At 61.8% G+C, this 51,135-nt stretch carries 48 protein-coding genes; 26 read left to right on the top strand and 22 right to left on the bottom strand.

Annotation, left to right across the window (positions count from 1 at the left end; all coding sequences use genetic code 11):
- The 3 genes from AC062T_RS04380 to AC062T_RS04390 form a co-directional block, all read right to left on the bottom strand.
- Positions 1–3,014: LamG domain-containing protein (locus tag AC062T_RS04380; protein ID WP_476027742.1), on the bottom strand; the 3,014-nt coding region annotated here is incomplete at its 3' end.
- Positions 3,011–4,162: a DUF1972 domain-containing protein gene (locus AC062T_RS04385; RefSeq protein WP_476027744.1), complete on the bottom strand. Its 1,152-nt coding sequence runs from the start codon at positions 4,160–4,162 to the stop codon at positions 3,011–3,013. The genes AC062T_RS04380 and AC062T_RS04385, both read right to left, overlap by 4 nt.
- Positions 4,163–4,209: 47 nt before the next feature.
- Entirely contained in the window at positions 4,210–5,727 is a 1,518-nt protein-coding gene (locus tag AC062T_RS04390; protein WP_476027746.1) for a sugar transferase, read from the bottom strand.
- A gap of 540 nt (positions 5,728–6,267) precedes the next feature.
- On the opposite strand from AC062T_RS04390, the gene ypfJ reads away from it, so the two are divergent.
- Complete coding sequence (gene ypfJ, locus AC062T_RS04395; protein ID WP_476027748.1) at positions 6,268–7,140, top strand: KPN_02809 family neutral zinc metallopeptidase; 873 nt, start codon at positions 6,268–6,270, stop codon at positions 7,138–7,140.
- 33 nt (positions 7,141–7,173) lie between these two features.
- Here the strand turns inward: ypfJ and trxA are convergent, their stop codons facing one another.
- Both trxA and AC062T_RS04405 read right to left on the bottom strand, forming a co-directional pair.
- Complete coding sequence (trxA, locus tag AC062T_RS04400) at positions 7,174–7,551, bottom strand: thioredoxin (protein WP_108518033.1); 378 nt, start codon at positions 7,549–7,551, stop codon at positions 7,174–7,176.
- 25 nt (positions 7,552–7,576) lie between these two features.
- On the bottom strand, positions 7,577–8,410 hold the full coding sequence (locus AC062T_RS04405; RefSeq protein WP_476027750.1) for a tryptophan-rich sensory protein: 834 nt from the start codon (positions 8,408–8,410) through the stop codon (positions 7,577–7,579).
- 290 nt (positions 8,411–8,700) lie between these two features.
- Here AC062T_RS04405 and AC062T_RS04410 point away from each other — a divergent pair, with 290 nt between their 5' ends.
- From AC062T_RS04410 to AC062T_RS04420, 3 genes are read left to right on the top strand one after another with little or no spacing between them, the layout of a single operon-like run.
- The gene (locus AC062T_RS04410) at positions 8,701–9,858 is read left to right on the top strand and encodes a Re/Si-specific NAD(P)(+) transhydrogenase subunit alpha (protein WP_476027752.1); all 1,158 of its coding nucleotides are present in this window, start codon (positions 8,701–8,703) and stop codon (positions 9,856–9,858) included.
- Complete coding sequence (locus tag AC062T_RS04415; protein ID WP_108518029.1) at positions 9,858–10,163, top strand: NAD(P) transhydrogenase subunit alpha part 2; 306 nt, start codon at positions 9,858–9,860, stop codon at positions 10,161–10,163. Before AC062T_RS04410 ends, AC062T_RS04415 begins: the two co-directional genes overlap by 1 nt.
- On the top strand, positions 10,160–11,533 hold the full coding sequence (locus tag AC062T_RS04420) for an NAD(P)(+) transhydrogenase (Re/Si-specific) subunit beta (RefSeq protein WP_476027754.1): 1,374 nt from the start codon (positions 10,160–10,162) through the stop codon (positions 11,531–11,533). Before AC062T_RS04415 ends, AC062T_RS04420 begins: the two co-directional genes overlap by 4 nt.
- 55 nt (positions 11,534–11,588) lie before the next feature.
- Here AC062T_RS04420 and AC062T_RS04425 read toward each other — a convergent pair whose 3' ends face one another.
- Positions 11,589–12,134 carry a DUF488 domain-containing protein gene (locus tag AC062T_RS04425; RefSeq protein WP_476027756.1) on the bottom strand — a complete coding sequence of 182 codons (546 nt, stop codon included), beginning with the start codon at positions 12,132–12,134 and terminating at the stop codon, positions 11,589–11,591.
- Between the two features lie 89 nt (positions 12,135–12,223).
- On the opposite strand from AC062T_RS04425, the gene AC062T_RS04430 reads away from it, so the two are divergent.
- Entirely contained in the window at positions 12,224–12,661 is a 438-nt protein-coding gene (locus AC062T_RS04430) for an NUDIX hydrolase (protein ID WP_476027758.1), read from the top strand.
- 2 nt (positions 12,662–12,663) lie between these two features.
- Here the strand turns inward: AC062T_RS04430 and AC062T_RS04435 are convergent, their stop codons facing one another.
- Complete coding sequence (locus AC062T_RS04435) at positions 12,664–13,173, bottom strand: HtaA domain-containing protein (protein WP_476027760.1); 510 nt, start codon at positions 13,171–13,173, stop codon at positions 12,664–12,666.
- 87 nt (positions 13,174–13,260) lie between these two features.
- On the opposite strand from AC062T_RS04435, the gene AC062T_RS04440 reads away from it, so the two are divergent.
- Complete coding sequence (locus AC062T_RS04440; RefSeq protein WP_476027762.1) at positions 13,261–13,692, top strand: GNAT family N-acetyltransferase; 432 nt, start codon at positions 13,261–13,263, stop codon at positions 13,690–13,692.
- 78 nt (positions 13,693–13,770) lie between these two features.
- On the opposite strand, the gene AC062T_RS04445 is transcribed toward AC062T_RS04440, so the two are convergent.
- Positions 13,771–14,355 (bottom strand): hypothetical protein, encoded by a 585-nt coding sequence (locus AC062T_RS04445; protein WP_476027764.1) that lies wholly within the window; start codon positions 14,353–14,355, stop codon positions 13,771–13,773.
- 1,187 nt (positions 14,356–15,542) lie between these two features.
- Here AC062T_RS04445 and AC062T_RS04450 point away from each other — a divergent pair.
- Complete coding sequence (locus AC062T_RS04450) at positions 15,543–16,151, top strand: hypothetical protein (RefSeq protein WP_476027766.1); 609 nt, start codon at positions 15,543–15,545, stop codon at positions 16,149–16,151.
- Positions 16,148–16,891 (top strand): hypothetical protein, encoded by a 744-nt coding sequence (locus tag AC062T_RS04455; RefSeq protein ID WP_476027768.1) that lies wholly within the window; start codon positions 16,148–16,150, stop codon positions 16,889–16,891. Before AC062T_RS04450 ends, AC062T_RS04455 begins: the two co-directional genes overlap by 4 nt.
- 538 nt (positions 16,892–17,429) lie before the next feature.
- On the opposite strand, the gene AC062T_RS04460 is transcribed toward AC062T_RS04455, so the two are convergent.
- Positions 17,430–18,644, bottom strand: coding sequence for a hypothetical protein (locus AC062T_RS04460; RefSeq protein WP_476027770.1), 1,215 nt, complete (start codon positions 18,642–18,644; stop codon positions 17,430–17,432).
- A 712-nt stretch (positions 18,645–19,356) separates the two neighbouring features.
- On the opposite strand from AC062T_RS04460, the gene AC062T_RS04465 reads away from it, so the two are divergent.
- From AC062T_RS04465 to AC062T_RS04525, 13 genes are all read left to right on the top strand, one after another.
- Entirely contained in the window at positions 19,357–19,941 is a 585-nt protein-coding gene (locus tag AC062T_RS04465) for a hypothetical protein (RefSeq protein ID WP_476027772.1), read from the top strand.
- An 890-nt stretch (positions 19,942–20,831) separates the two neighbouring features.
- Positions 20,832–21,806: an Abi family protein gene (locus AC062T_RS04470; RefSeq protein WP_476027774.1), complete on the top strand. Its 975-nt coding sequence runs from the start codon at positions 20,832–20,834 to the stop codon at positions 21,804–21,806.
- 549 nt (positions 21,807–22,355) lie between these two features.
- Positions 22,356–22,526, top strand: a complete 171-nt coding sequence (locus AC062T_RS04475) for an antitoxin VbhA family protein (protein ID WP_476027776.1) — start codon at positions 22,356–22,358, stop codon at positions 22,524–22,526.
- A gap of 412 nt (positions 22,527–22,938) precedes the next feature.
- Positions 22,939–23,073: a hypothetical protein gene (locus tag AC062T_RS04480; protein ID WP_476027778.1), complete on the top strand. Its 135-nt coding sequence runs from the start codon at positions 22,939–22,941 to the stop codon at positions 23,071–23,073.
- 969 nt (positions 23,074–24,042) lie between these two features.
- Complete coding sequence (locus tag AC062T_RS04485) at positions 24,043–25,230, top strand: DUF3238 domain-containing protein (protein WP_476027780.1); 1,188 nt, start codon at positions 24,043–24,045, stop codon at positions 25,228–25,230.
- Positions 25,231–25,245: 15 nt separating this feature from the next.
- A complete protein-coding gene (locus AC062T_RS04490) occupies positions 25,246–25,728 on the top strand; it encodes a hypothetical protein (protein WP_476027782.1) in 483 nt (160 codons plus the stop codon).
- 589 nt (positions 25,729–26,317) lie between these two features.
- Complete coding sequence (locus tag AC062T_RS04495) at positions 26,318–27,421, top strand: peptidoglycan-binding domain-containing protein (RefSeq protein ID WP_476027784.1); 1,104 nt, start codon at positions 26,318–26,320, stop codon at positions 27,419–27,421.
- On the top strand, positions 27,418–28,104 hold the full coding sequence (locus tag AC062T_RS04500; RefSeq protein WP_476027786.1) for an ABC transporter ATP-binding protein: 687 nt from the start codon (positions 27,418–27,420) through the stop codon (positions 28,102–28,104). Before AC062T_RS04495 ends, AC062T_RS04500 begins: the two co-directional genes overlap by 4 nt.
- Positions 28,105–28,193: 89 nt before the next feature.
- Entirely contained in the window at positions 28,194–29,201 is a 1,008-nt protein-coding gene (locus AC062T_RS04505) for an ABC transporter permease (RefSeq protein ID WP_476027788.1), read from the top strand.
- Positions 29,202–29,307: 106 nt separating this feature from the next.
- Positions 29,308–29,829, top strand: coding sequence for a hypothetical protein (locus AC062T_RS04510; protein WP_476027790.1), 522 nt, complete (start codon positions 29,308–29,310; stop codon positions 29,827–29,829).
- A 1,826-nt stretch (positions 29,830–31,655) separates the two neighbouring features.
- The gene (locus tag AC062T_RS04515) at positions 31,656–32,414 is read left to right on the top strand and encodes a Fic family protein (protein ID WP_476027792.1); all 759 of its coding nucleotides are present in this window, start codon (positions 31,656–31,658) and stop codon (positions 32,412–32,414) included.
- Between the two features lie 270 nt (positions 32,415–32,684).
- Positions 32,685–33,143, top strand: a complete 459-nt coding sequence (locus AC062T_RS04520) for a prevent-host-death protein (RefSeq protein ID WP_476027794.1) — start codon at positions 32,685–32,687, stop codon at positions 33,141–33,143.
- 2 nt (positions 33,144–33,145) lie between these two features.
- The gene (locus AC062T_RS04525) at positions 33,146–33,487 is read left to right on the top strand and encodes a hypothetical protein (protein WP_476027796.1); all 342 of its coding nucleotides are present in this window, start codon (positions 33,146–33,148) and stop codon (positions 33,485–33,487) included.
- Between the two features lie 44 nt (positions 33,488–33,531).
- Here the strand turns inward: AC062T_RS04525 and AC062T_RS04530 are convergent, their stop codons facing one another.
- A complete protein-coding gene (locus AC062T_RS04530) occupies positions 33,532–34,077 on the bottom strand; it encodes a hypothetical protein (protein ID WP_476027798.1) in 546 nt (181 codons plus the stop codon).
- Positions 34,078–34,880: 803 nt separating this feature from the next.
- Here AC062T_RS04530 and AC062T_RS04535 point away from each other — a divergent pair.
- Positions 34,881–35,351, top strand: a complete 471-nt coding sequence (locus AC062T_RS04535) for a hypothetical protein (protein WP_476027800.1) — start codon at positions 34,881–34,883, stop codon at positions 35,349–35,351.
- Here AC062T_RS04535 and AC062T_RS04540 read toward each other — a convergent pair.
- Positions 35,348–36,595 carry a DUF6575 domain-containing protein gene (locus AC062T_RS04540; RefSeq protein ID WP_476027802.1) on the bottom strand — a complete coding sequence of 416 codons (1,248 nt, stop codon included), beginning with the start codon at positions 36,593–36,595 and terminating at the stop codon, positions 35,348–35,350. The two genes, AC062T_RS04535 and AC062T_RS04540, sit on opposite strands and share 4 nt — an antisense overlap.
- The gene (locus tag AC062T_RS04545) at positions 36,585–36,998 is read right to left on the bottom strand and encodes a hypothetical protein (protein ID WP_476027804.1); all 414 of its coding nucleotides are present in this window, start codon (positions 36,996–36,998) and stop codon (positions 36,585–36,587) included. The genes AC062T_RS04540 and AC062T_RS04545 overlap by 11 nt, the downstream gene beginning before the upstream one ends.
- A gap of 418 nt (positions 36,999–37,416) precedes the next feature.
- Between AC062T_RS04545 and AC062T_RS04550 the strand changes: the two genes are divergently transcribed.
- Positions 37,417–38,253 carry a DUF6602 domain-containing protein gene (locus AC062T_RS04550; RefSeq protein WP_476027805.1) on the top strand — a complete coding sequence of 279 codons (837 nt, stop codon included), beginning with the start codon at positions 37,417–37,419 and terminating at the stop codon, positions 38,251–38,253.
- 97 nt (positions 38,254–38,350) lie between these two features.
- On the opposite strand, the gene AC062T_RS04555 is transcribed toward AC062T_RS04550, so the two are convergent.
- The gene (locus AC062T_RS04555; RefSeq protein WP_476027807.1) at positions 38,351–39,037 is read right to left on the bottom strand and encodes a hypothetical protein; all 687 of its coding nucleotides are present in this window, start codon (positions 39,035–39,037) and stop codon (positions 38,351–38,353) included.
- Between the two features lie 83 nt (positions 39,038–39,120).
- On the opposite strand from AC062T_RS04555, the gene AC062T_RS04560 reads away from it, so the two are divergent.
- A complete protein-coding gene (locus AC062T_RS04560; RefSeq protein ID WP_476027809.1) occupies positions 39,121–39,309 on the top strand; it encodes a hypothetical protein in 189 nt (62 codons plus the stop codon).
- A 201-nt stretch (positions 39,310–39,510) separates the two neighbouring features.
- Here the strand turns inward: AC062T_RS04560 and AC062T_RS04565 are convergent, their stop codons facing one another.
- The 9 genes from AC062T_RS04565 to AC062T_RS04605 form a co-directional block, all read right to left on the bottom strand.
- Positions 39,511–40,092, bottom strand: a complete 582-nt coding sequence (locus AC062T_RS04565) for a hypothetical protein (protein WP_476027811.1) — start codon at positions 40,090–40,092, stop codon at positions 39,511–39,513.
- A gap of 139 nt (positions 40,093–40,231) precedes the next feature.
- Positions 40,232–41,440 carry an AlbA family DNA-binding domain-containing protein gene (locus AC062T_RS04570; RefSeq protein ID WP_476027813.1) on the bottom strand — a complete coding sequence of 403 codons (1,209 nt, stop codon included), beginning with the start codon at positions 41,438–41,440 and terminating at the stop codon, positions 40,232–40,234.
- A 263-nt stretch (positions 41,441–41,703) separates the two neighbouring features.
- Positions 41,704–42,717 (bottom strand): primase-like DNA-binding domain-containing protein, encoded by a 1,014-nt coding sequence (locus AC062T_RS04575; RefSeq protein WP_476027815.1) that lies wholly within the window; start codon positions 42,715–42,717, stop codon positions 41,704–41,706.
- Entirely contained in the window at positions 42,711–43,334 is a 624-nt protein-coding gene (locus AC062T_RS04580) for a hypothetical protein (protein ID WP_476027817.1), read from the bottom strand. The genes AC062T_RS04575 and AC062T_RS04580 overlap by 7 nt, the downstream gene beginning before the upstream one ends.
- 822 nt (positions 43,335–44,156) lie before the next feature.
- A complete protein-coding gene (locus tag AC062T_RS04585) occupies positions 44,157–45,473 on the bottom strand; it encodes a relaxase family protein (RefSeq protein WP_476027819.1) in 1,317 nt (438 codons plus the stop codon).
- Between the two features lie 362 nt (positions 45,474–45,835).
- Positions 45,836–46,447: a plasmid mobilization relaxosome protein MobC gene (gene mobC, locus AC062T_RS04590; protein ID WP_476027821.1), complete on the bottom strand. Its 612-nt coding sequence runs from the start codon at positions 46,445–46,447 to the stop codon at positions 45,836–45,838.
- Between the two features lie 279 nt (positions 46,448–46,726).
- Positions 46,727–47,053 (bottom strand): hypothetical protein, encoded by a 327-nt coding sequence (locus tag AC062T_RS04595; protein WP_476027823.1) that lies wholly within the window; start codon positions 47,051–47,053, stop codon positions 46,727–46,729.
- The gene (locus AC062T_RS04600; protein ID WP_476027825.1) at positions 47,050–48,837 is read right to left on the bottom strand and encodes a DNA primase family protein; all 1,788 of its coding nucleotides are present in this window, start codon (positions 48,835–48,837) and stop codon (positions 47,050–47,052) included. Before AC062T_RS04600 ends, AC062T_RS04595 begins: the two co-directional genes overlap by 4 nt.
- Before the next feature lie 122 nt (positions 48,838–48,959).
- A complete protein-coding gene (locus AC062T_RS04605; RefSeq protein WP_476027827.1) occupies positions 48,960–49,151 on the bottom strand; it encodes a helix-turn-helix transcriptional regulator in 192 nt (63 codons plus the stop codon).
- Between the two features lie 80 nt (positions 49,152–49,231).
- On the opposite strand from AC062T_RS04605, the gene AC062T_RS04610 reads away from it, so the two are divergent.
- Together AC062T_RS04610 and AC062T_RS04615 are read left to right on the top strand one after the other, a co-directional pair.
- Positions 49,232–49,972, top strand: a complete 741-nt coding sequence (locus AC062T_RS04610) for a hypothetical protein (protein ID WP_476027829.1) — start codon at positions 49,232–49,234, stop codon at positions 49,970–49,972.
- Positions 49,972–51,123, top strand: a complete 1,152-nt coding sequence (locus AC062T_RS04615) for a site-specific integrase (protein ID WP_476027831.1) — start codon at positions 49,972–49,974, stop codon at positions 51,121–51,123. The genes AC062T_RS04610 and AC062T_RS04615 overlap by 1 nt, the downstream gene beginning before the upstream one ends.
- Positions 51,124–51,135 lie beyond the last annotated feature (12 nt).

The following is a 51,135-nucleotide window of genomic DNA, read 5'->3' on the forward strand; positions in this document are numbered from 1 at the left end:
CCCGAAACGGTCGATGCGGGCAATGCGGTCGAATAGACGGCAACCTCGTCGAGTGTTCCGGCGAAGTAGCTGCTGCTTGATCCCCAGGTCGTGTCGCCGCCGGTGCGCCAGTACCCCGAGTATTCCTGAGCGCCCGTCGCAGGATTGGTTCCCACAAGAACCCCGTCAACGTAGAGCGCCATCCCCGCCGAGGACTGGGTGCCAACGGCGTGGTGCCATTCGCCGTTGTTCAGGCCGGTCGCGCTCGTGATCGTGTTTGTTGAACCGGTCCACGTTCCGAACACGAGTGCCCCATCGTCTTGCATATAGATGTGACGGTCGTAGCTGCTCGAGAGCGCGGTGCGTTGGTCTCCGAACCCGATGAGCTTTCCGCCCTGGGTCGTGGTGGTCTTGAACCAGGTCTCGAGCGAGTAGGTCGACGGATTGGTGAACTGCTCAGAGCTGCCGGCCACGCCGGACGTGCCGCCGAAGTTCACCGCTCGGTTGGAGGTGCCCGTGATCGCTCCCGCCACGTTCTTGGTCACTCCTCCGCTGAACACGCCGGGGTTTCCGTTGGGGCCGGAGTCGGCGACGGCGGTTCCCGTCGTGTCGTTGAGACGCCAATACAGCGTCGGGTCGCTGTCGTAGACGGCCTTGCCATAGTTGTCCGCGGGTGCTGCGGGCAACGGCGACGTGCGACCGGATGCCACGTAGTGCGAAACGAGATCAGATCGGGTGAGCACGGTGGGGTAGACGGCGACCTCATCGATGGCGCCATCGAAATAGTTGCTTGAGGGCTGAGACGACCAGCCGCCGGTGTTGTCTCCGCCCACGCGCCAGACGCCGTCGTAGGCCTGCGCGCTCGTAACGTCGTCTCGGCTTCCGACGAGGTTTCCGTCGACGAAAAGACGCATGCCGTTGGCGCCGAGCGATGCGGCGACGTGGTGCCACGCTCCGTTGTTGAAGGATGCCGAACTGTTGACCGTGCGCACGCCGCCGGGGTGGACTCCGAACCAGATGCGGCCAGAATTATCCATATAGACGTGGCGGTCGTAGCTTCCGCTGTTGCCGGTAGCGCTGTTGCCGAAGCCGATGATCTTGCCACCCTTGTCAGTGGTGGTGTTGATCCAGGCTTCGACCGTGAAGGAACTCGGGCCAGCGCTGGGGGAAGCGGTCGTCCCGAATCCCGATGAGGTGCCGTCAAAGTCGGAAGCGGCATTGCCGGAGACTGCCCCGGCCGCTCCTCGCGCCACGCCGCTCCCCAGGGTGAGGTCGCTGAACCCCTCGTGGTCGTAGGCCACGGTTCCGCTCGGCTCATCGAGCGGCCAGTAGGCCGAGGGGTCGTCTTCGGCGACCGCTTCGGCGTAGTCGTTGGAGGCATCGGCTGTGGCGATCGTCACGTAGATCGCGGTTCTGCTTGCCTCGTTGCTGAACGGATCGTAGGCGTAGACGCGATAGAGGTGTCTCGACCCCGGTGCGAGGCCGGTGTCGGTGAAGCCCATGGTGGGTCGGGTCCAGAAGTTCGACGACTGCACCACGGTGTGAACGACAACGCCGTTGCGAGTGACCTTATAAGTGAGGTCGCTGTTATCCCGGTCGGAGGTCGCCTGCCAGGAGACGCGGGCCTCCCCGGTCTTGAATGACACGACGCTGGGCGTTAGGCCCTCATTCGACTGCGGCCCTATCTTGTTGGGCGCAATGCTCGAGACGGCAAAGCGCACGAGGCCCTGCTGGGCAACACCGTTGACCGTCGTGAATTCGCCACCTTGCACCACGTACTGTCCGTTGCCGGTGATGTTCCACGGCCCCTGATTCTGCCCCGTATACGTGCCTGCGTTCAGGTTGGGGAACCAGTTCAAGAGGGTCGGGCTGGGGTTGCCTTCAAAGTTGTAGTAGCCGTGCGGGTCCCGCGTAACCGTGCCGGTAGCGGCTTTGGTTGTGGCTGTCGCGCGGTGAAAAACCCACGGGTCGGGCTGAGGAAAGCCGCCAATATTGCCGCAGTAGTGCGCATGGCCCACCGAGTACACGACGTCGCCCATCGGGTACACCGAATACGTATCTCCGTGGCAGTCGTTGAGCCAGATGATGGCGCCCGTGTCCGGGTTGGCGCTAAAGACGCCCTCAAGGTTGCCGTCGTTCTTTCCCCACGCCCAAGCGGTGCCGTAGACCGCGTCGTCGTCGGCATAGAGGCTCACGAATGCGGCGCTTTCGCCGGATGCATAAACGGTGTTGTTGACGGCCCACGGTTGCACAGCACCGCTCGTGGGATCCACGGCCCCCAGGCCACGCACCGCTGCACCGCCAAGGGTCGAGTACTTTCCCGCAACGATGAGCTTGGAGCCATTCTTGGTGAGCGCGAGAGCATTGACCGCGCTGTTGGCGTTCGCGTTAAAGGGCAGCACTGCGCCGTTGGATGCGGCTACGGCGGCCACCCGGTTGCGAGCAACGCCGCTCACGCTGGTGAAGTTGCCGCCGAGATACACCGTGTCTGCCGTCGCAACGATGGCGCGGCCCTGCGTGCTGAGAATCGGCTTGAACGAGTTGATGGTCTGCCCGGTCGGCACCGAGAAGGCAACCGCGCGAGAGAAGGTCGCGCCATTGACCTGGGTGAAGTCGCCGACGGCGTAAAGCCTGGTGCCATCGGGGGATGCGGCAAGGCCGAGAACCTGGCCGTTCAGCACAGGGTTAAAGGTCGTGATGAGGGCGCCCGTTGCGAGGTTATAGGCGAGCAGATGTGTGCGAGGCACTTCGTTGACACCGCGCGCGGAGCCCGCTGGCCTAGCCGAGGTGAATTCGCCCCCCACATAAACGGTGTTTCCTATGATCACCTGCGACCAGGCGACCCCGTTGATCTGCACGGTCGGCAGACCATCCGCAGCAACCGTCTTGGGCACGGCAGGGTCGACGGGCGCGGTGTCGGCGACGGCGGGAGGAGGCGTTGCCAGCAGCAGCGCGAGCATGAGTACCGAGGCCGTAAGCGCTGCGGCAACCTTTGTCGAAAGAGCAGATATTCGCGCAGAACCTGAGCGGGTCATGGCAACCTCGGTGTTGTGTCGGTTCGGGTGGTCGTTCGGTTCGGGCGTGAAGCCCGGATGCTGTAGCCGGCGGCTAGTCGCCGACCCAACTCCTCGTAGCCATTTGCGACTGCGTTCCAGTCGTAGTTGTTGTGGGCCCGTCGCTGCAGGCGCAGCCCCACCGCCGCGTGACGGTCAGGGTCGCTCTCTGCTTCATCAAATTGGTGCGTCAGGGACGAAACCGATCCGAAGAACCCGGCTTCGTCTCCGAGCACCTCCCGATTGAATTCGATGTCATAGGCGAGCACGGAAGTCCCACCTCCCATTGCGCGCAGCAGCGACGGGTTAGTACCCCCGACCGAATGTCCGTGGACATAGGTGAGGGCGTTTGCGTACAGCTCGTCGAGCTGAACCTGGTCCCAGACCCCGCCGAGGAGTCGAATTCGAGGGTCCCCTTCTGCGAGGCCGGTGATCTTGTGCGTGTAGGCCGCCGCATAGGGGGCGCTGCCGACCACGATGAGGGGCAGAGTGGATGCGCTGCGCGAGTAGGCGTCCACGATGATGTCCACATGGTTTTCTGGTTCGAAGCGGGCGACCACCAGGTGATACCGGCCGGGTTCAAGGCCCAATTCCGCGATGCGAGATGACCCAACATCGGTGAGGATGCGCGTTCCGTAGGTGAGCAGTTCTGTGGGGGCCGCAAAAGTGCGGTCGTAGTAGTCGGCGATCCCCTGGGCGTCCGCGATGAGGGCGTCTGACCACATCACCGCAAGCTTCTCGACGAGGCGGTAGTAGCGGCGTCCCAGCCCTTTCCATTTGGCGCGCATCCATTCGAGTCCGTCAACGTGGACCGCCGTGGGAATTCCGAGCGCGCGCAGCCAGGGCACGAAGGGGGCATTCGCCGCGTTGAAGACGAAGGCCACATCGGGCCGGCGAGAAAAAGTGAGGTGGCCGACGGAGAGCGCCGAATGGCTGAGGGTCTCGGCAGCTTTGAGCTTGAGGGCTGGAAGGTGCACGAGGGCCATGCCGCGGTAGTGCTTGAGGCTTGTATCCGCCGTGCGGCAGTATACGGTGACCTCGTTGCCTAGCTCGACCAGCCGTGCGCCGATCTCTTCTACGGCTGTTTCGAATCCGCCATAGGTTGCGGGCACGCCCCGAGTTCCGATCATCGCGAAATGCAGCGGGCGGCCGTCGTTGTGGTTGCGGGAATGCGGCATCAGTACGCCCCGACCGGGTGGCTGACCTGGCGAACCGTGCGCCACATGATCACAATGTCGCCCACGAGCGACCAGTTCTCCACGTAGTAGAGATCCAACTGCACGCTTTGCTCCCAGCTCAGGTCGGAGCGGCCGTTGATCTGCCACATGCCGGTGAGGCCGGGGCGAATGTAGAGGCGACGGTGCACGTGGTCTTCGTACTGTTCGACCTCCCGGGCGAGCGGTGGCCGGGGCCCTACCAGACTCATGTCTCCTGTGATGATGTTCCACAGCTGGGGCAGCTCGTCGAGCGAGTGCCGCCTCAGGACCCTTCCGATGCGGGTCACCCGGGGGTCATTGCGCATTTTGAAGAGAACTCCACCGCTCTCGTTCTGGTTCAGCAGCGGCTCGAGCGCTTCGGGTGCCTCCTGAGTCATCGTGCGAAACTTCCACATCGTAAACAACCGGCCGTCGCGGCCGACGCGCTCCTGCGTGAAGAACGCTGGCCCAGCACTGTCGAAGCGCACGGCCGCGGCGATCATGGCCAGCACGGGCAGCAGCACCACCAGGGCGGTCGCGGCAACGACCACGTCGAACGCCCGCTTGAGCACGTGCTTCGCGCCGTCGAACTGCGGAATCTCCACGTGGATTAGTGGCAAACCCTCCATGGGCCTGAGGTGGATGCGCGGCCCAGCGATATTGGCGAGGTTGGTTGCGAGGATGAGCTCGGTGGCCGTTCCCTCAAGCTGCCACGAGAGGGTGCGGATAAAATCTGCCCGGCCGCTCGGAGTGCCGGCGACGACCACGGCATCCGCTCCCAGGTGCGCCGCCATCGCCGCGACCTGGTCTAGATCGTGGTGGGTCGGCACGGCGGCGATAGAGGTTGCGCCTCCGTCGACTACGGCCCCCACAACCGCGTAGGCCGCCCGTGACGCGCTCGAAAACTGACGGATCACGTAGTCGACATCGGCCTTGCGCCCGACCACGATCACGCGAGAAAGAGAGTGCCCGAGCCGCCCCTGGTGTGAGAGCCACTTGCGCCACAGCCAGCGGCTGATCACGAGCGAGACGAGCCCCAGTGGGAACGCCGAGATGAAGTACCAGCTGATGGGGCCCGACTGGGCGATGATGCAGCAGATTGCGAGGATGCCGAATGTGGTGGTGCAGGCATTGACGAGGCGCGTGTACTCGGTGATGCCCACGCTCAGAACTCGGTATTCGCGGGTGCGGAAGGCGCTCAGCAGGATGAGCCACAGGGCCGCGGCGGCAACCGCGATCAGGGCGTGGCCAACGAGTGAACCCGTGACGGGGGGCGAGTCGAGGGTGGAGAGGGCAAAGGCCGCGGCGACGATACCCGCGACGATCGCGCTATCGGTGACTCGCAGTCGATGGCGATACTGCCGCGCCCAGAACCGCCCCGACGTCGTGGAGACAGGTCGGGCCGGGTCATTCTCTACGAGGTGAAGCGACCTGTGGGCGCGGTCGCGGCGGTTAGTGGGGCTAGAGAGCCGGGGAAGGCTCGTTCCGGAATGGGTCATCGCTCGTCCTGTAGATCGGGGGTACAGGTAAATGCGCTCGCGGGGTGAGCGGGCGAGGTGATCCGGGGCATCGTCGGCGTCAGATCGAGGGCGCAATACAACACCAGCAGAGGGGCGTGGTGTGCAAAAAACGCACTGGAGGGTGCGGTCTTCGATTCGCCGTGGGAAGCGAAACGGTGTCGGGAACGGGTGCGGCCTGCGGGGTGGCCTTCGCTGCGGGAACAGCGAACGGGTGGGCGGTTACCCCCTAACTACGCGTGAGGAGACATTGGGCGGATTTGGGTACGCCAAATAATGCCCTCGCGCATGGCTGAGGAGTGAATGGATCCGATGAACCTGGTAATGCTGGTGGCGCAGATCCGTAGCGGTGGGAGCCACGGTGCCCCCATAGGGGGTTACCCCCGAATGGGGGATTGGGGGCCAACACTAGGCCGAACATTCCTCATGCGATACCCCCCCATTTGGGGGGTCGAGTCGTTTCGTCCCAACTGATAGCGGTTCTGCTGGCTGTCGGATGGCGTCACGGGGTACCTTCGAGGCGTGACTTTCAACGACAACGCGCGCAGTAGCGGTTCCCGAGTGAGCAAGAGGGGGCGCAACACCGGCCTCGCGGTTGGAGGCGGCGGAGTCGGTCTCATCGTCATCCTGCTCGTCTCCTCGTTCTTGGGGGTTGACTTGAGCGGACTGGTGGGGGGCGACGCGCTCGGCGGTGGGGCCACGTCCTCACAGGACTCACCGTTGGAGGGCTGCGAGACCGGCGCGGATGCGAACGCGGTTGTCGAGTGCCGGCTCGACTTCACGGCCCAGTCGCTCGACGACTTCTGGGCCGAGGAGCTGGGGTCGGGCTACGCCCTGCCCGAGTTCGTGCTCTTTGAGGAGTCGGTGTCAACGGCCTGCGGCTCTGCCACTAGCGCGGTTGGCCCGTTCTATTGCCCGGGCGACTCGACGGTCTATCTCGACGTGAGCTTCTACGACGAGCTGCGCTCGCGCTTCGGCGCGGAGGGCGGCCCCCTCGCTCAGATGTATGTCGTTGGGCACGAGTGGGGGCACCACATCCAAAACATCACGGGAGTTATGGATCGCGCGCAGCGAGGGGACAGCGGCCCGACTTCTGACTCGGTGCGGCTCGAGCTGCAGGCGGACTGCCTTGCCGGTGCCTGGGTTGGTGGGGCCTCCTCGGTGCCCGATGCCAATGGGCAGACGCTGCTTGAGCCCGTGACGCGCGCCCAGGTTCAGGATGCGCTCAATGCGGCATCCGTCATCGGCGACGACCGCATCCAGAGCAGCGCAGGAGGCGAAGTGAACCCGCACACGTGGACGCACGGATCAAGCGATCAGCGGCAGCGGTGGTTTGAAGCCGGGTATGAGGGCGGCACCGGCGCCTGCGACACGTTCGCCGCGCAGACGCTCTAAAGGCTCCTCCAGGCAGGGCTGGCGCCGCAAGCCCTACGCGGTCGGTTGCTCGGCCTCCTGAGCGCGGATCTGCGCCCACACTTGCTGCATGTCGAGGCCACGAACGGCCGTGATCACCTCGTCGAGTGCCGGGGCCGGCAGCGCGCCAGCCTGTGAAAAAACGAGCACACCGTCGCGGAACGCCATCAGGGTTGGGATCGAGGTGATGCCAGCGGCCGCGGCAAGTGCCTGCTCGGCCTCGGTGTCGACCTTGGCGAAGGTCACGTCGGTGTTGGTTTCGCTCGCCTGCTCGAAGATCGGGCCGAACTGCTTGCAGGGGCCGCACCATTCCGCCCAAAAGTCCACGAGCGTGATGCCGGGGGCCGTCACGGTCTTCTCGAAGTCGGCGTTGGTCAGGTCGATGGTTGCCATGTGGATAAGCCTAAGCGGGGTTGGCTTAGCGGTTCCTGCTCGGCAGCGGTGAGCCCGTGGTTGCGATGCGTGAACTCCGTGCGCTGCGCACCCGAATCGTGACGGTGACGATCAAGAGCACGCTCGCCGAGACGATGGCGCTGATCGCAGTGGGGGTGCTGATGAGATCTCCGGTGAGCCGGGCGAAGGCCACCCACGAGAGTGCCCAGCACAGCGCTGCCGTGGGTGCGAGGCGACCGGCACCGCGCACGGCATAACCGATGCCGATGATTCCGGCGGCGATTGCGAGGATGCTGCCCCAGACATCGGCAGAGATTCCAAGCCCGTCGAACCCCGATGCCGCGAGAGCCGCAGCGATGTTGGCCACGGTTGCGATCGTCACCCACCCCAGATAGAGCCCGATTGTGCCGTCGACCACGACAGACTCGATGATGCTGTGGGGGCGCAGCCGAAGCGTGACGAGGAACGCCCACACCAAGACGGCGAGCAACACGGCGATGACCACGACGCTCAGCCAGATGATGCCCGCTTGCACGCTGGCGATCCAGGCGGCATTGAGCAGCATGGTGGCGGCGATGGGGTAGCCCAGTGCCCGCTGGCGGGGGTCGCTTCGTTGCGCCGGCAGCGCCTGCCAGATGGCGAACGCGATCAGGCCGAGATAGATGACGCTCCAGATGGCGAACGCTGGGCCGCCGGGGGCGATCGTGGTCGAGTCCTCTTGCAGCGCTCCGCCTGCGGCATCCGCGATCTGAGTGCCGCCCGCAGCGCCCGACCCATAAAAGCCGCCGAATACGGCGATGAGGGCGCTGACGATGACGACGATTTGCCTGGTGATGTCCTTCTTCGCTGAAGATTCCATGGCTACAAGGTGACCCGAGACGGCGAGAGGCGCAAGGGGTGGTTGGCGAGGCTAAGGCGAAGTTTTCGGCATGATGCCCCAGCGGGAATTGGCCAGCGGCGCGCGTTTTCGATCCATTCCGTTGCCGGAATGCGCTCGCCAGAGCGTCTCGTCGCGATTTCGCAAAACTGCCGCCATATAGAAAGAAATGCGGTTCTTATCTCGTAGTGTTCCCAGATCGAGCCTCTTAAACCGTCGGTCTGCTGCTAATTTTTCGGAGGTTTCACGCGGCAACAGCCAGAAGGAGCGTCATGAATGTAGGAGTTCTCAGGGAGCCCGAGCCGGGGGAGCGTCGCGTAGCGGCCACCCCCGAATCGGTGCGCCAGTTGGTGGGCGAAGGGCTCACCGTAACAATCGAACGGGGTGCCGGCGAAGCGGCCGGATACCCCGACGCCGACTTTGTCGCCGCCGGTGCCACCGTCGTCGATTCAATCGCCCCCGGCGAGCTCGAAGTGCTGGCCCATGTGCGGCCGCTGTCGGTCGAGCTGATCGGCGCACTGCGCGAGGGTGCCATCACCGTGGGGTTGGCATCCCCCGCATCGAGCCTGCCGGCGGTCGCAGCGCTGCACGACGCCAGGGTCACGTCCTTCGCACTCGAGCTGGTTCCCCGCATTTCTCGTGCCCAGTCGATGGATGCCCTCACGTCGCAGGCACTCGTAGCGGGATACCGCTGCGTGCTTGAGGCCGCGATGCGCCTCCCCCGCTTCTTCCCCCTGTTCATGACCGCGGCCGGCACCATCCCGCCCGCCAAGGTTCTTGTGCTCGGTGCGGGCGTCGCGGGCCTGCAGGCCATCGCAACGGCCAAGCGCCTCGGTGCCCGCGTCTCGGCAAACGACGTGCGTGAAGCATCCGCCGACGAGGTCAAGTCGATGGGTGGAACCTTCATCAGCCTCGATCTCGGCACTGCGGATGCCAGCGGCGGCTACGCCAAGGAGCTCGCAGAAGACCGCGCGCGCCGCCAGCGCGAGCTGCTCACCCCGCACGTTTCGGAGTCGGACATCGTCATCACGACGGCCGCTATCCCCGGCCGCGCGGCACCCCGTCTCATCACGGCAGAGATGCTTCTCGGCATGAAGCCCGGTTCGGTGATCATCGACCTCGCTGCCGAGACCGGTGGCAACGTCGAGGGCAGCGTCGCCGGTGAAGACACCGCGATCTCGCTGCCCGGTGGTGGCACGATCACGATCGTCGGAATGAAGGATGTCGCCTCCACGATGCCCTTCGATGCCTCGCGTCTGTATGCCAAGAACGTGGCCAACCTCATTTCGCTCATGACCGTCGACGGCAAGGTCGAGCCCGACTTCGCCGACGAAATTGTGCGCGGCGCGAGCCTCACCCACGACGGCGCCGTCACGCATGAGCCCACGCGCGAAGCCCTCGCGGCAGCAGCGCCGAAGGGAGACAAATAATGGATGCCATGACCCTGTTGACAGTGTTCGTGCTGTCAGTGTTCGTGGGCTTCGAGGTCGTCGCCAAGGTGTCGAGCACCCTCCACACCCCGCTGATGTCTGGCGCTAACGCGATCCACGGAATCATCCTGGTCGGCGCCGTGATCGTCGCAGGTCAGGCTGAGGATGTGTGGGTGCTCATCGCAGCGCTCCTCGCAGTTCTCCTCGCGACCGTCAACCTCGTCGGCGGCTTCGTTGTCACCGACCGCATGCTCGAGATGTTTGCCGGACGCAAGCCGGCCGCTAAGTCGGAGGCCACCAAGTGAACGTGCTCTCACCCGAATGGACCGCAGGGCTCTACCTGCTCGCAGCGGTCTGCTTCATCCTCGCCCTCAAGGGCCTCAGCTCGCCCAAGTCGGCACGCCGCGGCAACCTGATCGGTGCCGTCGGTGCCGTTATCGCCATGGTCGTGGTGTTCCTCTCGACCGAGCTGGACAACATCCCGCTCATCCTGGCCACGATCGTTGTCGGTTCGGCCATCGCCGCGCCGGTGTCGCGTCGGGTCAAGATGACTCAGATGCCGCAGCTCGTTGCGCTGTTCAATGGTGTTGGCGGTGGTGCGGCGGCGATCGTCGCGCTGTTGGAACTCGCGCATGTTGATGGACCCTGGTCTGGCCTCGCGGTGGCGTTCACGATTCTCGTTGGCGCTGTGTCGTTCTCCGGTTCGTGCATCACGTTTGCCAAGCTGCAGGAACTCATGACGACGCGCCCGGTTACCTTCCCGGGTCAGCAGGTTGTTATGGGGCTCGTGTTGCTCGCGGCTCTCGCCTCGGGTGCTTGGCTCGTGGTCTCTGGTGATTTCGTCGCCGCGATCATCCTGCTCGCGCTCGGTCTGCTCGGTGGTGTGCTTCTCGTTCTGCCCGTCGGCGGTGCGGACGTGCCGATCGTGATCTCGCTGCTCAACGCGTTCACGGGCCTCACTGTCGCCGCGTCGGGTCTCGTGCTCGGCAACGTGCTGCTGCTCGTGGCCGGAACGCTTGTCGGCGCATCGGGAACCATCCTCACCCGTGCCATGGCCTCAGCCATGGGGCGCAGCGTCAGCGGCATCATCTTCGGCGCGTTCAAGGGCGGCTCGACCGCGGGTTCGACCGCGGTCAGCGACCGCCCGGTCAAGTCCGGCTCTGCCGAGGACATCGCGATCCTGCTCGGCTACGCCCAGCGTGTAATCGTGGTTCCCGGTTACGGCCTGGCCGTGGCTCAGGCTCAGCACACGATGGCGGAGCTCGCCACGACGCTCGAGGGCAAGGGCATTGAGGTGGTCTTCGGAATCCACCCGGTTGCCGGCCGTATGCCCGGTCACATGAATGTGCTTCTGGCTGAGGCCAACGTGCCCTACGAGGTGCTGCAGGAGATGGACGAGGTCAACCCCAAGTTCAAGACCACGGATGTTGTGCTCGTCGTTGGCGCGAACGACGTCGTGAACCCCGCGGCCAAGACGAGCCCCGGCTCGCCCATCTACGGCATGCCCATTCTCGAGGTGTCGTCGGCCAGCCAGGTCGTGTTCCTCAAGCGCTCGATGCGCCCCGGCTTCGCCGGCATCGAGAACGAGCTGCTGTTCGAGCCGACCACGACGCTGCTCTTTGGTGACGCCAAGGAGTCGCTCACCAAGGTGCTGTCCGCCGTCAAGGCTCTGTAGGGCCGCTGCCTGTCCGAAGGGCGCATCCACTGTGGTGGGTGCGCCCTTCGTCATTTCACGTCGCGGGCACCTCCGCCGGGTCGCTGTCGGGCGGGTAGGTGATCGTGGTCCCGGCGACGTGGGCGAACGGGGTCAGCGTCTCGGGTTTTGGCGCGGCCATGCCGATGATGTCGAATACTTCTACTCCGCGAACGAGCAGAGCGTCGCCGATGAGCGACCGATGGCAGCGCCAGGGCACCGCCTCCGCGCACATAATCGCGACCGTTACCGTGTCGGCCAAGGCAATGAGGTTCTCGACCGCGGCGTTAAATGCCGCTGACTGCATATAGTCGGCGTAGCCGCGGAACGACAGATTTCTCCAGGCGCCGTTGGGGGAGTTTTTATTTGTGTGGCGCAGCCCGCCGAGATCCTCAAGGCGTTGATATCGGATGCCGGCGGAGTCCAGGCTCGGGCCGAGGGACTCCTCATTGAACTGCGGGTTGTGCCGCGACCGTGCGATTGTGCGCACATCCGCAACCATTCCGATGCCGTGGTGCTTCAGGATGCTCACGAACTCGTCGAGCGGATGCGTCGAGTGCCCGATGGTATAGACCGTCGTCATGGTCTCAGAGTTGCATGGTGCCGAGGGCGGCGACAGCCCTCGGCGGCAGAGCGGGCAGGGGCACGTCTGCGCGCAGGTAGCCTGATTAGGTGGCCACTACATCCGAATCCTCACCAGCGCATCCGCACACGTTCACCCTTGCGGCGGCACTGCTTCTCGACAGTGAGGGACGCGCACTGCTCGTGCGCAAGAAGGGCACGCACGCGTTCATGCAGCCCGGCGGCAAGATCGAGGCGGGCGAGAGCGCGCTCGAGGCGATCGTGCGCGAGCTTGCGGAGGAACTAACCCTCGATGTCGCGCCGGAGGATTTTGGCTACCTCGGGCGCTTCGGCGCTCCCGCGGCAAACGAGCCGGGGTGGTTGGTCGACTGCGAGGTGTTCACGCTAACGACGGATGCGCCCGTGGCTGCCGCCGCAGAGATCGCAGAGGTGCGCTGGTTCGACCCCGCCGACACGGGGGAGGCCGATATCGCGCCCCTCACGAGCGAGTATGTGTTCCCTCTGTATCTCGCGTCGCTTACGGGTTAGCGCTAGCGCAGCACCCGAATCGCGAGGGGAGCGAATGGCTCGCCGGCGCGGTAGACGCTGTTGAACTGGGCAACCGCCAGCGGCGACAGGAAGGTCTCCGCCGCCCGCCACGCCAGCACGCTGCCGGCGGCAACAGGCGCGTCCGGAATGACGCGCACGATCTCGCTGCGGCTCTCTGGGCCCGTCCCCCACTCGACGGAGAGCGAGCCGCCCTCGCTGTCCAAGATGAGCCACGGGTCGACGAGGCTCACGCTGAGGGCGCCGAAGTGCCCGACAAAGTTGATGCGTCCGCTGAACTTGATCGTGCCCGTGAGGGCTGTCGTGTCGAAGCCCGACTGGTCGGCGGTCGCGAAGTAGAACGAGCCTTCACGGGTCGTGGCCGCGTCACCGCTTGTCGTGGCGGAGCCGCCAGGCATCGTGGTGATGTAGCGCAGAAAGGAGTCCTTGACGCCCCATGCGAGGCCCGTGCCGATGCTCGGGCTATCGCTTGTCGACGCGATTGTTTCTGACACGCTGCCCCCCATTGCCGGTGTGTGCGGCATCCAGAATATCCGTTGGGGCAGGGCGGGCCGCGCGCCATGCGCCGTTACAGTGGCGGAATGTCCGTCACCCTCCACTCGGCCCGCACCCGTGACCTTGCTCCCGAGACGTTGTATCGCATCCTGTGGCTTCGCAGCGCAGTCTTCGTGGTCGAGCAGGAGGCCGCCTACGACGACATCGACGGCCGCGATCTCGAACCCGAGAGCGTGCAGTTCTGGGCGCAGGAGGGTGACGCAGTGGTTTCGACGCTGCGGTTGCTAACGGATGCTGACCGCCGCCGCATCGGACGCGTCGCGACAGCGCAGCCAGCGCGAGGGCAGGGGCTCTCCGCCCAACTCATGGAACTTGCGATCGCGGAGTGCGGCTCGGTGCCGATCATCCTGGACGCCCAGCGTTACCTGGAGGGCTGGTATGCCCGCTTCGGCTTCGTCACGTGCGGCCCGGAGTTTCTCGAAGACGGCATCCCGCACGTGCCCATGCTGCGCGGCTAGGCGAGACGTCGTGCTGAGTGGCCGCAAACTGCACCAAAAGCTTTGGTTTGGTGCATAACGTGACCGCTCACGGCAGACCTACAAAAGACCGAGCCCACTCGCGATTTCGCGGAGGTTGTCAATCGTCGTTGTAGCGAGCACCTGGCCGTCATCCCGGATAAGAGTGGCGCGTTCGCTTCCGTTCCACAGCACATCGGAGTCCGACACAAAAGTCGTGGAGTGGATTATTCCTCCCGCTACAGGGGTAGAAGTGAGCGAGTGGCCAGCGGATACGGAATTGGCGATGCTCGCGGCGAGTTGCGCTGCCGCGGCCTTATCAACGAGCCCCCAGTCCACGGTCACTACGTAGTCGCAGTAGCAGTCCTTCGGAGAGGAGGTGCAGGTGATTCCTTGTTGGATGGGGATCCCGTATAGCTCAGACAAGGATTCGGACTCAAGGCGCATCCCGTTGTCACTGGTTTCGAACTGTTCTCTGTGGAACGACGGCACTGTGTCGTCGCAGTCAGGGGCAGCAATTTCCTTCGCCGGCGGCGCTGATGTCGGAACTGCCGGTGAGGGGCTGGGCGTCGCGGAGAGCGGGGGCGCCACTTCGGCTGGCGCAAGCGTGCATCCGGCCAACGTAGCCACGGCAGCAAGGCACACCATGGCCATTCGCATCCTCATGGACGGATCCTATGGGCGCGCGACTAGCGCCGTCGAGAGGAACCGGCCGTTAAACAAAAGGAGCCCCACCCCGAGTAGAGCTACTTGGAACGAGAGCCCAGCCGTAGCAACCCCGATGAACGGTGTCAATGCAGCGTCGGAAACGGCGACAGCGGGGGCCCCGGGTACACGCTCGTCACACAAAGCGGTGAGCTGAGGAGGCGAGCGGTGTCCATCATCTCCGCAATTCCCCTGGGCTCGCCGGCTGTCTGCCAAGGTGTTCCGGGCGGATCTGGTCGGCTTTGCAGCCCCACGGTCTACGCAACGTCCGCCGCCCAGATCGCAAGCCAACTAGGATGGACAGTTTCGACTACCCCATAGCATGTTGTGAGGGCGGCTTAGCTCCGCCCTCACAACACTGCCTAAGAATCGAGAGCTAATGGCTTTCGCCCAACTGACGAATGATGACGAGGAGGTCGGGAGCCTTGACTGAGACAAGTTCCAATATGGCGATCAAGCCAAGGCCTATCTCGCGAAGGCCGGTTATTGTTGCAACACTTCTTTCGGTTGCCACTCTCGCAGTGGTTTGGTTACTTGCCGTGCCGAACGGACCCGCAGTTTGTGCGGCGATATTCCCTGCACCGCGCAATTGTTTCTTAGTTGATCGGACCGAAATCGGACTGGTTGTCACGTGGGGCGTGGCAGCGATTTGGACTATTGCCACGCTTCTCGCCCTGAGCAAACGTCCCTGGACTCGACCCTTTTTGATCGCGGTCGTCGCAGCTCTCGCCATCGCACCCTTCGGGGCGTACTTCCTGGTTGCATACATCCCAGCCCTCGCGATGCCTTGACCTGAGCAGTGCCCATGGCGAGATTCGACAGGAGGCGGGCACTTCGTTGCTTTCGCGGCTAGTGGGTACTTGCGGTCTCGTAGCGGTGCTCACGACCCAGAGGCCCCGTACGGGGCAAGCGCCTAACGCTCTAGCCGCTGAGCGCAGCTACGGACAAACCCCGATAAGCCCGCCTGAAACCCGGCTTCGCACCTCGAACGGAACCCCGAGATGCGCGGCGTTCAGCTCGACCCATTCGGCCTAACGACCGAGGGGCCCGAGCATGAGGCCGAGCGATCAGCGGCATCAACAGAGACCAGCAAAACAGGCCTACTGGCTTTTGTTGACATATATAGTCCGACAAGGGACTATATATGTATGTCCTTGTCCACTTCGCAGGTCGCCAAAAAGCTGGGCGTCAGCTCCCGGCAGGTGAGACGCGCAGCCGCCAGCGGGCGCATCGTTGCCGCGAGAGCGGGCGCGGCGCACGCGATCTCGCAGCGTCAGGTGCAGGCGCTTGAGCGCACCGCGCACCGCGGCCGCGACTGGTCGAGCACGACGCAGCAGGCTGCTCTTGATCTCCTTGCGACAGGGACGACCACGAAGCTCACCAGCACCGAGCGGAGCCGGCTCAAGCAGCGCATCCGTAGCGCTGAGGTCGGAGTGCTTGCTGGTCAGATCCTCCGTGGTCGCGTGACGCTGAGGCGTGCCGTAAGTGACGAGGTCAAGAAGACCTTCCGCTCAACGCTGGACGCAGAGCTGGGCCTCTCCTCGGGAGGGGGCCTTGGCGTTCTGATTGCGGAAGACGCTACTCGCGCAGCGAGGCGAGCGCGTCTGGGTCTCGACGACTCAGGAGATATCGCCGTCGTCGAAGGTGACGAGGCGCACCGCAAAGTACTCGAGGCCATGGCGCTGTTCGTGTACGGCGATGCACGCGAGTGCGCCGCTGCAGCCGAATGGCTATCAGCAGCTCAGAGAGCCGTATGAGCGACCGTCCGCTGATCGGCATCGATGCTCGATCCGGCGCATGGGAAGAGTCGCCTTGGCCCTCCGCCTTCGAGCTTGCTCGCGTGCTCCCGCAAAACTCGTGGACACTTGTCGGTGGCCTGATGGTGAAGCTGCACGCTGAACTGGCCGGGTTGCCGTCGCCGCGCGCGACAGTAGACGTGGACTCGGCACTCCACCTTGAGACCAATGCGATCACATTCGCCGAGGCAGCTGCACTGCTGACTGCGGCGGGCTACGTCCTGGATGAGAGCACCAAGCACGCATATCGCTTCGATCGAGGATCCGACCGGGTCGACGTGATGTGCTCGGACCGGCAGTCCATCTGGCGACGACACCGGTACCAGGGGCGACCTCTGTTCGGGATATCCGGCGGCACTCGTGCGCTCCAGCAGACCATCAACGTCGACGTAGAAACTGGATCGGACACCGTCAGGCTCGTGGTCCCCACACTTCGTGGCACCCTCGTGCTCAAGGGAGCAGCCTTCCTAGAAGACTCTCGCGATCGAGGCCGACACGCTGAGGACGCAGTGATCCTCATGGCATGTATGGATGACGCGAACGACGCGCTGCTAGACCTCAGCCAGCAGAGTCGCCGTCGGGTCCGCGCACTCGTCAATGCCCTCACCGCGCAGACGGCGCCCTGGGCCAGTCATGACGCGGTCGTTCAGGCGCTTGCCCGCGAGACCCTCGCCGAGCTTGCGGAGCTACTCCGCGGCTAGGCCGGCGTTGGCAAGCGCCGTCGTGTCTCGACGTGTGTGAATGATCACGCAAACTGTCGTCGCGAGACTCGAGGGCCTGATTTGAATAATGCAGGGTCTATGCGGAGTGGTCGACTGAAAACTCCGGCTTAAATAAAGAAATCCCCGCAAGTAGAAGCCTTACGAGGATCTCAGTGGCTCCGACCGGCGTCGATCCGGTGACCTTTCGAGTAAGAGTATGACCTTGCTGGCGGTTTCTGCGGACTAGCAGTGGCATGACAAACTCCTGATCAGCCTTGCTTCTCGCTCTCATGGCCTATCGCCGTCTACTTGCAAATTTGCGGGATAGATGCGGGGTTCAGCTGCAGTCGCACATGTGCGGCGACGCAACTCAAGACTCGCGCTGAGCCATGGTGCGCGGTGCCGATCGACGTGGCGGCGAGCCCCGACTGTGGCCGGGGCATCGCTGCGCGTCCGCCGTCAGGCGCATGAGACGCGCGACATCTTGGCTTGGTGCGATGGCGCTCGCGGTCCCGTCGCGGCATCCGTTGGGAGGCTCTTAGGGGGAGGCGAAACCGGGGTCCCACGCCATCTGTAGAACTGCAGCGAACTGATCGAATGATTCAAGGCGAGTGAAGAAGAGATTCCTGCGACCGATTCGAAGCAGTTCGCGGGCGGCTGGTCGTGCAGTGAAGACGAGTTCAGGTACCAAGACGAACCCTTGGATTTCGTAACCGGTGAAATCATAGTTGTCGCCGACCGGCGCGCGGCGTAGAAAAGCGAGCCTTTCGTTCCATTCTTCCAACGCTTGGTCGACTCGGCTCTGCGCGTTGCGGACGCTTCGGTAGTCTCCTGCCAGATAGTCCACCCGGAGCGTCACGCGTTTGCATGAAACTAAGAAGAGCTTGTCTTGAACAACCAGAAGAGCATCGATATCGGTGATCGTCCTTCCGTTACTCCGAAGCGGTTTGCCCCGCAATGACCGGAGGTGCGGAGGAGGGGCGAACGGCGTGTCATCGATTCTTGACTGCACGGCTTCCTCGAAGTCCTGTGCGGTCGCGTTCACCAGCGAACCGCCCACTGTCGGGTCGATCCGAAGTCCGACTGTGGCGTGCCACGCAATGGACCAGACATCGATGATTGCCTTCGTCCCCTGTGTGTAAATAACGCGGCCGGGGTAGCTGCGTGTCCCGAATCGATACTGCTGGTCGATTAGCTGCAAAACGCGCTCACTGGAGAGATGCTGTTGGTCGTGCAAAGCCAACCATTCCGCGACAGTCGGACGACTCAGCGCGGTATCGACCGCAGCGAGGAGATCCTTCGAATCTAGAGTCAGGGTGCCGTATCGCGCCAGCGTGGTGCCTGCGTTCTGGTCGCGCTCGATCATCCGGATCAGCAACGTGTGACTGAGTACTACTAGAGCGGCGGTCATTTCCGGACTCTCGAATGTGTCGAGCGCCCCGCGCCCCAAGACAGCATTGGTCGAATCGCCGGTTGTAAAAACACGAGCCGTGAACTGGATGAAGCCGTCGGCTGCGTCGCCGCGACCGAGCGGGCCAGTCCACGTTCTACCCTTTACAAAGCCCTCGTTGAATCGGAGTGCGATCAGCATCGGTGGATCACCCGAATCGCCATAATTGGAGCGACCATCCGGCTCGACGTGTCGTTCTATCGAGTTCCAGCGATTGCGCAGATCGAACTCGGAAAGAGCGTCCAGTAACTCCGAACTTTCCACCACTTTCGGTTTGTGACGCCTGCGGACGAGGTACTTCATGCCCTTGGTGGCGCTCCGTATTCCCCCTTCAAGGTCATCTATCAGTGCGCTAAGCGCCAATAGACGCGCGAGTCGCATCGACACAGCGCTTGTGACCCCTGACTCAGCAAAGTCGTCGGAGGCCTCTCCTCTGCATTCCCCGATTAGATTCTCTGCGACTCGCAACGCAGACTGGGCGTCGTAGTCCGGCGAGTGTGGCCCGATCCCCCTGAGAGCACTGGGGTTGAGTAGACGGATGAGGAGCAGCCAGGATGCAGCGTCATAGTGGACGACGAATCTGGAAACCGCCGTCGCGAGCGCTGACCGAACGTCGACCAGGTAGTTGAAGGCGGGCTCACCTTCCAGCACCTCTCCATCGATGACTTTCGGCAGCGAGTCTAGAAGGGTGGACTCAGCCCATGCGAAGGCAGCGGCATAGCACTGACGGAAGCCAAGGTCGTAGGGAGTCCACGGGCGGTTCGCGTTGTCCTGCGATTCCGACCGTGCCTCGCCGACTGGGAACAACTCGCGTGGGGCCTCCGACTGTGTCGAAGCCTTCCGAAATGCGTCCCCATTCACCATGACGACAGCATGCCCTATCGGGGCATGCGCCTTCCTTGCTGTCGCTACAGATCTCGTGGCATATCGGATGGTGCACATTGAGCTCGGTCTCCTGGCGCGTCTCGGGCACAAAAGCCCCGCGAAGCGCTAAGAGTGAGTTGTGGCAGCTCTAATGAACGTTGAGGATTTGATCAGGATTGCCAAGACGGTGGGGATTCAACTGGAAGTTGTTGAATCGACGAGTGACGATTGCCTCTACGTCGGCAAGGCTGAGTCATTACGTCGTCACCGCGATGAGGATCGGTGGCGCGCGGGCGACTTCTGGCGCCACAGCTACAGCGGCTTCGTAGCCCTGGCTACCTCGAATGACGTCGTTCGCTATGCGTTTAGGTATACGCCAGAGCCGTTCGACTGGTCAGCGATCCGCAAGACAGCAGGTAACTTGACCGGCTCGCTTGTGGACAATCTGTTCGCACGATATCGAACGGGCGTGCCTCCTTCGACAGGGGAGGTCGAACGGATCCTCGTTCGGATCCATGTCCGAACCGGGCGGCTTGCAGGCAATTCTCAGTACGCCTCGCAGTGGGAAAAACCAGTCGGGAGCTTTACCGATGCGGTCGCAGTACTGGCGGCGTACAACGTCTTCGAGGATGGGATTCTTCAGCGACCCAGTCATCGCACAGGACTGGATGGCGTCGCTCTAAGAGGGATGCCGAGCGTGGATAGAGTTCTGGCTCGAGAACCAGACTATGAGTGAGGCTTCGCTGCAGAAAACTCGTCCTTCGGCTCGTCTCTGGGCTCTGAGTCTCGACGCACTCACGGGAATCGTGATCGTAGCCACAGTGACTTCGATTGCAGTGGTGGTCGCATTGCCCGTCGCTCCGACGCCGGTGGGGATCGTCCTCGGAGCCTGGACGGCCGCAGCTACGGTATTCGCCCTGCCCGCAGTCATCGTCCTGTATCTCTCCCCGCCGCGATTACCTTTGAAAGATCGCAGCGCTCTCTTTGCGTCAGCGGCATGGTTCGGGAGGACTCTCTGGGCGAGTGTTGTCTTCGGCCTCTCGATTCTGTTCGGAACTCTCGCTGGTGTAACAGCTTCGCGCTCCAGTGACTCGGGCGATGACTTCGGCGAAATGCTTGCCGTCACTGCTCAGCTCGCAGTGTGGCCTGTGGTGGCTGCTGTCGCTGCATTTGCATACGTCGTCACGGGAGTTCGATGGTTGCTGGATCTAGGAAGTATCGTCCGCGACGGAACCGCTGATCGCATTTGGACAGGTCTCGAAGTGCGCTGGCTAGGACCGACTGGTCGACCGGCTTGGTATGTGCGCAGTCGCCCCCACCTGCCTTGGCTGGTCATTGGAGTATTCGGTCGCTTTGGGTTAGGCCTCACTGTCGTCACGCTCGGTGCTGACGTCGCAGTTACGTGGCTAGTGATCATCAATAGGTGAGACGGTTTGGTAAGGCGAACCAGTGAACTGCAGGGCGGAGGATGTCCACCTTCTCGCTGGGGGGCGCTGCGCACATCGTTGCGTGCGTCGGCGCCGCTGACTAGGATGGTCGTATAAACACCAGCCCCGCTGTCGCTCATTGACTTTCGAGTCGCAGAGATGACATGGGCTGGTTTTCTTTTTCGCCATGATGGGGAGCATGAAAGACCACCTGCCCTACGACGAGCAGCTTGCGAAGATGCTCGGGCGTGGTCTCACGAGCGCTGACCGACCCAACGCGATTTCCGCACTGAAGAGAATTGGATATTACCGGCTCTCCGCATACACGTACCCGTTCCGCGAACCGCCGACTGAGGCAGATCTCGCCGCGAAACGTACTAGAGCTGAAACATTCCGCGCAGGAGCAGCCCTGGAGGATGCCACTCGCCTCTACGAATTCGACCGCAAGCTCAGGGCAGTGCTGCTTCAGGCCCTTCAAGAAATCGAGGTGGGGCTTGCTACGAAGGTGGGTTATACCCTCGGCAAGAGAGCCGGCGACGGTCACCTCAACATTGGACACCTCGACGAGTTGGCCTGCAAGGCTGTCGACCGCAACGGGCATACGCAGCATGAGGCTTGGATACTCCGCTACGAGAAGCTTCGGAACGATGCGAGGGACGAGGAGTACGTTAAACACCACATCCTGCATTACGGCGGAAAGATCCCGATCTGGGTGGCAACGGGATTCATGGACTTCGGATGTGTGATCCGGCTTTACTCGCTGATGGACTCTCGCGACAGGAAGAAGATCGCTTACGAACTGGGGCTGAGTGGCAACGGTTCGGACACGCTGTACCGATGGCTGCGGGCGTTGAACATCCTTCGCAATCACTGCGCGCACAACAATCGAGTTTGGAACCGTGCGACCGTCGATGTGCCACCGAAGTTTTCACCTCAGGTGGCCCCTCCGAAATTGCGCCACCTCAACGAACTCGACAACGAAAAGCGCCAGAAGGTCTATATGCTGATCGCCCTTACGGCTCATCTCGAGCGGGCTGTCAACCCCTCGAGCACTTGGGCGTGGTCTGCCCTCCCCACTCAGGCAAAGAAGCTCGGCAACGTGAGCGGCATGACTGTCGAAAACACTATGGGCTTCCCGCAAGGGTGGCAGGAGCTCGACCTCTGGAACAGATAGCGCGGTATCGAATGCAGAGACGGAACTAGAAACCAACTCCTGGCCACCTCTCTCTTCCGTATTCCGCAGCAGGGTGTATTTACAGTGGGCTTGAGGTAGTCCCGCAACTCTCCAAGCAGAGCCTCCGATGCCGAGTAGGCGTAGTTCGCCGCATCGTTGGGGTAACGACCATAGCTCGGGGTGCGATTCGACCCGCTCATGCATCTCCCCACAACGGTTGGTGTCGTCTGCGTACACTTGGGCGACCACAGCGCCCTGGCTGGGCATGGCGATCGGCGTCCGAAACGACTGGCCGAAACGGCGTCGCTCTCGTAGGAAAAGCAGAAGTCCGATCCCAATGCTGACGTCAGTTCTTGAGTTCATCGAATCAGGAGGTCTCGTATGACACAGGCATCAGGCGGTACGAATGCCTCAGGCTCAGGCTCAGGCTCAGGCTCAGGCCCACGCCCAGGCTCAGGCTCGGGCTCGGGCTCGGGCTCGGACTCAGACTCAGACTCAGACTCGACACCGGAGCCCGACAATGACCCTGTTGGTGGACGTCGAGAAGCGATGAGAAATATCCTCGGGAGCTGGAATCTGGATGGGGCGACGCCTAGTAGCTTCGGGCTCAAGGTTGTGGAGAAGTATGTCGCTGGTGAGATAGACATCAACGGCGCAATCAGACTGGTGAAAGAGCACTCGAGCAACGGCGGATACGCGGGGCGACCAGATGGCAAATAGCTCCGCGGACGGTGACACCACGGCTGAACTCGAGCGGACGAGCACATCCGTCAGTGCCCCTTGAGAGCGTCGATGAGTCGGGGCGGCCGTGAGGCGAGATAGCTGGCGGGGATCGCGAGGCACAGCATCGCGAGCAGACGCAGGTTGTCGAACATCGCTGCGGTGATGCCGACAGCATCCGCGCTAGGGGCCGAAGACTGCCGGGGCCACTACGGTGCCGAACTTCCAAATGGTCGACACCAAAGAGTCCATTGGGAACGCCGCAACCGCAACCCCAAGCGCCCGAGATACTCGAAGCCCTAGACGCCTTCAGTCTGCGAGCTTCACGCAACCATCGCTGAGCGCCTTCATCAAGCACCTAACGCTTTAGCCGCTGAGCACGCTCGTCAGCTACGGGGAGACCCCCACGAAGATGCTTCGTCTGGCATGCTTTTCATCGGAAGCATTCGTTCGCAAGTCCGGAGCGCTCGCGATCTCGATCGAGGGGCGCTTCAAGCAGGTCGGTCTCGCCGCGCAGGCGCTCGTCGACGACTCCTTCAGCGGTTGAGAGACTGAAGCGCAGTCACGCCGAACTTCTGCGTTCAGCCGCCGTTGGTTACAGCGACGACCATGGTGCGGGCCACGGCCAGCGGGATGCTCTTGTGCTCGATCCAGCGGGCTTTGAGTCAACCGGGATGCGCAAGTCAAGGCAGCGCGTCCGCTCGTCGTCGGTGAGCTGAGGCACTGGGCGAGGCTCCCGCGTCGTCAAAGATACGACGTTCGTGTGGCGTGGGCGTGTTACCGGTCTTAGCCTTTGTCAGCTAGGCGATTGGCGCGCAAGGCGCGAGTCTGCAACTCAACCTTAGGGGCGAATCTGCGCAAAAGCAGTCCGGATGTCGCATGAGCTCGTCTCACGAGGCTTGACAAGACTGATGAAAATATATCAATATCCTCTATTGAGGGGAATTCGCTTTCGGTGGGGGGTAATTCAATGGTTTGTGCACGGCACAAATTTTCCGCCGCCACTGCTGCTTTCCTCACCGGCGTAACGTTGATGGAGGACGCAGATGCCGCTGCGAGCGCAATTATTTCTTCTCCGTCCACAACAGACGAAGTTGTGCCACGACACCACTATCTTCGGCGGGAAGCGGCCGGCACGTGTGCATTCCTGCGACCGCCAGCGAACGCCGCGACTGGCGTCTCAAAACAGGGAAATCAGAGCACCGGAGTCGCCCGTATTCAGAAAGAACTGAAACCCGGTTGCAGCAGTGCGCCGAATCCCGGTCTCGCAACCGACGGCGTTTTTGGTCCCGCCATGAAGTCAAGTTCTCAGCAGGCTCAGTTTTCTGGGGTGTCACCGCTTACGGAATCCCTGCCCGCATCTTCCGCTGGCTCACGAGCTTTGGTGCCGCTTGCGTCCGACTCGGCAGCCAGGACTGACGGGACACCTAACCGCTGTGCGAGAGATTCCCGATCGGCTGAGGCACGAATGGAGCCTCAGCGCGTTTGAGTTCCACCCGGTTCCATCAGCAGACCAATGGAGGTCGATATGCGCACGTCAGATACACCCCGGACAACTGCTCGAACAAATAACTACCGCACTCCAGTTGTATTCATAATGGTGTCGGTGTTGCTGCTCGGATCCGTCCCGGCCGCCGCGAACGCGGCAGATAGTCGGCCCGCTGAATTCACGCTCAGCTCGCTTGACCAGCACCTGATTTCAAAGGTTGACACGTCCGTCACGAAGGGCTCGGCAACTCAGGCCGGCGTTAGTGCCTTCAAATCCCGGAGCGGGGAAACCGTCGTCGTCGACCTGTCCCTCGCTGAGAAGGGCAACAACCGAGCGATGTCGGCCGCCTCGTCAAAGTTCGTCGATCTCTCATGGGATGCGATTCCCGGCGTCGCCGACTACCAGGTCTTCAGGAACGGTATTCTGCTCGCAGTCACCGACCAAACGTCGTATCGGGACCCTGCAGCGGTCCCCGGTTCAACGGCTGAGTACGTGGTGCAGCCAGACTCTGCGACAACTTCCGAAAAAGTCCTGGTTGAGGCGCCAATGTGGGGCATGACCGTTTCGACTCCCTCTTCAAGTGAAGACTCGACGGCTGAAGTCGCGGCCAAGGCAGAGACGCTAGCTGTAATAGCAGCCTCCTATAGCGCCTCAACGGTTCAGTACACAGCATTCATCCCTCAGTCTCGAGTGGACGCTCCACCGGTCGGATGCTCATACGGCAGCGGATACAAGTTTGGTGGGGACAATCGAGGGTTTGGGGTCAGCGCAGCGGCATACCGCGCACGGCTCAGCGGTTACGTCGACTGGACTGCCGGAGGCACCGTTACATCGGTGAAAACCGTTAAGGCCACCACGGTCTATAACAGTGCTGGCACGCTCGTGTCCACCACCACGGCATCGAGCGCGAACATGAGCGTCTCGAAGCTTGGAGGAACGGCATCATCTGTCGATCTCCGGTTCGTGATGAATGCAGCCAACCCTTACTGCTCTGTCGGTGCCATTCAGGGTTCGTTCACAATGACAGTAACTCGAAGCGGCAACTGGTCGATCATCACGGGCTCGCACCGGCAGATGCCCAACCATGAGATCTACCTCAATGGTGGCTCAACATGGAAGACTGCATATCAGCGTTCCTACGCTAGCGAGTTGTGCCTCATCGGCAGCGCAGCATGCCCTGAGGTTTCTCTCGCGGGATACTACGGCACATACTAAACGGACGATGTGAACATGGAGCGGACGGCGGGCAGGCTGGCGTGGCTATGGGTGCTCTCTAGCGCCGTGGCCGTTTACATCTTGCATGCACTTCCTCCACAATTGCTCGGCTGGGTGGGTGCACTCTGGGGAGTTGCGCCCACCCGGTGGCAAACCGCAGTGCACTACTGGTTCAGCCCTGAGTGGGTTGTGGCCGTGGCCAGCTTCGCCATAGGGCTCGGCGCGATCTACTACGCGCTTCGCCGCCGAAAGAAGTATTCAGCGATGTGGGCCATCGTCGGAGGCACGTTGGCCTACCTCCTCGCAGCGTCCGCAATGCTCATGGATTTCACCGCGGGCCCATCGCAGGCATCGAACACGATTGCATTGGTGTTCGTGACTAGCCTGTTCGTGTACTGGAACGCTTGGGTGCCGCTGCTCGTGCCACTTCTCGTCGGTCTTGTGCTTCGAAGATCCATCCGCGGCTCAGGCCAAGAACCTGTTTCAAGAGTGAGCTGAAACTCAGATCGGATCTGAGCAGTCCGCCAGCGCCCGAACAGGGCATAGCCCAGCATGAGGTTCACCTGCTCTCTATCCTGAAGAGTGGAGATCCTTATTGCGTTCATGCTGTTTGGGCATGATCGCGTCGCGCGATAGTCGCAATAATCCGAACTATCGACCTTTAGGCTGGAAGATGGCGATGTTTAGCTCCTCGCTTAGGTGTTCTGCACTTCACCAGAAGTACGTAACGTGGTGGTGATTTCGGTGCGGATGACGCATGCTCCGGGCTTCGTGCGGGACCGAATGCGCCCGCAACCAGGGCAGCTATGCCCGCAACCCTCTCATGGGGCCAACGATGCTCTGATCTCGGCCGATCAACCAGTTGAGTGGGGCATCGGCATCAGGCGTGAGAGCCAATACTCCACCGCTGGCATCTCGCCCTCAACTTCTCGACCATGCCGAGCATGTCAGTCGTTGTAGAGCGAGCCGGTCGGGTGACTTCAACACGTATGGCCCAGACCTCACGCGCGCGCGACCGCTCTTGCTCGCCCAAACGCCAATGCGTATGGAAGGCTAATCGCATCGCCTACGGAAATGAGTTTTCATAATGCCTGATGGTTCTGTATTGGAGTTGCGCGCCCGGCGGCTAAAGACAGCCCGTATCTTGATCGTAACGGGCATCGGAATCCTGGCTGTGGGCACTGCGGTTGGATGGGCCGCGATGTCGGTCCTTGCTCCGGCGTCTGATCCTCTGGATGCAAAGGGGCACACCTTCGTGGAGGTAAAGGCGGGCGAAGTCGGGTCGAGCATTAAGCTGAACACTCTTGCAGAGTGGACGCCCCTCCCTGTCGGCACAAACATGGCTACCGGAGTTGTGACACAGGTGGCGGTGGAACAAGGCGACGAAGTGATGCAAGGATCGGTTCTGTATCACGTGAACCAGCGGCCCGTGGTTGTGGCACAGGGGGAAGTGCCAACGTTCCGCGCAATTCACGAGGGCGCAGAAGGTGAGGACGTCGCCCAACTTCAGAAAATGCTCAAGGCGCTGGGTCTATACCGTGGTTCTGCCGATGGAAAGGTGGGGTCTGGCACTCGAGTTGCCATTGAGGCGTGGCAGAAATCACTAGGTTTGCCGAGGACAGGCATCGTCGAGGCTGGAGACCTGATTTTCGTTCCGCAGCTGCCGACTAGATTGTCTTTGGATACGCAGGTGCTTTCGCGCGGCAGGTCCGTCATGGGGGGCGAAGAGGTGGTGCGCGGATTGGCTGCAGCCCCGACGTTTGTGGTGCCGGCAAATCAAGCGCAGGCCGCGATGATGCCTATTGGAACGCGAGTGGAGATTACGGCACCACTAGGAGAAGTTTGGGAAGCTCTTGTAATTGATCATGAGCAGAACGAAGACACTGGCCTGGTCGCTATTGGGCTAGGCGGAGTGAATGGTGGAGCGATTTGTGGTGGCTCCTGCGCACAGGTGCCTGTGTCGGGCCAGGCTCGCTTGGAGACCCGAATTGTGACCCAGGAGACCGTCGCGGGGCTCATCGTGCCATCGGCAGCACTGGTAGTGGGTGCCGACGGAAATGTTGCAGTGATTGATGAGACTGGCAGACACGTGACGGTGACGGTGATCGCTTCGGCCAGGGGGTTTAGCGTCATTGAAGGGGTTCCCGAAGGAACCCGTACGCGCGTTCCTGCGACGGGCCCCAGGTCATGAATATTCCGGAGCCTCATGACGTCGAGTCACCTTTGGCGGGGGAAGTGGTCCTGGAAGCGCGGGGGATAGTGTTCGAGTACTCGCCAGGAGTCGCCGTGCTCGACGGATGGTCGGCTTCTTTTTCGAGGGGGGCGATGACGGCGTTGACGGGTCCATCGGGACGAGGCAAGTCGACGCTGCTCTACCTTCTTGGACTGATGTTGAATCCGCGGGAAGGGGAGATCATAGTGGGCGGCATTCCTACCGGGCTACTGCGAGACGCGGAGAGGGCGCAGTTGCGGGCGGATCTGTTCGGGTTTGTCTTCCAAGATGCCGCGCTCGACACCACGCGAAGCGTACTCGACAACGTAATGGAGACAGCACTGTATCGACGGGGAGGTTCCCACCCCAACGCACGGAAGACGGCTTTGGAGCTACTTGATCGATTTGGCGTCGACGTTCCACCGAATCGCAAGCCCGGTCAGGTTTCAGGAGGGCAGGCGCAGCGAATCGCTCTCTGTCGAGCGCTGTTAAATTCTCCTCAAGTGCTACTCGCCGACGAGCCTACCGGCAACCTTGATCCGGCCACGAGTGAACTCGTAGTGGATGCACTAAGAGGCTACGCGGCGACTGGCGCGGCAGTAGTCGTGGTGACACATTCACCAGAGGTCGCTGGTTCCTGTGATCGAGAGATTAAGCTTTGAGCGGCGCCGGAGCGACTTTCCGGGAGGCAATCGCATCCGCTAGGTCTCAGCCAGTCGCGTCGGTCCTGGCGCTCCTAATGGTGGCAGGAATGATAGTGACAGTCATGCTCACCACGGGACGCACTGTCGCGGCCGAACAGCTTGTACTAGCTTCGATTGACGCTGCTGGCACTCGCTCGATCACAATCCGCGCCGAGGATGGTGCCGGTCTAACTAGCGACGTAATTGAGCGAATTGGCGGCGTTGAGGGTATCGAGTGGAGCGCTGCATTCTCTTCCGCCGTTGATGCAACAAACACGTTAATCCCTGATGGCACGCACGTCCCGGTCCGTTACGCGTATGGCACAAATCTCGATCGCCTCGGGATCCCGCGCCACATTCCTCTCCCTGATGGTGTTGCATACGCATCTTCGGCGGCTCTCGATCAACTGGGTCTGCCGGAAGGGGCTGGCAGTGTCACACTCACCACTGGAACGGGCTTCGCGATCGCGGGTGCCATTTCTACACCAGACTTTCTAAAAGCATTCGAGCCCGTTGTCCTGATCCCCCGCGCCTCCCCGACGGGCACGGAAACTGTCAATATTCTTGTCGTGATCGCAACGCGCCCTGAATTGGTAGCGCCTGTCTCTGAGGTAGTTCTATCGCTCTTGTCGGCCGACGACCCTACTAAAGTGACAGTGCAAACCAGCGAATCACTTGCACAACTGCGTGAAATCGTCCAGGGTCAACTCGGATCGTTCTCCCGTGGGCTCGTGCTGATCGTGCTCGGCATCACGGGGACACTGGTGGCAATCATGCTCTACGGACTTGTCATGTTGCGCCGCAAGGATTTTGGCCGACGTCGTGCCCTTGGAGCAACGCGCTCCTTCATAATTGGCCTCTTACTTACGCAAACCGGCCTACTCGCGGCGATTGGCGCCGCTATCGGTAGTATTGCGGGCGTCAGCACACTGCTCGCGATGGGCGATCCGGTTCCAGGACCATCATTCTTGGTCGCCACATGTATCCTCGCCGTGACCACTGCAATCGCAGCTGCGTTTCTTCCTGCCTTCGTTGCTAGTCGTCGCGACCCGATCACCGAACTCCGCGTCCCATAGCCTGGAATCTGCGCAGACTCTCGAAGCGGAATGCGTGGATGGAGCAATCGTCGGTGCTCGACGAAATGGTCTATCGGTTCTTTGTGCCGATCGATATGCTCCACGTATGAGTCGTCTGAATCTGAGCATGACTTACATGTTCGCTGTGGGTCTTGCCGTTGCGGGTTGCCAGGGAATTCCTGATGCGCCTCAACCGGACGGACAGGTCATCCCGACTGCCGATTCTCACGAGCGAGCATTGCTGAACTTCGCCAGTTGCATGCGCGACCGTGGATGGAATGCAACGGTGTCCGACGGCGGAGTCACCGTTGGGAATGTGCCCGCCGACCAAAGGACGATCCAACAGAGTGACGGACAAGTGTGTTCGGAGGAATGGCTCACCCTGGATGTCAACACGTTCACGGATTCTGAATGGAAAGCTGCCTATGCCGCTGCTCTCGATACTGCGAATTGTCTTGAACGCCTGGGTTTCTCTACGGCGCCGCCGAGCCTTCAGGTTTTCATTGAAGGGGAAGCAGGGTGGAACCCATACACCGATCTTGTCGAGAGTGGGGTAATCCGACCAATGGAAATACGCACGCATGAAGAGGCGTGCCCGCAGCCTGGTTACTGGCCCGATCGAGGTTAGAGCCAAAGTTCGCCTCCAGCCCAAAACTGGTGCTGTTGGAAACCAAATGAAAGGTTCAGGATGAAAAGGAAACTGTCAGTGTCGATGTTTGCTGCTGCGTCTTTAGTGCTGTTGTCCGTATCAGTGCCGCTCTCGGCGAGTGCCAATACGCTCGCTTTTTGGACGGGGGAGAGGAACTGCACTTCGGCTGCCGCCCCGAAGTACTACCAACACGGTTCAAGTAAGGGTGTGTCAACGTGGTCGCAATTGAACGTTCCGGCATTCACTTTCAATGACCGTTACTACACGAATACGTCCTTTGTTTATCGATTCCAAACTGCCGGCTACAAGCATGCGAACGGAAGTATCGCAGTTTCAACATCTGCAAACGTAAGCGGCCAAGGCTCATCATGTGATCTTTGAGCTCACCGCGGTCAATTAACAGGTGTGCGACTAACCACTTGGACAGCGCCTCGCAAATCGACGCCGGGCTAGCGGAGCGATTTCTGTGACACTTGCCCGGATTTGTGGGACTTCCATCTCGATGGGTCGAGATGGATGGTCCGTCGAAGAAGGGTGAAAGGTTGGCGTGCCCGGTCCACACGGCACCCCGGGTAGCCGGACGGGATCGAGAATCCCCTCAGGAGCAAACGCTTTTGAGGGGATTCTCTTGTCATTGGATCCCGAGACGGGACGCAGCGAGCACTTCGTCTTGACGACAGAAGACTCGCCAGGAGGGGCAGTATCCACTCGAGGCGGTGCTCGTACTGGATGCGTGGAACGTGGTCGGGTGCGGGATTTCCTCGTATCGTGAAGTCGATGGCGAACGGCTTTAGCCCGTAATTCATGCTGCAGCGATGCTACGAGAGCGCTACGATGAAACGACGGTTCAGGCCTGGGTCAAAGGGTTTGAACCCCTCGCTAGACGACGCTTACCGGCGCGACTCTCTTGAAGGTGTCCGTGACGTTATCGCTGCGGCAAAGGCCTTCGCAGAAGCCGGATGACCGGACCCTCGGCTAGCGGCTATCTCGCTAAACCCGGCCGCCGGCGACTAGCGCCCACGCGGCCGAGCACGCTTGTCAGCAGCAGCCTCGTTCGACCAGCAGGGCTAGAAGAAGCGGCCACGGAAGAACAGCGAACGCTATTGCCGCACAGGCGGAGACGACTCGCAAAACCGGCACATACCGATTGAGAGCGATCGCGGCGACCACGGCAAGTGTGTCGGCCCGACCAAGAATGGCGGCCATAGCTCTGGAACCGGACCGAGCAGGTTGTGAAGCCCCTGGCCGTCTGCTGCGACTACGACGACCAAGGTGTAGAGGGCAGCACTCACCAACGCTGGGATTATCAACGCCCGGCTTGGAATCAGAGGTTCACCCGAGCGTGTGCGGACGAGCATGATCGCCGCAATGAGTCCGACGCCGGCGGCGCCGGAAACAGCCCAGACCGAGGCCTCGAACAAGCCTTCATCAGGGTCACGGGAAAACGAACCGAGATCTCCAAGGAGATTGACGAGGGCCACCCAAAAGACGATCACCCCGAGAGACAACAGAGCTCGAAACCACCAGCGCTGACGCAAACGCTCAATCAGCGTGGGCGATTCATTCACCGGTGGCGAGGCTTCGAGATAGCGCGAGTTCATGCTGCTCCCTCGGGGCTGTGACAAGTAAGCGTGAGCATACTGACTCCTACTCGCGTCGTTGATCGATTCGGTGTCCCGGCTCGACCCCCAAGACCTGTCGAAAAACGACCGGGAACACCTTGTACAGATTGCTTGTACATATCGTACGAATGCCCCTCGACAGCGCGGGCGCTAACCTCGACGTACCAAGACAAGGAGACCGTAATGACGAACATGCAGGGCGGCATGCCGCCAGGCACGTGGAAGTCTGCCCTCGACATAGTGAGCCTTGCGGGCGTTGTCTACTCCTCGGGCAAGGTCTTCGATGGACTGCGCACTGGGCGCCTAGACACCGAGAACTTCCTGCGCTCAGGCAGCCTCGACGGGATCACCTCCCGTTCTGACTTGGCGCTCCTTGAGGACCTCCGCGACGTGGCTCAGTTCGTCATCGACCACCGCGATACGCCGATTGACGCAACCTACGTCCGTGACGTGAATGCGCAGATCACGCGCAGTGGGCCTCTCCATCCAGGGCGCCTGCGGAGACAGGACCAGCAGATCGGCGTCAGCACTCCGCACGGCCGCCATGAACCTAAGCCTCTCAACGATGGCGGCCTGCAGCAGATTATTGATCAGGCGATGGGTGCTCAAAGTCCACGAGAGCAGGCGCTCGAGCTCTTCGTCCAGATTGCCAAGGCGCAACCGTTTGAGGACGGCAACAAGCGCACAGCACTCTTCGTTGCCAACAGCCTGCTGATCCGGCAGCCCGAGCCCGAGACGCTGGTCATCCCCACCGATGATGCTGAGCTCCCGGCGAGGTTCAACGAGTTGCTCGCGAGGGCCTACGTTTTCGATGAGCACGACGGTGTGAAGGATCTCCTTCGCGCTCACGGCTTCAGCAAGCAAGCTCCCAAGCCCGCCCACAACCCGGCTTCGCACCTCGAACGGAACCCCGAACTGCGCGGCGTTCAGCCCGACCCATAGGGCCGGGGTGCCAGGGCGCCCGAGCAGGAGAGCGGCCCCCAGCTGGGCTGAGACCAAGCGATCAGCCGGAGCTGGGTCGACACCTAGAGGACGCGGCATTTCTGCTCGCGCCGACAGAGCTAACAGAGAACCAAGCGACGGCACCGTATGGAATAGCCAGCTGCTACGCAATGGCCGGAGACTGAACCAACCTAAGGCCGGTCCGCCTATATTGGGCGACCAATAAGAGCGCCCATAGACTTCCGAATACGTTCCGAATATACTTGCCGTATGACTCTGATCAATGAACCGCGCATGGTGACGCGGCGCTCATCGGACTTGAGTAAGCACTCAGCCGATGTCTTCGCCGAGGCCGAGGATCACGTGGTCCAGATCACGCGTCGCGACGGCGAGCCGTTGGTGCTGATGTCCCAGCGCGAAGCCGACTCACGTCGCATGCTGCTCGAGATCGCCGCTGACCTCATCACGGTCGCCCTCCGCGCCGAGGGTTCGCTGGCATCTCGCATGGCCGAGCGCTACACGTGGATGCTCGCACTCTCGCCCGAAGACAGGGCCACCTGCGCCCAGAACCTCATCGACGCTGCTCGAGCGTCGTTCGCTACCGAGCAGCCCCACTTGGCCATCGCCGAGCTCACGTCCTGGCGTGAGACTGCTACCGCGATCGCTGCAGGGCTGTCCGGCCGCGAGGTCGAGTGGCTCGACAACGACGAACCCGTAGAGCGCCCCTAAGAGTGGTGAAGGACGACCTCGTCGCGAGGCCCACAAAGAAGTCCGAGTACACACTGCGCTTCGCCTCCGTCGGCGCGCAAAAAGGCTGGCGTGATCTCGTCGCGACGACCCGTAATTCGATGGTCGACGCATGGGACTTCTTGACCCGCACTCCGATGCAAGTCACCCTAGCGAACTACCCACTGAAGGGTGAGCTCGGAACGATCACGCGCGACGGGAAGGCCCACGAGCGTTGGCAGCACAAGCCGACCCTACGCGGCGATGCCCGCATCTGGTTCTACGTCGAAGGCCGGGACGTGCTCATCGAGCAGGTCCACACGCACCACCCGAACGCGACGAAGTAAGACTGCATTCTCGCCTCAGCAGCAGCCTCGCTGAATAAGCCTGATCAGCAGCAACCTCGCTGAACAATCGCGATGAGCAGCAAGGGCCACGGTGCAATGGCTACGACGAGGGTTGCGTACGCCGCTGCGGTTCGGATGCGCGGAACATGGCGGCTAACCATTGCCAGGACGATCACCGCGACGGTGACGGGGTTTATGAGGTACATAGCCCAGACCTCAGCCGACGGGCCAAGGAGGCTCCGGGGATTGTCCCGCTCGGCGTAGAGAACGAAGATCAGGGCGGAGCTTGCAAAACAGAGCAACCCTTGCGGGAGGCATGCCCACCACGGCACTAAGTACTTCCCGCCCCTTGTGCGAATGAGCAGCAACGCGGCGAAGACACCGAAGCCGGCGGCGCTCACAGCGGCCCACACCCCCGCCTCCAGAAGCGTGCCGTCGCGACCGCGCGCAAACTCGCTCACGCTCCAGACGATGCGGGCCAGCCCGAACCAGTAGGCGACTACCGAAAGCCCGAAAACTGACCTCACCCACCAACGCTCGAGGACGGGTGTCGCTGTGTGTCCGGGGGCGCTGCGCTCGTCGGTAAGCATCGGAGCCCCTCTCTGCTCGGTGAGGTCGAGCGCGTCAGCCTACAAGAAGGACGTGAGCGAAAGACAGCATGACCCCAGCAGGCATGTTCCGTGGTGGTTCACCTCGAGATGCCGACAGGCCTATGCGCGGTCTCGACCCCCTTTTTTAACTCAGCTGCATGTCACTTCAAGGGGTGGGTATTTTGGCGACGATAATGACAGTTATCATGACTATCGGCGCGATGCCCCATGTCCTGCAGGAGCCTTGAACGTCTAGGTTACGTGTCTGCATCGGCCGAGAGACCGCATCAGCCGATGCTGAGGACGGAGAGTGCGTCGCTCGCTAATGATTCATCGGTGGGAACCGGCACCTGAGCGCGACCTCTCTCCGCTTGCTTCGATCCGAGAGAGTCGGTGGACTCGTTCGTCGCCGGGCCCGCTGACGGTGACCACGAGCACTGTCCGGCTCATCGCTGGTTCGATCGTCCAGTGCCGGTGGCCCTCGACAGCCCCGGCAGCGGCGCTTCCGTTAACCGTCCCACTGAGCAGCCATTGTGGCTGTTACTTACGGGGGAACGAGGAGCCAAGGAAGGTGCCGACAGCGAGAGCGGCGCTTCCAACTGCTAACGGGAGCGTGCCCTGGCTAACACCCCGTCACCGCGACCCGCGAGGATCGCCATGAGGATGTCGCCAACGCGATGGAGTCGTTCGTCGCCGGACCTGACGACGCGTGACTGCACTCACGCGGGTGACCACGGGGGGCAAACTGTCGCCGGCATCAGTCGTGCGCGAATAGCGTAATTCAATCGCCCTACGCTTGAACCATGAGCAGACTCAATCTCGGCTTCCTCATCGTCGGGCTCGGCGTTGCGACCGCCACCCTCGCAAGCGTTCCGCTCTTGGCGGGCGGCCTCGTCGGGGTGATCATTATTTCGGCGGGAGGGGTCGTGGTGGTCACCGGGATCATCGTCGCGCTCTCGGCCATTCCCGAGTTGAAGCGTGCCCGCATCGAGCTCGGGGGCCGAGCGACGTCGGCGGAGTTGTTCGAGGTCGAGCGGTTGGCGAAGGTGGAGCGCCTTCGATTCGAGCGCGACGAGCTTGCGGCGGAGCGGAGCCGATGGGCCGCGGAGTCGAGCAAGAATGAATATTGGCTGTCGGTCGCTTCCAACTACGACGACAACCTCCGAGCGACCGAGATTACGGCGGAGCTCGCTGAGATTGCCGCGAAAGACTCGCGCGCAGAGCGGCGCCTCGTCGTGGTAGCCCGCGAGTTGACGGTGCTCGGCGAGAGCTAGCCGGGAGCGTTGGACGGGGTGATGGCTTCGAGGAAGTAGGCCAAGCCCGATCCGTCTTCGTCCGAAGCGAATGGCGTCTCGATTCGGATGCGACCCGAGACGTAGCTCGCATCACCGACGGGAAGCCCGTTCGCTTGCGCGGATGCCTCATCGTCCATGTGGCCCCGGTAGATGACCCCCGCCGCGAGGTCGGAGAGAACGAATACCTTCGTACCGATCACGAGCCCTGTGAGGAGGCCGCGCTGAATGTCGACGTGCTGAACCTTGGGCTTCGCCGTTTGAATGGCGTGCGTCGCCGAGCGCACTTGTGACGCAGTCGCGCTAGAGCGGATGACTTGTTGCGTGTGCGCCACGACTGCCGAGATGCTTAGTCCGCTCTCGATTGTCGTGAGCGTCGCGAGGAGCTTCCGGAAGTTGCTCCGGACTCGCGGTTGGTGCCCCTTCATTGCGGCGAGAAGGCTCGCTACATCCTCCGAACTCACGGCGCTCACAAGCGCGTTGAAGCTCTCGAAGATTGGTGCGGTAACCTCCGTGGCCTCCATCGCGCCGTCGGAGTCGATCGCCATAAGGAAAACGTAGGACGCGGCCCTAGTGCCGAGGCTCATCGGAGTCAAATGGTGAGTGACACCGCTCGATTTCGACGGGACTGGTCGGAGCTTGGGCTTACTCTTGGTCCGTCGAGCGGTCTCACGAGCAAGCGCGTCAACGCCCGCCGCAAGGAAGAGCTGGAGCTCGCCGGAGGTGCGGGCAGGAAGCTCGGTCGTATGGTACTTCGCTGCCGCGACTTCGAGGGCGAAGATCGTCCGGTTCTGTGCCGCCGAGAGCGAGAGAAGCTCGGCCTCCTCGAAAAGTGTTCCCGTGTCCGTCGGAAGGTCGAGGCGTGCCTCCCATGTCGGGAGCCAACTATCCGGTGCAGCGTCCGCTGCTAGCTCCTCGATGCGGACGCTCACCTCGTCGGAGTCGGACCACGTCCAAATGATCTTCGAGAGAGCGCGCGCCGATGGCTCTACGAAGGCCTGTCGAAACGCCACCAGCCCGGACCGGACGGCGCGGAATCGGTCCCCGCTCACTGCCACGGCGAGGGCGGTGATGGTGTCGTCCGTCTCGTCGGCGGTGTTCACGAAGTAGTAAAGATCGCGCATCGAGAGCGACCGCATCGAGAAGGTCTGTGGGCCTTCGTAGTAGACGTAGGTCTCCACGATTTCGAAGGGCGACCCGAAGAGGTGGAGGTTCTCAAACTCCATCGGTCGTCTCCTCTCCGGCTTCGACTATCTCGGCGTCTGGGACGAGGTCATAGGGAGCGGTCCACCAATCGTGGTGGGTGATGCCGTTCTCGATCGGGGTATGGCGCAAGTCGCCGTCTGTGATCCCGATTGTAAACTCGGCCACTGACTTCCGCCGCATCGGGGCGTTCACGTGGCGGCAATGACGGAGGTCGTCGAGGTCGGCAAAGATCGAGAGCCCGTGCGCCTCCGGGTCTTTCGGGTGCTTGTAGTAGCGGTTCTTGCGCGTCTGGTAGGGGCGGAGCCATGAGGCGTCGTCGGTGCGCTCCCCGGGCTTCAAGTGCTTGCTCGCAAGCCGGTAGAAGGCACCCTCCATCGCCTTCGCACCCTCAGGTGGGGTGTCGTCTGGGAATTGCTCAATCATCGCTAGCAAAGTAAAGCAGCCTCACGTAGTTCGAGCTAGCCCCGAGACGAGGGACGGCGCGACGAGCCCGCACTCTCCGCACTCCACGCGACCGCTCGACCGAGCTCGCGTGCCTCCATCCTCACGAGGCACGCCGTACAGTTTGGGGTGTCGAGGTCGCCGTCCATGCGGCCAGGTTGACGGGCCATTGGTCCACCACGAGGAATCGATCCACAGATGCGAAAGACCTCCGCCGGATGAACTGGTCCCCGAAAGTTGGAATGGCCAAGTAGGCGCCTAAGCCGCAAGGGCTTGGGTCCGGTATTGAAACCGGGGGCACCGCGGCTGCTCGTCGCCACAATGCCATCGTCACGAGGTCGATAGAACAGTTCGGCGCGGCAAAGTCGTCCAGGGGTGCGCCTCTCGACATGCTTAGGGCATGAGTGATGCGCCCGAGACAGACCCCGCCGTTGTCGAACGGTTACGTGCAGCCTTCGCCTCGGACGATTTGGTACTGCGCGCTGCGCTCACCAAGGCTCGCGCTGACTTCGAACATCGTGGAATGAAGGGCGATGTCGTTGAGGTGGCTACACGCTCATTCCTTCGGAGCCACCTGCCGCGAAAGTTCGACGTAGGCACCGGGGAGGTTATCGACCGGTACGGCGCTCGAAGCAGCCAGCTCGACGTGATCATCCTGAATGACGAGCAACCCTTTGTGCACGGCATCGACGTCAATGGCATGTACCTTGCCGAGGGCGTTTCGGCGGTCGGAGAGGTCAAGTCGAGCATGGGCACGAAAGACCTAGCGGATATTCTCGAGAAAGGCGAGCGCCTGCGCAAACTGCGACCGATGCCGCTGGAAGGCGACACAATCCGAGGCAACCCGCATGACATCGCTAGATTCGTGACCTCATTTGCGTACTTTGGTCTGGCGCTCGAATCGTCGATGGCGAGCGAGGCGATCCTGAAAACCCTCGTGGCTGCTGAGGACGTGGACTCCCCCGATGGCAGCGGCGCGCGCGTCCCCAAGCTCGATGCTCTCTTCGTGCTTGATCGGGGGGTGTTTCAGCACTTCGGAAACGGCAAGGGCTCATTTCAGTTCATCGAAGCCGACGGCAATTCGCTGCCCGGGTGGGTCGGCTCGCTCGGAGATGGGGCGCTCGTTTCGTTGTTTACGTGGCTCAACGCTGTCATGCCGCGAGTCAACCGCGCTGGATCAATTGCCGTGCCGTACTTTGTAGCATCGTCCCCATCGCTCGGGGACAAGAACGAATGAGCGACGGCGACGTCCGACGTGGCCGCGCGACCTTATGCCGGTCCAGGGCGGGTGACGTTGCGCGCTGGACGTACCCCGAGTGCGGCCTTGTGTAGCTCTAGTGGTCTGCCTCGCTGCTCGGGCCGAGCTTGGTCGGGTCAGCTTGCACGATGCCGCTGAACGTGGGAGGCCCCTGAAACACCTGGCGCAGCACTTTCTGCCAATTTGCGCCGAGCGTGCGAGTCATAAAGTGTTCGGTAAGCAGGGGATGCATCCGCTCGAGCTCGATGGTCAGTTTCTCGACGTCGACGTGATGCCAACCCGCACCATCTTGGGTTCGGAAGGACGCGATTGCCGTCTCACCGACCCAGTTGAGAAGTCGCTCGCGGCCGTCGTTCAGCGCCCCAACCGCCCGCACCAGTAACTCAGGCGGTGGCGCATCACCGGTGGCGAGCTGATGCCAACGCTGTTCGATCCGCTCGTCGAGATGCGACATGCCATTGCGGAAATTAATGACCTCGGTGAAATCGAAGCCACTGTTGGCGACCTCGCGGACGGCAGAAGCCCTGTCCGGATAGAGACGTTCAAGGTCGCGTCGCCTGCTCTTGAGCGACTGCACGAATGCTCCGACGGTGCCCGCGTGGACGGCGAGCTGGTGTAGCTGAGTCCACACGTTCCCCGAGCCCGTACCAGTCAGAAGTTGCCTACCAACCTCCGCTCCCCACTCCACGTGCTTACCAAGCTCGTAGATTGTCAGGGTGAAGAAGGTCGGCAGGTGTGCGGCAGTCTCTGCGTCTTCAGGCATGTCTGATCTTAGCGACGAGCTAATCCAGCGGCGGGGCGGTGCTGTCCTCCAGGCTTACCCGAGCATGGCTCTAGGGTGAGCTCATGAGCCTCAAGGTGAGTTACAACGGCGAAGAACTCCTAATCAGTGATGATGACGCTGAGTCCCTGCTTCAAGCGTTCCAGACGGGAAACAGCGGAATCCTCAGCCTCACTCCGCCTCGAGGCTACGGCACGCTTTACGTCGCTTACGGCCCGGGCATTCCCGTCGTGTTCGACACCCCGGACGACTAGCCCTGACAGCGCCATCCGATCGTTCGGTTCGGGCCGTGGCTTCGTCGCTCATGTTGCGACGCATCAGAGGGCACCTCTTGTTAGTCAGATTTGCGTCGGAACGGTAGAAACAGCATGAGCAACTTCGACGCGCAAGGCACCGCATAGCACTCAACCTGCAGGCGCTCACTCAACTGTTTCTCCCACCGAGGAGAGTGGCACTTATGAGCGATTCGGGAACTGCCCGCTAGCTGCAGTGGAAAGCGACCGCATGAAGCGAGCGTTCATGGGGTCGGACTTGTCGAACCAGGTCAACTGCATAAGTTTTGTCAGGTCTTCGTCGAATAGTTTCGGCCAGTCCGCGCCCAGACTCTCCACTTCCCCTCGGTTCGCGTACCCAACCGAATCTCCGAGGACCGGAACTAGAGTCTCGCCGAACTCGCTGCGCGTTGCCCATAGCCGGTGACGCCCGTTCCCGAGCGAGGAAAACCATGGGTCCACCCTGACCGGTTCGCTAGCGCTAAACCAAGCCTTGACAATCTTCAACTCTGTTGTGGTCAGTCTTAGGTCGACAATTGAAACGAAGCCCCAGTCTTCGTCTTCTGTCTTCGTCCAAGTGCCAGACGCTATTGCGTCCGCCACATGTTGTACCGCGCGAGCGACCAGAAACCATCGTTGCTGGTCGCGGTCAGGCCATCGTTGCTTCTGATCCTCAATATCGGGGTCGTTCTGCACCAATCCTGCAATAACTGCCTGCGGGGCGCGCCACCAGAAATTCGGTGTAAAGACGGGGATGTTAACCATGTGCCTATCCTCTCAAAGCTTCGAGCGGGCGATCATTGAGCACCGAGCACCGAGCACCGAGCACCGAGCACCGAGCACCGAGCACCGAGCACCGAGCTCCGGTCATCCCTCTTGGCGCGAGCATCGATCGCAGGGGTGCTTAGCGGCGGGGAGGGAGTTCGGGGTGAAGCCGGATCGGGGATCTGAAACCGACCTGGTTCAGGCAATCGGTTGCGATCTCAATCGCAGTTCGGATGAACTCGGTGCTATCCACTGAAGGGTCGACCGTACGATGAATGGCCCGGAACCTATCACCGAGAAGCATCTTGAATGTCTGCGATTGGCCGGAGATGTCGGACGGCGCGAACTGTAGCCTCTCGGTGCTCGCCGGCGCATTTGGAGCCGGAGACCACTCAATGCCGATGAGGATGTCGACATCGCCGGCTGGGTCGTCGGCGGCGACAGTGTGGACGAGTGCGAGCAGGCCCGCCACGAAGCTTTCAACCGCATCGGCTGAGACTTGCCAGGGATGCAGCTCGTCGCCCTGAGCTCCGTAGCGGTGGCCGCCTGCTTTCCAAGCCAGCCCCACCGACCCATCGTCGAAAACGGCGGCTCTCGCACGCCTCCATTGAAAAGCCTCGGTCGGCGGGATAATCCAGCCGCGCAACGCGGGATGCGCACCGTACGGCGTGACGTCCTCCAGGGGGTGATAGTCGTAGGCGAGCCACCACTTGCTGACCAGCGACGCCTCGTTCACGATTGCAGTAACGTCGCGTTCCGTGCGACGCTTCGGGGCCGCCACGGCGACGCGCGGTCGTGCTACGCCGACGAGCACGGCGTGGAGGTCGGGGTCCATTGAGTTGGCCATGTCCGCAAAGAGTGCATCTAGCTCCTTGCGGCTGCGCTGCGCCGCCTCGAAGCGCGTCCGGTAGCTCGCCTCGATGAGCCTTTCGTTCATCCAATGCGTATCGGCATTGGTGCGCAGGGGCGCGCCGAAAAAGTCACCGCGGTATACAAGATGAGGGCCGTCGACACTCGCCGGGATTACTAGCGCGACAGCCCGGGCACTGTCATCCGACGCAATCTGGAGGGCCTGGACGCCAAACACCGGGGGCGTGATTGCGCTGAAGCAAATCTGCTGTATCGTGCGCTCGTAGCTCTCATTGAACTCGCCCGCATCGGTGCGCCCGGTCGCTGCACGCTCGCTCTCTTCGACGCCGAAGATGATCATGCCGCCGCCTGAATTCGCCATCGCCGCGATGTCCTTGACGATGTCGGAACCGCGGAATTCCCTTTGCGCGGGCAGTGATGTCTTCCAGTCCAGCTCGTCTGATTCCTTCAGTCCCTGGGCGACGGCGGCATCGACCATCGCACCGGTGAGTGGACCCGGGGCCTCTCCGAGGAGCCGGTGAAGGGGTGTGTGCAGCATTCGTTCATCGTATGGTGTGTGCGCCGGACGTCGTTGGGGCAGACGTGGCTATTGGTCATCCGCCCTTCTCTATCGGGACGGTCAAGTACGTCTTTGCCGTTTCACGGCAGCGGTGCTCGGGTTCGCAAACTTCGATCGGTCCTTCGACGCCATGACCGCCCTGTTATGACAGACCGAGCGCTTAGCGAAGGACGGGCCCACAACTAGCGCACGTGCTCTCTGCGATAACCCCGAGTCCCCGCTTTGTGGGTTGGTTTAGACCAATTAGGGATCACAAGCATCAGCGGCTCGGTAGCAGTCATTAAGTAGGGTGCGCTGGCTTGTCGAAACTCCCAATCACCCGACGCCGTTGCGACGACGCGCAGATGACGGTGGAACTCGTCTTTCGTCAGAGCGGTTGGATCCGGATGGGCTCGTTCTAGCCAGTGGTTGTATAGCGCATAGAGGAAATCCGGTGGCAAGAAATCCCACTTGAAGCGTTCACGGTACATGGTCCAGAACTCCGTGACTTGGCGGTGCGCTGGTCGAAGCGCGTCGTCATAGTGGCACCGCAGAATTGGGTACCAACGGCGTCCGATGGGAGGCGTGACCGATGCAGACGCGTCGACCGTCTCTGGCTCGCGGGACCTTCCCCACGCAATTTCATCTGCTGATTCGCCTGCGCTCCACACCTTGGCCGCGCGAGTTGTGGATCCGTCCCAAAGATGCGCGTAATGCAGAACAGTCACAGGTATATCGTGGGTGGCGAGATAGTCGAGTTCGCTTTGGGCTGGGCGGCTTGTGGATGCCGCGAGCAGAGCGAACCGGATGAGTTCGGGTGTTCCTGTGGGTGGGGAGTCGCCGAATTGACGGCGGAACTCATCGTCTAGGGAGGCTCCACCTGCGTAGTGCTCAAAGATACTTGCGATCTCCGTCCGGCTTAGGTTCAAGGCGAAGTTGCCGTACCGGAACAGTTGCGATGTGACCTCTCGCGGTGCGGTGCCTTTCTTAAGTTCGATCACCCAGAGCACGCCCCGGCTGTCGATCGCAAGCAGATCGACAGCCTCTCTTCCGTAACCAGTCCGAATTTGCCGCCCAACGATGATCAACGGCAAACCCAGCACGGATGGATCGGATGCAACCAGGGTTTCGAGCAGTTCCTCGCTTGCGATGAGCGTATGCACAATCTGGACGGTTTGTTCGCAATCGGCGCGCCAAATGCGCATCTCTTTCACCACCAGTCGCCGCCCTCGACCTTTACGGTGACTGCTCGAACGTCGCCACCATCACGAAGCCAGGCAGCGGGAGTCTTGCGGCCTTTAGCGACGAGGTCGGCCTGGGGTGTCTCCATGAAAGCAGCTAGGCTGCGCCAGTCTCGCCGCGAGGTGGCTGCCCGAATCAGTTCATTCAAACCAGGGAGGAGTTTTGTTGGCGAACCGACATTGAACTGCCATGCAGGAAATCTGAGCTCGCCGGCGATCTCGACGGCATGGAGCTCTCCTTCTGCGGCTGCCTCGCGAACTGACGTCTCCGCCGCTCCCAAGTAGCTGGCGGCGTCCTCGAGTGTCAGAGACGCGCTGAGATGCGAGAGGAACGCAGTCGTCGCCCTTAGCTGCAACGAGCCTTTGCCCACGTCCCGCTCCGTTTCAGCGAGCTCGGCGGCAGTGAACGTGCCGGATTCAACTAAGAACCGCCTTTCTTGCACTGACAGATGATCCCTAACAACTGGCCGCTGGCTGCTCAGAAAGGCGGTCAGCGCGGCGAGAAGAAACTTGCTGTCCCCGCCGATGGCACCAAGGGCTTCCAAGAAGCGCCCGACGCTCGTATCCGTGATTTCGATTCTCGGTTGGTTCATGCCGAGAAACTACCGCCCGCCGGGACGGGCTGCTGCTGTGCGTGTGAAGCCAACGCAACGCAATAAGTCCTGATCAGAGGCGAACTACGGGAAATATGCATTCGGATATGTCATGTCTTCCGGTGGTTCGAATACGCTCAGGGATGAGCAAGAATTGAACGACTTGACGGTGTGAGAAAAGAACCGCAGTCGGTACGAGCGCCGGGCGTGTCGCTCGTATGGGCGCGATGTGGCCACGACATGGCCTTGCGCGGGACAGCTGGTGGCCAGAGTGCGGCCATCCACGAGTGCGAGGCGAAGTTCGCATATCGGTGACCGGCATCCGGCCACGCGGCGTCCCTTTGTGGGCAGCCGGTGGTCTGATTCCGGACCGCAGTTGGTCAGCCTCACTCTAAGAAGAGTTGGTCGCGTTCGCTCAAACGCCAGGACGGACGCTCTTCGCTGCTCATCTCGACGTCCCACGCTTACATGAGCGAGAGTGCTGGCTCATGGTGAGCGTGGCAGGGGTGGAACGCATCTGGAACACCAGATTCCTTGCTGTTCCGACATGTGTTCCGGCGAGATCCCTTTGTGGTCGGCGTTCTGTGACGTTGGAACACTATGGAACACTTCTTGACCCTGCTTACAGACACTCCAGTCGTGAACCACTGTGCTGAATCTCGCTCTTACCGCTCTTGAACTGTGTACGTGGTGTTCCGGTGTTCCATCGGTGCAGGAAATGCCGAGAGCCCAACTAATACGCCGCAGGAACGGTGAGGTGGGCGCTGGAACAGATGTGCAACTTGGTGTTCCAGTGCGGTGTCTGCTCCATCCCTACGAGCCTCAATCGCCGAGCTGCCGATCACCGTGAGATGCCTGCTCGTCCTCGCGAAGCGCCGCCTGAATCGCTTTGATGCGCGCGCGTCGCCGCCGAGCAGCCAGCATGTGCGGATCGTCATCTGACAGGGCAACGACCGCATCCAGGACCCTGCTCGCGCCGACCTCCGGTAGCGCTGCGTGCTGGTCCGAGGAAGCCTCCTGCGCCGGGCTGGTGGTAACCGCCTCCTCTTTTAGCTGTGCAATAGTGCCGGAGACTGACGCACTGTCACTGCGGCGCTTTCCGACCGCGGCCAGCGCCGACGGGGTTTGGCCGACGAGAGATGCACTCGGGTCTGTTGTCGGCGCGCTGAGCGCCTTTACCGATACGCCGTTTGGGTATTGGAGGCTTGCCTGTTGCCTACCGCCGACGGTGTCTACGATTCGGTTCCACAAGCGCATCACACGCATTCTGCCGTCGTGGGACTCAGGAAGCTTATGCCAGAGGTCTCCGACAGCGACGCCCTCATGGCGAGCTCGTTCAGCCGCCCATCGGGCCAATTCGTCTTCACCGGACCGACGTTCGCGCTCCGCTCGAGCCAGAAGCGTCACGACCTCCTGCGCTGCAGTTATCTCTTCCTCGCTCGGCTGCGTTGCGAGCCTCGCGTCGCCCGCGGTGACACGCTTCGGACGGCGCATCCGCAGCGTGCCATTCGCATTGGCCTCCAAATTCGCCACAGCGCTCGCGAAGTCGTAGTGCTCGCCTAGGGTCGCGGCGCGTACTGGAGTGCTCATGCCATCGAGTTGGTAGCTCAGCCTGGGGGTTCTAGGCGGTTTGCCGCGTCGCCAGCCAGGCTCGGTTACCGCGACACCGAGCTCAGTCATGACGGACTTCCATTCGTCGAGTTCCGTGGCGCGAGGATCATCCATTGCGGCTTCGAACGCATCTCGGATCAGATCGTGATTCGAAATGGACCCTTCAGCATGCATTCGACGATCGCGCTGATTGCGGGTTTCCCTTTTCTGCTCCGAAACAGAGGGCAGGCGCTGGGGGAGTAGTCCGAAGCGTGCCCCCCGCGTGGAGAGGAACTCGTCGGCGCGCTCTCGCACCCTGTTGATATTTGTGAGGTCACCGGCAAGTTTCCGGCCGGCCTCATAGAAGCTTCCGTCGACCTCCATGGCTTCATAGAGCGTCGCATTCTCGACGATGTGTACGTGGAATGCTCGGCCTCGGCCGTCGGCTTGGCCGACTAGCTGGGCTTGGATTCCGGTACGCAGTGCGCGCTGCATTTCCAATACGAATTCGAATGCTGCCGCCACTTGCTCAAGGTCGTCATGGTTCACCTCGTCCGGTCCAAACGACACAATGATGTGCCGGGCTTCTGCCTGCCTGACCAGCTCACCATCTCGACGAACGTGTGTTGCTGCTGCATCGGATGCGATCCAATACCGCCTGCCGTTAGGCCGTGTTCGGCGAGCATGGGTGGCGGCTTCCCAGGGGCCGGGAAGCTCGTACTGCGCCGGTGACGTCCGTGTTGCGCCCTGCGTTCCGTGCCGACGCCGCGTTGCGGCGAATTCCCGCTCGGCGGTCTCAGGGCGGCAATGAACCCCGGCGGCGTGGAGCACACGTGGTTCTGATTGGCCCGGCTTGTCTTTGACGGTGTACCGCAACAGGCGGGCAGCGACCTCAGTAGTACCCATGACGATCACTGGCATAGCAGGGCCTCCTGCATCTTCTGGGCGACCTTTGCATCACGCCTCGCTTCGTCCTGCATCGTTCGGCGAAGTCCGGCGAGCGCGCGCTCGACGGCGTAGAGCGCATCCGGGTCAACGCTGCCAGTCAGATTCGCGAGCCTGGCGACTTGATTCCAGTTGTTGCCGATCTTCTGCAGCTGAAAAGCTTGCTGCGAGTAGCGGTCCGCGACGTGGCACAGTCCGTCTCGGATGTCTGTGAGCATCGATTCGTCGACTCGAACAATGGTGGGCCCAAGGGAAGCGAGGTGCTTCGACAGACGCCCCGCCGCGGCGTCGATTGAAGCTGAATCGGATAGCGCCTGCGCGACGATCTCAACTGCGTTTCGCACCGCTTCTGACCGGCTGCCGCCGAGCTGTCTCTGTATTTCTCCAAGGGGGGCGAGGTCGTCGCGGTCCCTCCCCACCGCTACGACCTCGCTCGCCCCCGGGCTCGAAGCCCTGCGGGCATCGGCCCTCTCGCCGTCGCTGGCGCGACGGCTCACTAGCGGGAGCGGATGCCCCTCCGCTGGCGCTCCGAAACCTTCGCCGGTCAGGCGCCCGATGTTCGCTCGTTCCTCGTTCACTGCGCCCTCCAAGTTTCTTGGTTCCCGGTGATCCTGATCGTTGAGTCAGGAAGGTCATCCCCAGGAACCAAGAGACTGGCAAGCAACCCGACCGTATACGTTTCGCGCTTCGCGCGAACGAACGTCCGGGTCGGCCAGGTCTTGTCGCTGACGCTCAATCCCGGGCCTTTGCTTGCGAGGAGGGGGTGCCGCCCCCTCCTTCGATCCACCCCGAGCCGCCCACGCGACGCTCCGTCTCAGGCCGCACGCGCGAGCGCCCGACGGAGCCGACTCGCCGCACTAGCGACCGCCCGACGAATGAGTTCTCAGCGCTTCGTTCAGACACGACCGGAGTGTGCTCAGACGCTCTGCGTCGTCGAAATCTCCGTCGACCGCCTCTACCGCGAAAACACGGTAGAGGTCCTCGACCAGCTTGTCCCGATTCTTCGATCGTCGTGCCAGGAGCTTCTCTCTGAGGGACCGTGCTCGCTCCGCGGCCTCTGCATACAGTTCCTTCTCGGTCCTTGGACGCCGGCGACTTGTCGGCGCGGCGGGCTTAGGAACGGTTTCCAACGTTCCATCTGAGCCGCTCCGCCGCGGATCGCTGATGTTGTAGTCGGCGGTCATGCTGCGATCTCACTTTTGAGCTCGTCGGCAGTGGCGCCGCCTGTGGTCGCGCCGGAGTCGGGGGCAGAGAGACTCGCTGCACTCGCGCGAAGCAATCCGCGGTAGCGATCCTCGAGGGGGAACGGTATGTTGCGCTTGTTCGGGTCGCTTCCGGTGTAGCCGTCGTTTTGCCAGGAGCGGAGGTCGTACATTCCGACCAGGGGCTCAGGGGTCGACATCCGCGTACCCACTCGGTGGGAGCCTGGCACCCATTCGCCCGATTCGCGCGCGATAGCCATAACCCTGCGCCCAAACTCGCCAATGCTTACAGCCCTGCCATTAGGCGAGTACCTCTCACTCCACGCGATATAGAGGTCGTAGAGGAAGGCTGTGGGCAGCAGGTCCCAAACGAAGCGCCTGTTCAGGTCCTCCCAAGATGCGCGCACGGGATCGTTGAGATTCTTGAACTCTCCGAGCACCTTCCGGCTCGCCTGGGGTTCGGAGAAGCTGTAGAACGGTTCGGCATGGAGGACTCGTCGAAGCACGTATTGAAGCACATCGGGGCGAGTGAGGTACTTGTCCTTGATGAGCGGATTTGCCTTGCCGGTGAATGACTTCGAGAACGGCCAGAACAGTTGGCGGCGGTAGTGCGAGCGTGATGTGTCCTTCGCCTTTGGGAAGGAGTTGAGGCACTGGATTACAAGGACGCGCGGTACGTATGAATACGCGCGTTCAAACTTCTCTTCAATCGTGATGGCATCGCCAGTAATGACGGCCTTGTAGTTCGCGAGCTTCTCGCTGAACGAACCGACGTCATTCTCATCGGTTGCGATGAGCTGCTGATTCACGATTTGGGCGAGCTGGAACTTGTTGGCGAAGTCGGAAATCGGTAGCGATACCCAGGATCCCTCGCCCACGAGACCCCGCACGAGAACGAGGAAGGTGCCTTTACCGTTTTCGCCATCCTCGTCAAACGGATAGACCGCCTTGTTCCATCTGACCAACGGTCGAACTGCTGCGCTCAAAACCTCCCAGAGCAAGTCCGTCAGCTCCTGATCGTCGAAGAGCTCTTTCGCCCATTGCTCTATCTCCCATTCCGAGCCATCGGGCGTCGTAATGACAGGTGACGTGGCCTGAGGGGCGTAGTCAGTTCGTACCTTGGATAGGAAGACATAGCGCGCCGAGAACGGATGCAGTTCCTTTGTTCGGTAGTCGAAGACCCCGTTGTTCACCGCGATCAGATCCGGATCGTCATTGGGAGTTACGACTTCGGCGCGTCCTCGCACCAAGTTGAGTACGCGGTCTGCACCCTCTGTAGATAGATCTGAGTTGAATCGAGTCACGATCGCCCGCAAGTGCTTGGGGCGCCCAACGTGCAGTCCAGCGTCGGGTCCGTTGGCTTCGTAAAGTGCGAGCATCCCCCTTTCGCGAGCGTCGCCTTCAGAAAGCGACGAGGGGCGGATGACCACGACCCTAAAGAGGTGCAGTATCGACAGCGCGATAGGGAGCGAGGGAAGGGCTAGTGGCCTCGGGATTCGATCCTTTCGGGTGCCTCGGGCGTTCTGATAAGCGGAGTTCTCGAGCGCGATCTCTGCTTCGATCGCGGCGAGAAGTTTCGGTTCTAGATCCTCTGGAGACGGGAGTGATCCACGGCCGAATGCGCCGAGTTTGCTTAGGTAGGTTTCGCTCGCCTCCCGGTGAATCTGCTCTCGGGAACGCGGGCCGACCGTCGGCGACTTGGCGAGCCCCGCGGAAGGGGGCTGCCCGGCGTTCTTGTTATCCGCAGTGGCTGTCAGTATGGTCACAAGTAGTCCTTAGATTGATCGACGAGCTGTAACTCGTCAAGAGGGTGGAAATCGTGCGAGCGCCCCGGCCTATGCCGGGGCTTTTCGTATATGGGGGTTGAGGGAGAGGCCCCGGGCCAGGGTCAACAGGCAGGCTCCAACTGCTCTGCGATCCAAGAGTCGATATCTGACTGCCGCCATCGAACCGCGTTGCCGAACTTCACCGCACGAGGCAGCGAATCGCCGTTCGAGCGCCGTCGGTAGATCGTGGAGACAGACCAGCCGAGCTGAAGGGAGAGCTGGTTCACATCGTTTAGTGGATCCTTGTCGCGCATTCTTGGTCCTTTCTCACCAGAAATGTATAACTTGTGACAGAACGTAACACACGTAACCAGTTTCTGGTAGCTTGTGACGCGTGGAAGTAAATACATATGCAGAAGCGGTCGGGGATTTTCTGCGCGACTACCGGCGTCGACACGCAATCACACTCGACGCGATCGCCCAGGAAGGGCGGGAGTTTGGCGCGACCTGGAGCCTCTCTAGCGTCCAGGCCATCGAAGGGGGCAGGGCCGCGCCTACGCTGCCCACCCTCCTGACTCTGGCGCTCGTGCTGGGACGTCTATCCGGTGAGCCGCTACGGTTCGCAGACATGTTCGGCTCGGTTCAAGCTCTTGATAGGCCATATGTGGTCACGCCTGATCAGCCAGTGCGAACGGCGTGGCTCCAGCGCGTTCTTTCGGGGCTGCCGGTTGAGCTCCTGGACGCAGACTACGAGCACGCACGAGCCGTTCGAATGTCGGTTGAGGATGAGGGCCTCGAGCGCGCTCTGTCGGAACGTGGACGAGGGCCGCTGACGCCGGAGGAGCGCTACGGCCACGTCGACGCACAGTGGGAGGCGATGAATGAGCCTCCTGAGCCCGGAGCATTCCGCAGTGGGGGGCAGCGCTCCAGTGCCAGCCTCGCCGAATCACGCGCTGCCAAGAAGCTCGGCATCCGGCCGCTCGAGCTCCAGCGGCGTGCAATCCAGTTGTGGGGGCGTCCGTTGGAAGTGGAAGCGTTGAGCAGGGCGGGGGGCGAAGGAAGCCCCCAGGCAAGGGGCCGGATCACGCGGGTTCTCGTGGACGAGATGCGCGATGCCCTAGCGGAGGAAAACTAGTGGCCCGACCGCGGATGGGAATTGGTACCTACGGCATCATCAACGCGGTAGAGGTTCAGCCTGGAAAATGGCGTGCCAGAACGCGTTACAGGTTCGCCGACGGGAAAGCGCGTCAAGTCGAAAAGCATGGAACCAGTAGAGCCAAGGCGACGACTGCGCTGAAGCAGGCGCTCACTTCCATCGAAGCAGACCGCGGCGGGGAGCTGAAGCCAACCACGTCCCTGCGCGTCCTTGCTCAGAAGTTTCTGGATGCTAAGCGGGATGTGGGGCGATCCGAAGGCACCTTGGAGACGTACGGCTATGCCGTCACGGCGCACATCGTTCCGAAAATCGGTGACCTAACTGTGGCTGAGGCCAAGCCGGAGCGGCTGCAGCCATTTCTCAACCGCGTTGAGAAAGAGAACGGTGCTGGTGCCGCGAAGAACTGCCGTTCGACACTGAGCGGCATGATGGCATTGGCGGTCGTGAACGGGGCCATCGACAAAAATCCCGTGCGCGAGCTGGAACGGATTTCTCGGTCAAAAGGAAAGAAGCGCGGTAGCGCAGCGATCCCGATCGACGGGCTGCCACTGTTTCTCGCCAAGGTCCGTGCAGACGCGGACCTGAACAAGTGGGACACGGTTGAACTGATCGAGTTCATGCTCTCGTCGGGTTGGCGCGTTGCTGAGGTTTGTGCTCTCGACGCAGTCTCTGTTGACTTCGCGGCCGGCACGGCCACAGTCCAGGCGATAAACGTTCGCGTCAAGGGCAAGGGTGTCGTGCGGCAGGATTTCCCGAAGACCGAGAAGTCGGCACGCGTCACACCTCTGCCAACACAGACCGTCGACCTCCTTCGCCGCCGCCATGCGCGACTGCGGGAGTTCACTTCGCTCCTCTTCCCAACGCCACTCATGCGCTTGCGCGATCCATCGAACACGCAGCGCGAGATTCGCGACCGGCGCGACACGCTCGGCTATCCCGAGCTCTCTACGCATTCGTTCCGCAAGACCGTGGCGACGATCCTCGACAAGGAGGGGCTTTCAGCCACAGAGATCGCCGATTACCTCGGGCATGAGAACCCATCGATGACTCAGGACGTCTACATGAACACCATCAAGGGATCGAAGCGGGCTGCAGAAGTGATGGAGAAGCGGCTCAATGGCCTGTATTGAATGTGCGGGGTT

The sequence above is a fragment of the Homoserinimonas sp. genome (genome assembly GCF_056262345.1).

Bases quoted from the DNA above. Each gene is read 5' to 3' on its own strand.
- AC062T_RS04520 (WP_476027794.1), top strand. From the start codon at position 32,685: ATGACTCTGATCAATGAACCGCGCATGGTGACGCGGCGCTCATCGGAC.
- AC062T_RS04550 (WP_476027805.1), top strand. From the start codon at position 37,417: ATGAGTGATGCGCCCGAGACAGACCCCGCCGTTGTCGAACGGTTACGT.
- AC062T_RS04425 (WP_476027756.1), bottom strand. From the start codon at position 12,134: ATGACGACGGTCTATACCATCGGGCACTCGACGCATCCGCTCGACGAG.
- AC062T_RS04470 (WP_476027774.1), top strand. From the start codon at position 20,832: ATGAAAGACCACCTGCCCTACGACGAGCAGCTTGCGAAGATGCTCGGG.
- AC062T_RS04415 (WP_108518029.1), top strand. From the start codon at position 9,858: ATGGATGCCATGACCCTGTTGACAGTGTTCGTGCTGTCAGTGTTCGTG.
- AC062T_RS04405 (WP_476027750.1), bottom strand. From the start codon at position 8,410: ATGGAATCTTCAGCGAAGAAGGACATCACCAGGCAAATCGTCGTCATC.
- AC062T_RS04540 (WP_476027802.1), bottom strand. From the start codon at position 36,595: ATGGAGTTTGAGAACCTCCACCTCTTCGGGTCGCCCTTCGAAATCGTG.
- AC062T_RS04515 (WP_476027792.1), top strand. From the start codon at position 31,656: ATGACGAACATGCAGGGCGGCATGCCGCCAGGCACGTGGAAGTCTGCC.
- AC062T_RS04460 (WP_476027770.1), bottom strand. From the start codon at position 18,644: ATGAAGTACCTCGTCCGCAGGCGTCACAAACCGAAAGTGGTGGAAAGT.
- AC062T_RS04475 (WP_476027776.1), top strand. From the start codon at position 22,356: ATGAGAAATATCCTCGGGAGCTGGAATCTGGATGGGGCGACGCCTAGT.
- AC062T_RS04560 (WP_476027809.1), top strand. From the start codon at position 39,121: ATGAGCCTCAAGGTGAGTTACAACGGCGAAGAACTCCTAATCAGTGAT.
- AC062T_RS04605 (WP_476027827.1), bottom strand. From the start codon at position 49,151: ATGCGCGACAAGGATCCACTAAACGATGTGAACCAGCTCTCCCTTCAG.
- AC062T_RS04555 (WP_476027807.1), bottom strand. From the start codon at position 39,037: ATGCCTGAAGACGCAGAGACTGCCGCACACCTGCCGACCTTCTTCACC.
- AC062T_RS04510 (WP_476027790.1), top strand. From the start codon at position 29,308: ATGAGTCGTCTGAATCTGAGCATGACTTACATGTTCGCTGTGGGTCTT.
- AC062T_RS04385 (WP_476027744.1), bottom strand. From the start codon at position 4,162: ATGATCGGAACTCGGGGCGTGCCCGCAACCTATGGCGGATTCGAAACA.
- AC062T_RS04580 (WP_476027817.1), bottom strand. From the start codon at position 43,334: ATGAACCAACCGAGAATCGAAATCACGGATACGAGCGTCGGGCGCTTC.
- AC062T_RS04485 (WP_476027780.1), top strand. From the start codon at position 24,043: ATGGAGGTCGATATGCGCACGTCAGATACACCCCGGACAACTGCTCGA.
- AC062T_RS04500 (WP_476027786.1), top strand. From the start codon at position 27,418: ATGAATATTCCGGAGCCTCATGACGTCGAGTCACCTTTGGCGGGGGAA.
- AC062T_RS04450 (WP_476027766.1), top strand. From the start codon at position 15,543: ATGTCCTTGTCCACTTCGCAGGTCGCCAAAAAGCTGGGCGTCAGCTCC.
- AC062T_RS04595 (WP_476027823.1), bottom strand. From the start codon at position 47,053: ATGACCGCCGACTACAACATCAGCGATCCGCGGCGGAGCGGCTCAGAT.
- AC062T_RS04505 (WP_476027788.1), top strand. From the start codon at position 28,194: ATGATAGTGACAGTCATGCTCACCACGGGACGCACTGTCGCGGCCGAA.
- AC062T_RS04535 (WP_476027800.1), top strand. From the start codon at position 34,881: ATGAGCAGACTCAATCTCGGCTTCCTCATCGTCGGGCTCGGCGTTGCG.
- AC062T_RS04480 (WP_476027778.1), top strand. From the start codon at position 22,939: ATGCTTCGTCTGGCATGCTTTTCATCGGAAGCATTCGTTCGCAAGTCC.
- AC062T_RS04455 (WP_476027768.1), top strand. From the start codon at position 16,148: ATGAGCGACCGTCCGCTGATCGGCATCGATGCTCGATCCGGCGCATGG.
- AC062T_RS04410 (WP_476027752.1), top strand. From the start codon at position 8,701: ATGAATGTAGGAGTTCTCAGGGAGCCCGAGCCGGGGGAGCGTCGCGTA.
- AC062T_RS04495 (WP_476027784.1), top strand. From the start codon at position 26,318: ATGCCTGATGGTTCTGTATTGGAGTTGCGCGCCCGGCGGCTAAAGACA.
- AC062T_RS04565 (WP_476027811.1), bottom strand. From the start codon at position 40,092: ATGGTTAACATCCCCGTCTTTACACCGAATTTCTGGTGGCGCGCCCCG.
- AC062T_RS04465 (WP_476027772.1), top strand. From the start codon at position 19,357: ATGAACGTTGAGGATTTGATCAGGATTGCCAAGACGGTGGGGATTCAA.
- AC062T_RS04570 (WP_476027813.1), bottom strand. From the start codon at position 41,440: ATGGTCGATGCCGCCGTCGCCCAGGGACTGAAGGAATCAGACGAGCTG.
- AC062T_RS04445 (WP_476027764.1), bottom strand. From the start codon at position 14,355: ATGAGGATGCGAATGGCCATGGTGTGCCTTGCTGCCGTGGCTACGTTG.
- AC062T_RS04440 (WP_476027762.1), top strand. From the start codon at position 13,261: ATGTCCGTCACCCTCCACTCGGCCCGCACCCGTGACCTTGCTCCCGAG.
- trxA (WP_108518033.1), bottom strand. From the start codon at position 7,551: ATGGCAACCATCGACCTGACCAACGCCGACTTCGAGAAGACCGTGACG.
- AC062T_RS04490 (WP_476027782.1), top strand. From the start codon at position 25,246: ATGGAGCGGACGGCGGGCAGGCTGGCGTGGCTATGGGTGCTCTCTAGC.
- AC062T_RS04545 (WP_476027804.1), bottom strand. From the start codon at position 36,998: ATGATTGAGCAATTCCCAGACGACACCCCACCTGAGGGTGCGAAGGCG.
- AC062T_RS04530 (WP_476027798.1), bottom strand. From the start codon at position 34,077: ATGCTTACCGACGAGCGCAGCGCCCCCGGACACACAGCGACACCCGTC.
- AC062T_RS04390 (WP_476027746.1), bottom strand. From the start codon at position 5,727: ATGACCCATTCCGGAACGAGCCTTCCCCGGCTCTCTAGCCCCACTAAC.